Below are 45,684 nucleotides of genomic sequence, written 5' to 3'. Positions count from 1 at the left end.
TAGCCCAGGGCGATCAGTGCGTACATGCTGCCTAGCACCAATCCGTTGATGATCTGCTGGATGAAAATGTCCATGAAACGGTGTCTCCTTCAGGAGGATGATTGTTGTGAAACGTCAGGAAACTGCAAGGAAACCGCAAACGCACGGGCGTTCGCGAAAAAAGCGTAAATTATTTATCAAATTAAGCGCGCATGCACGCGCAATTTTCAGATCCCCAGTGTGGTGCGCATCACGCGCGCTGCCGCCAGGTCCCACGCGGCCTGGCCCACGGTCTTGAACACCGGCAGCGCCCCCGCGCTGTCGAGCGTGTTCACCGCCGTCTTGCCGGCCAGCACATCGCTGATGCCGACCACCCCCGCCCAGTCCACCTTGGCCTGGATCAGGTCGCCTGCTTCGTGATGCGCGCCAGCGAGGTCATCGACCACGATACGGCGTGCATGCAGCAGGCTGGCCGGGAACTCCACCATGTCCGGCTTGAAGGCACCGACGCCGATGGCCAGCGTATCGGCCGCGATCTGTTCGGGAATCACGGCCACGCGCGACGTAGTCAAGGCAATCACCACATCGGTGCGCGGCAAATCCTGTTGCAACATCTGTGCCGGGAGCGGACTGGCCACGACTTGCGGATGGCGTTCGCTGATGGCCTGGCAGAAAGCCTGGGTACGCGCGAGGTCACGCGCGGCCACCCAGAACTGACGGACACCAAACACTTCCGCCAGCGCATCGGCATGCGCCGCCGCCTGCGCGCCGGTACCGATCAACAGCGCCGATTGCGGCGTGCGCGGCAACAGCGTGCGAATGCCCAGCAGACTCATGGCTGCGGTGCGGCGCGCCGTGACGGTCGGGCCATCCATCAAGGCCAGGCGTCGTCCGGTATCGGTTTCGAAGGCAATCACCTCACCCTGGATCGCCGGCAGCTGATGGCGCGCATTGTCGCCATGCACGGTGATGAGCTTGGTCACCGAGAGATCCTCGGCAATGGCCGGCATGCCCAGCAAGACGCTGTTGGCATCAATGGGAACGACCTGGCGTTCCGGGGCGCGAATCGCACCGCTGGCCAGTTCCTGCGCGGCGCGTGCGAGGGCATCGACCAGCGCGGAATACGGCAGTGCCTGCGCGGTCTGGAGGGAATCGAGGATGTGCATGGGAATCCTGTGGGGAAGTCAGCGCAGGAAGAAACCGGTCGGGAAGGGATCGGACTCTTCCAGCACCCACTGGTTGGTACTCATGATGTGGGCATGGCCGCTCACTTCGGTGAGCGCGCCATCGAAGTCACCCACCTTGGTCGCAGCAGTCACGCGCACGCCGAAGTTGCTGCCGACGATGCTGCCGTTGACGTAGTGCTGGTTCAGCGCCAATTGTCCGCGCAGGAACAGCTGGGCCGCGCGGCCCGAGGTACCGGTGCCGGTGGGCGAGCGGTCCACTTCGCGGTCGGCGAAGATGCAGACGTTGGACTGGTCCGCGCCGGGGAAATTGGGTTCGCTGTCGATGATGGTGCCGTACAGCGTATTGAGGCCCGGCTCCATCGGATGGGCGATGGCGACCTTGGCCATGACGGCGGCCTTGGTCTCGGCACCCAGCTGGATCAGCTGGCGCACCAGTTCAGGCTTGACGGTGAGGCCGGCCTGCGCCGCGTTGATGTAGTAGTAGAAGGCACCACCGAAGACGATGTCACCGGTGATCTTGCCAAACCCGGACGTCTCGACTTCGACGTCGCGGCGATAAATGAAGGCGGGCACGTTGTTGAAGCTGACCTTGCCGGCGCGCACGCCATCCCACTCGACGAAGGCTTCGATGAAGCCGGCCGGGGCATCAAAGCAGATGCGCGTCCGCGGCTGGGTACGTTCAACGTAGCCCATCTCGACCAACACCTTGCCGAGGGCGATGATGCCGTGGCCGCACATGTCGCTGTAGCCTTCGTTGTGGATGAAGATGACGCCGAAGTCGGCACCGGCCGTGACCGGGGGCAGCAGGTAGGCACCATACATGTCGGCATGGCCGCGCGGCTCGTTCATGAGGAAGCGGCGCAGGTCGTCGCGATGTTCGCGCAGCCAGGCGCGCTGTTCCAGGATGGTGCCGGCCGGGATCTTGGGCAGGCCCGAGACCACGATGCGCAGCGGTTCGCCGCCGGTGTGGGCATCGATGGTCTGGACGGTACGGGTATAGCTGAGCATGGTCTTCCTTCCGGGTATGCTGCGGGTCCGCCTGGGCAGAGGGTAACACTGCGGACCGGACATGGGCCCTGCAAGCGGGTACGGCAAGCCGCTCCCGGCCGGTCGGAACCGGCGGGAAGCGGGACACTGCAATGTGGAGCTGGGATCAGGGCCTGGCGCGCCACCCGCGACTGCGGGCGGCAGGATCAGGCCGGGAAAGGACCGATCAGTAGCTGGTCAGGGGAACCGGCAGACCATCCTTGAAGCGATAGACGGTCACGGGCGATTGCTTCAGGTCGTGGTTGGCGTCGAAGTCGTACTGGCCGGCCACGCCCTTGTAGCTGATCTTGGCCATGGCCGGACCGAAGGCTTTCGGATCGACCGAGTTGGCCTGCTTCATGGCTTGCGCGATCAGCATCATGCCATCGTAGAAGGAAACTGCATAGGTTTCAGCAGGACGGCTGTACTTCTTCTGGTAGTCGTCAGCGAAGACCTTGCCATCCTTGGCCTTGTCCAGCATGGTGCCGCCCTGGGTGCAGTAGACGGTTTCACCGATGGCATCGCCACCCAGGCGACCCATTTCCGGCGAACAGATGCCGTCGCCGCCCATCAGGGGTACGTCAATGCCCAGCTGCTTCATCTGGCGCTTGATCGGGCCGCCTTGGGGAGCGTAGCCGCCCAGGAACACGGCGTCGGGCTTCTTGCCCTTGATGGAGGTCAGGATGGCGGTGAAGTCGGTAGCCTTGTCGTTGGTGAAGTCCTTGCTGATGACTTCGATGCCGTTGGCCTTGGCGACCTTGGCGAATTCCTCGGCCAGGCCCTGGCCGTAGGCGGTGCGGTCATCGATGACGGCCACGCGCTTGAGTTTCAGTTCCTTGGCTGCATACAGGGCCATCTTGCCGCCCAGCTGGCTGTCGCTGGCAGCCACGCGGAACAGGGTGGCAAAACCTTGCTGGGTGATCTTGGGGTTGGAGGCGACGGTGGCCACCACGATGCCGGCATCGTTGTAGACGCGCGAAGCAGGAATGGTCACGCCCGAGTTGTAGGGACCGACGATGGCCTTGACGCCCTGGTCAGCCAGCTTCTGTGCCACCGCCACGCCTTGCTTGGGGTCGGCCTGGTCATCTTCGGACAGGACTTCGAACTTGATCTTCTTGCCACCCACGGTGATGGGTTGCGCATTCAGACGCTCGACGGCCATCATCAGGCCGCCCTGGTTGTCCTTGCCGGCCGATGCCTGGGGACCGGTCAACGGGCTGGAGAAACCGATCTTGACGACCTGGGTTTCCTGCGCCATGGCGAAAGCAGGGATCAGCGCCAGCGAGGCGGCGATGATGTTGAGTCCGGAGACGCGCTTGAACATGGGGTGTTTCCTCTCTTCTAGAAAGTCAGACTGCGGTGGGTGATTGCATTGAAAACGCCGGAAAAGCAGGATTTGCGCCATCCCCCGCCTCGTGGGCAGGAGCGGTGCATTCCGTTGATGCCGGGCCGACCGCGTCAGGCCGGTTTTCACCGCCGCGCGCAGGCTGGACCTGGCAAACAAAACTCGTCAAATCTGTTGTCGAGATACTGCTGTGATCCGCGCAGAAACGAGGTGAACTTCGCTTCATGCCCGCATTACGTTATGTTTTTTATGAGGGAGGATTCTATTGACTCTTCCTTGATATTAGGCGCGCTTATTCCCCTTATAATCGGAATAAAATTTTCTCTATATATTTTTAACTGAATAAAGTTCAGAAACCATGGCCGGACTCGACAAGATCAGCAAGAAAATTCTGGCGGAGCTGCAAAACGACGGCCGCATCAGCAACGTCGACCTCGCCGCTCGCGTGAACCTGTCGCCGGCCGCTTGCCTGGAGCGGGTTCGCAAACTGCAGGAAGCCGGCTATATCCTGGGTTATGCAGCGCAGTTGAATCCGGAATTGCTGGATGTCTCCCTGCTGGTCTTCATCGAAGTGGTACTGGACCGCACCACGCCGGATGTCTTTGCCGAATTCAAGAAGAGCGTGCAGAGCATCCCCGAGATCATGGAATGCCACATGGTGGCCGGTGGCTTCGATTACCTGGTCAAGTCGCGGGTCAAGGACATGAACGCCTATCGTGAATTCCTGGGCAAGTCGTTGCTGCAGTTGAAGGGTGTGCGCGAGACGCATACCTATGCGGTGATGGAAGAAGTGAAGAACACCATCCGCCTGCCTATCCGCTGATCCCCACGGCATCCGCAGGATCGTTCCCCGCCACAGCCTGCCCCTGCTCCAGCCTGCCCTTGCGCCGGTACGCCCCGGGCCCCATTCCGCTGAACTTCTTGAATACCCGGTTGAACGCTGCTTCGGACTGATACCCCACAGCTTCGCCGATCTGGGCCGTGCCCATTTTGCTGTAGCTCAATAGCTGCGCGGCACGCGCCATGCGCAATTGCTGCAGGAGTTCGCCTGGCGTAGTGCCGCCGACCTCCTGGAAGCGCCGCACGAAGGTCGCGCGCGACATGTGGCACAGCGCTGCCAGCCGAGGCAGCGTCCAGTCCTGCTGCGGGGCATCCAGCATGGCCTGCATCGCATGTTGCAGGCCGGGATGGGCCAGCAGCGCCAGCAAACCCGGCTGCGGTCCGCCCTGGGCCAGCCAGGCGCGCAGGGCCAGTCCGAACAGCGCCGCCGCCAGCCCGGCCACCACCGCCTGCGCGCCGGCGCGCAATTCTCCGCGGCCATCGGCGCCCCCGCACTCGTTGCGCAGCAGGGTGGCCAGGGTATGCAGGCCATCCCCTTGCGGCAGCTGGTGGCCCCGCACCAGCAAGACTTCCGGCAGCGCCTGCACCAGGGCGTTGGAGTGCGGGGCATCGAAATGGAACTGCCCGCAGAGGAAATCCGACAGGGGCTGCGCGCCGCCGGCATCCTCATCATTCACATTCAGTTGCACCGGCGCTGCAGTCACGCCCGGGCGCGCCGCGATGGCTTCGCCGACGGGCGCGATGAAGAGATCATGCGCTGCGCCACGGGTGAGCACCACCAGATCGCCAGCCTCCAGCAGCAGAGGTTCCCCTTCCGCCAACTGCAGTTGTGCCCTGCCCTCCAGGATGAAGTGATAAGGCGCCACACCCGCCGGCAAGGCGACGTGCGGCAGGTTCCACGGCTGGCCGAAACGGCAGCGGATATCCAGCGCGGCACGCACCGGATGCAGGGAAAGGAGGCGGCTGAGGGCATCCATCATTTTCCTTGGTTGAGCTTTTTGAGCAATTTTATGTCATTTCCAGGCATTCATAATTCCAATCTGTAAGCCTACAGTACCTCCATGCGCAATACGGACCAGCGGCAACCCTGCCCCGGCCAAGGCGCTGACCTTCATCAAGGAGAAATATCATGTCCCGTTTGAACACTGCCCCCATCAGCGAAGCCAGCGGCCAGGCCGCCCAACTGTTTGCCGCCATCAAATCTGCAGTCGGCATGGTGCCCAATGCCTACGCCGGCATCGGCAGCCTGAGCCCGGTAGCGCTGGAGTCCGCCCTGCACCTGGATGGCGCCCTGCGCAAGAGCAGCCTGTCGGCCAAGGAAATCGAAGCCATCAAGCTGGCCGTGAGCGAACAGTCCGGTTGCGATTACTGCCTGGCCGCTCACTCGCTCATGGGCAAGAAGGCCGGCCTCTCCGCCCAGGCCATCGACGGTGTGCGCCATGACCGCCCCTCGGGCGATGACCGCCTGGATGTGCTGGCCGACTTCGCGCGCCGCCTGGTCGCTACCCGTGGCACCGTTCCCGCCGATGTGGTCGAACGCGTGCGGGCCGTCTACAGCGATGCCCAGATCGTCGATACGCTGCTGGCCGTCACTGCAATTACCTTCACCAATCTGTTCAATCGTGTGAACGATACTGTTCTGGATTTCCCGCCGGCACCGTAATCGGCCAGTAAAAAATCCGGAAAATTGACTCATTGCTTCATACGCGCCATACAGGCGAAAAAAAGCCCGGCAGCCTCCTTGCGGAGACGGCCGGGCAAGCTGCGCTGGCGGGAGGCGCAGTCTCCCGCCGGCACCCGGTGACGCCGCTGCCCGGGGCAGCTGGCGTTTCATTCATATCGGTCAAAAGGCGGTGCGTACCCCCACGATGAAGTTGCGGCCACCCAGCGGTACCGTTTCGCGCAGCACCGAGGTGGAAAAACGGATGTCCTGGTTCAGCAGGTTGCGGGCCAGTGCGAACCAGGTCAGCTTCACGCCGTTGAGGCGCTGGGTATAGGACAGGTTGGCGTCCAGCTGGGTGTAGGACGGGGTTTCGTAGGTTTCGAAGGAAGCCAGGCGATCCTGCTTCTGCGCGCGCAACACCTTCACGCCGCTGGCCCAGGGGCCGGTCTTGTAACCCAGCTCGATGCCATAGCGGGTGGACGGTTGCAGCGGCAGGTTGCCGAGATTGTCGAGCGTGCCGCGCGAGGTATCGGCAAAGACCCGGCCGGAGACGCCTTCGCCGTTCCAGTTGTAGGTGACCTCGGCTTCCACGCCGCGGATGGTGGCATCGCCCTGCGACCAGAAGCGCTGGGTGAATTCGCCATTGGGATCGGCCGCGCCAGTATCGTCCACCTGGCCGTTGGTACGGCCGTAGATGTAGTTGTTGACCTTGTTGCGGAACACATTGCCCTTCCAGCGCACCAGTCCTTCGGTCTTCTGCAGGCTCAACTCGATGTTGTGTGAAGTTTCCTTCTTCAGCTGGTTGTCGCCGATGTCGTAGGTGGAGGTCGATTCATGCGGGCCGTTGGAGTACAGCTCTTCCACCGTCGGTGCGCGCTGAGCGAAGGAATAGGTCAGGCCCAGGCCATAACCGGGCTGGAAGGTCCACAGACCGCCGGTGGACCAGGAGATCAGGCCGAAATCGCGTCCCGGCAGGCCGCTGCCGCTGTCCGGTCGGCGGCTCACGCTCTCGGCGCGCAGGCCGGCGCTGGCCAGCACCTGGCCGAACTGCCGCTCTTCCACCAGGAAGCCGGCAAAGGAGGTCGAACGCGTGGGCGGAGTCAGCTCGGAGACCCCGGTATCGGGCGTGAGGGCCGAGTAGTTGCTCTGCTCGGTCTGCACGCCGAAGGTGCCGTGCCAGCCGGCCAGCGGCGCGTGCGTCAGTTCCCAGCGGGTCTGCAGGGCGCGGTTGGAGAAGACCGTGTTGGGCGTGCCGTCCTGCGCCTTCTCGATGTGGGTGTAGTCGGTGTACCCCATGCGGAAGCGGAATTTCTCGATGCCGGCGAAGGGATGATTGACGACGGTATCGAGGTCGTAGCGATTCTGGTGCAGGTCGATGAAGGATTTTTCATCGGTCGGGATGCCGTAGTGGTCGTCCAGGGTCGCCACCGACAGGCCGACGTAACCCCAGTTGGTCACATAGGAAATGCCGCCACCCAAGCTGGTCTCGTGGGTGAAGGAATTGGGCAGGCGGCCCGATGCGCTGCTGCTGTCCCCCTGGCGGGCGTTGCCGGGGATCTTGTAATTGTCGGTGTCGCGGTAGTTGCCGTCCAGGTGCAGGCCGATCTGGCCGGCCGAGGTATCCAGCGAGAAGGACGTGTTCTTTTCGCCATCGACGGTACCGTAGCGGCCTTCGACGGTGCCGGTGGGCTTGCCGACCAGCTCGGTGGGGATACGGTCATTGACCACGTTGACCAGGCCGCCGATGGCGCCCGAGCCATACAGCAGCGCCGCCGGACCGCGCAGGATTTCTATCTGGCGGGCGGTAGCGGCTTCGGTGGCGACCGCATGGTCGTTGGAGACGGTGGAGACGTCGGAGACGCCCATGCCGTTCTGCAGGATCATCACGCGCGGACCTTCCATGCCGCGGATGATGGGACGCGAGGCGCCGGCACCGAAGGCGCTGGCGGACACGCCCAGTTCACCCGAAAGCGTATCGCCCAGCGAGTTGCCGAGCTTGTTGCGCAGTTCGTCACCCGCAATGACCTTGGCGGGGGTGAGGACTTGTACATCCTCCTGAGAGGCGAAGGGGGTGGCAGTGACGACGATGGGTTGCAGCGCCGGTTGGGCAGCGGTTGCAGGGGTCGCGGTGGTGTCAGCCGTCTGGGCCGAAGCCGAAGCGGACCAGGCCGCCAGGGCCGAGAAGACGGCCGAGGCGATGCGTTGGCGTTGAAGAGCCATGTGAATTCCTTGTTATGCGCGAAGCGCCGCCCGCCTTGTCGTGAGGGTGGATGGGGCGGCGCGGATACACCGGCCGTCGGCACGCGATCGCACGCAGCCGCGGCGTCAGGACGACGCCGCGCCACGCACGGATGCGCGAGCGACAACCGGTAACCAGTAATGCGGGTCTTGCAGGGAGAAGGAATTCAGCGCGGCGGGGCGCGCGAGGAGAAATGGCAGTTCAGCGGCGCGTCCCAGGACGCGAAGGCCAGCCACAAGGCCAGCACGCGCACCGGCGGCAGCAACGGAAGGGGAGGAAAATCGATATGCACACCCGCCGACAAGGCAGCGGCGTCATAGGCCACGCAGGAGTGGTGCAGGCCATGGGCGTGGTGGTGATGGGCATCATGCCCGTCGGCGGCAGCGAGTTCGGCGTGCGCCTCCTCGCCCTCGTCGAACAGGGCTTCGCTGATCAGCGAATGGACCGTCCCCGGTGCCCAGCCGGCGTGCGCAATACCGTGCACGAAACCCAGCATCTGCGCGAACAGCAGCGACATCGCCAGCAGGGCGATGACGGTGGAGCTTCGCAGGGCGCGCAGACGGTGCATGAGGCGGGACCAGGTTGGAAACGACAGCGGCACTGCGCCTGCGCACCGCATGGCGCAGGCGTCATCGTGCGAGGCGAGTATCAGTCGCCGTAGAGTTTCTGCTTCAGTTCGCGGCGTTGCTGGGCTTCCAGCGACAGGGTCGCGGTCGGACGCGCCAGCAGGCGCGGGATACCGATCGGTTCGCCCGTTTCTTCACACCAGCCGTACTCGCCATTGTCGATGGAGACGATGGATTGCTGCACCTTCTTGAGCAGCTTGCGCTCGCGGTCGCGGGTGCGCAGTTCCAGCGCGTGTTCTTCCTCGATGGTGGCGCGGTCAGCCGGGTCCGGCACCAGCACGGTTTCGCGCAGGTGTTCGGTGGTTTCATCCGCGTTCTTGAGCAGATCCTTTTCCAGCTGCTGGAGACGGGCCTTGAAGAAAGCAAGCTGCGCTTCGTTCATGTAGTCCTTCTCGTCCATCTTGAGGATTTGTTCCTCGGTCAGCAACTGCGCTGCAGGGGTAGTTTTGGGAGTCTTGGTTGCCACTTCGCTTACTTTCAATACTACGGGTTTTTCAACTATATCCATTCCCGGCTGATGCACGGCTGCCGGAACAGGTCGCTTGTGAATCCACTTCCCTTGCCGCGTTGGCACCTCTTCGATTGACGTTGACGCGATCAGTGCGCAGGTCCGGGCCGTCAGGACCGGGGCGCGCTGCCGATGGCGTACGCTTTTTCGCGGTCAAGGATTGTACACCAACGATTCCGTATGCCAAGCCTTTGGCGCGGCGGCCCGCTGGCCATCTCCTCGGGCGGCGTTCCGGTTCATGGAGCGGTTCATGACTTCCCCTGTGACGGGCTAGGCGGGGCGGGCTGATCGCGCTTGTGAATTGTCGTCGTTCGGAACATCAGCCTGGCGCATGCTGCATGCTATTTGCATTGCAACATCCATCCGTGTTTATACCAGAAGAACGGGGGCCGATGGAAGCGACGATGCGTGCCATCCACAGCGCCCGCGTCTATCCGTGCCGCCGGGCACACACCGGGCACTGGCGGTCGCGGCCGATGCCGATGCTGGTCCATTCCATCTCGCGCGCATCCAGGATCAGGAGGCGTCCCGCCAGCGAGCGGCCGATACCGGCCACCAGCTTGATGGCCTCGGCCGCCTGCATGGTGCCGATGATGCCGACCAGGGGCGAAAACACGCCCATGGTGGAACATTGCACTTCCTCGAACTCGCGCTCGGGCGGGAACAGGCAGGCATAGCAGGGGCTGGCCTCCTGGCGCGGGTCGAAAACGCTGATCTGGCCATCAAAGCGGATCGCTGCCCCCGACACCAGCGGCACCCCGGCTGCCACGCAGGCGCGGTTGACCGCATGGCGGGTGGCGAAGTTGTCGCTGCAGTCCAGCACCACATCGGCCGCCGCTACCAGCGCCTGCAGACGCTCGCCTTCCACCCGCTCGGCCAGCGCCGTGACCTGCACGCCGGGGTTGATCTGCTGCAAGGCTTCGCGCCCGGACGCCACCTTGGGCTGGCCCACGCGCGCGGTGGTATGCATGATCTGGCGCTGCAGATTGGTCAGATCGACGGTGTCGTGATCCACCAGGGTGATGTGGCCCACCCCGGCCGACGCCAGGTACATGGCCGCCGGCGAGCCCAGGCCGCCGGCACCGATGACCAGCGCATGGCCTTGCAGCAGGCGGGTCTGGCCTTCGATGTCGATCTCGTCGAGCAGGATGTGGCGCGAGTAGCGCAGCAGCTGTTGGTCATCCATCGTCATATCCGACACGGTTGAGATGAAAAAAAGGGCCGCTGGCAAGTGCTAGCGGCCCGATGTGCCTGCCCGCAGGCGGCGTATTACTTGGTGGTGTCGATCTTCTCGGCGGGCGCCTTGTTGTCCTTGCGCTCGTCCTTCACCGGGGTGTCGTTCTTGCCTTCTTCATTGCGCACTTCCGGCTTGGCGTTGGAAACCTTCACCGGCAGGCCCTTCAACTGGTTCAGGGCCTGGGTCAGCTGGAAGTCGTCCTTGCTGCCGAAGTCGAGCGGCTTGCGCTTCTTCTCGGCGGCAATCAGGCGCTCTTCCGATTGTTCATCCATGGCCTTGGCCTTGACTTCAGCGGACTTGTCGGTGTCGTTGGTCAGGTGCTTGGAGAGATCGGCTTCACGCAGGCGCAGGCCGTTCAGGCCGTCGCCATCGGGGTACTCGTCCACCATGATGTCCGGCACGATGCCGCGCGCCTGGATGGAACGGCCCTTGGGCGTGTAGTAACGGGCGGTGGTCAGCTTGACGGCGGTGTTCTTCTCCGGCGGCAGCGCGATCACCGATTGCACCGAGCCCTTGCCGAAGGACTGCGTACCCATGATGGTGGCGCGCTTGTAATCCTGCAGGGCACCGGCCACGATTTCGGAAGCCGAGGCCGAGCCGCTGTTGATCAGGACCACCATCGGCACCTTCTTGATGGCATCCGGCAGGCGCGACAGCGGATCCGACAGGGGATTGGCGGCGTAATACTCGCGCTTGGCGTAAAAGGTCTGCTTGGAGCTCGGCAGCTGGCCATTGGTGGAGACCACCACCGAATCCTTGGGCAGGAAAGCCGCCGCCACGCCGATGGCGCCCGGCAGCACGCCGCCCGGGTCATTGCGCAGGTCCAGCACGATGCCCTTCAGGTTGGGTTCCTGGGCGTAGATGGCGGCCAGCTTCTTGGACATGTCGTCCACCGTCGGCTCCTGGAACTGGGTCACGCGCAGCCAGGCGTAGCCGGGTTCGACCACCTTGGACTTGACGCTCTGCACGCGGATCTCCTGACGAGTGATGGTCAGGATGATGGGCTTGTCTTCTTCCTTGCGGGCGATGGTCAGGGTGATCTTGGTGTTGGGTTCGCCGCGCATCTTCTTGACGGCTTCATCCAGGGTCAGGCCCTTGACCGGGGTGCTGTCCAGGCGGGTGATCAGGTCACCGGCCTTGATCCCGGCGCGGAAGGCCGGTGAATCCTCGATGGGGGAGATGACCTTGACGTAGCCATCTTCCATGCCGACCTCGATGCCCAGGCCCACGAACTTGCCCATGGTCCCTTCGCGCAGCTCCTTGTAGGCCTTCTTGTCCAGATAGGCGGAGTGCGGGTCGAGCGAAGCGACCATGCCGGAAATGGCTTCGGTCAGCAACTTCTTGTCATCGACCTGCTCGACATAATCTGACTTGATGAGACCGAACACGTCGGCCATCTGGCGCAGCTCCTCCAGGGGCAGCGACGCCGTTGCATTCTTTTGCGCGATGGCGTCGAACTGAATCATCGCAGTGGCACCTGCCACCATGCCCAACCCGATCAAACCGATATTCTTGAGTTTGCTGCCCATGTGTCACCTAGAAGTTACCCACCCCTGTGGGTCGAATGCGCGGCCTTGATACCGCATTTCAAAGTATAAACCCGATTGCTCATTGCCGCCGCTGTTGCCTGCAGTGGCAATGGTTTCCCCGGTCTTGACCAGGTCACCGGCGCGTTTCAATACCGACTGGTTGTTGCCGTAAATCGTCATGTACTGGTTGCCGTGATCGACGATGATCAGGTTGCCGAAACCGCGCAACCAGTCCGCGAAGACCACGCGTCCTGCTGCCACTGCCCGCACTTCCGCCCCTTCCTGAGCGCGCAGGAACAGGCCCCGGCTGGTCGGTCCGTCGCCGCGGCGGCTGCCGAATTTCGATACCAGCTCGCCCCTGACCGGCAGATGCAATTGTCCGCGCAGGCTGGCAAAGGGCTTGCCGAAATTGTCCGCCTGCGGCTCGGGCAGCGTGTCGTTGCGACCCAACGAAGCCTGTTGCGGCGGTTCGTCATCATCGATGGCGTCGGCCGGATCGGGCATCTTCGGCGCCGGCTTGCCTTCCTTGGCGGCCTTGGCCGCTTCGGCGGCGCGCTTCTCGGCGCGGGCACGCTGTTCAGCCAGACGCTTCTCGCGTTCGGCCTTGGCTTTGGCCAATTGTTCCTGGCGACGTTTCTCGCGGGCCTCGGCTTCGGCCTTTTTCTGCTGCTCGATGATCTGGGCGAGCTTGTCCACCAGGCTGGAGAGGCGCTGCTGATCCTGCTCGATGCGGCCGGCTTCCTGGCGCTGGGCATTGAGTTTGGTGGAAAGCTGCGAAAGCAAGGTCTGGCGGCGGCCCTTCTCGCGTTCCAGTACCTTCTTCTGTTCCTGTTCTTCCTGGGCGATTTCATCCAGTTCGAACTTGGCATTCTGGGTGTCGGCCTTGTTGGCGCGGATCGCCTGCTGGTTGGCACGCAGGGTTTCAATCAGTTTGGCCTGGGCTTGCGAGACATAGCCCATGTACTGCAGCTCGCGATTGATGCGATTGGGATTGTCGCCGGAGAGCAGCAGCTTGATGCGGTCCTCGTTGCCGGCCACGTATTGCTCGCGCAGCAGCTTGGACAGTTGCGCCTGCTGAGCGTTGACCAGCGCGGTCAGTTCGTTCAACTGCTTGACCAGCTGCGCCAGGCGCGCTTCGGTGGCCTGCTGCTCCTGCGCCAGATCGCGCAGCGAACGATTGGCTTTGGAGATCGCCTGTTCGGAAGCGGCCAAGGCATCGGCGGCGTTGTCCTTGGCGGTCTCGGTCTGGTCGATATCGCGCTTGAGCGTAGTCAGGCGCTGTTGCAGGTCGGCCTGTTCCTTTTCGGCGGCCTGCTTCTGCCGGGTCCGCTCGGTGATCGGCTGCGCCTGCACCGCTGCACACAGCAGCAGACTGCAAGCCATCGCCGCCAGCAAGCGAAAGACTCCCCGCGGCGCGCCCGACAGGAGGGCGGAGCGCGCCGGTGGAATGCACTTTCCGGAAAGGGACGCCGCCTGTGCGGCGGGCGTCTTGCTGGAGCAACGCAGTTTTATTTCGACTTCCCTTGATTGGCCACGGCCTTGAGCGCTGCTTCGATGGCGGACTGGTCGCCCAGGTAGTAGCTCTTGATCGGCTTGAGGTCGGCGTCCAGTTCATAGACCAGCGGCTGGCCGTTGGGGATGTTCAGGCCGACGATGTCGTTGTCGCTGATGCCGTCCAGGTACTTGATCAGGGCGCGCAGGCTGTTGCCGTGGGCCGAAATGATGATCTGCTTGCCAGCGCGGATGGCCGGGGCGATGGAGTCATTCCAAGCCGGCAGCACACGCGCCACGGTGTCCTTCAGGCATTCGGTCAGCGGCACCTGCTCGCGCGAGAGGCCGGCGTAGCGGGCGTCGCCGAAGGCATCGCGCTCTTCGCCCGGGGTCAGCGGGTTGGGCGGGGTATCGTAGCTGCGGCGCCAGACCAGCACCTGCTCGTCGCCGTACTGGGCGGCGGTTTCGGCCTTGTTCAGACCTTGCAGGGCGCCGTAGTGGCGTTCGTTGAGGCGCCAGTCGTTCTTGATCGGGATGTACATCTGGTCCATTTCGTCCAGCGTCGTCCAGAGGGTGCGGATGGCGCGCTTCAACACCGAGGTGTAGGCCAGGTCGAAGGAGAAACCGGCTTCCTTGAGCAGCTTGCCAGCCTGGCGGGCTTCAGCCACGCCCTTTTCGGTCAGGTCGACGTCGACCCAGCCGGTGAAGCGGTTGGCCAGGTTCCAGGTCGATTCGCCGTGGCGCATGAATACGATTTTGTACATAGCAGGACTTGTATTGATGATGGATAAACCGCTGCGGCTGCCCCAAAGATCGACTACGCGAGACCGGGTGCACGCCTTAAACTAGACTGTTCGGTCCGGATGCAAACCGCGAATGCTTCTATTTTATAATGCCGGGATTCAGTAAACTCATTGGACTGCCGTGAAATTCATCATCGACAATATTTTCCTGATCGCCCTGGCCTTGGTCTCGGGCGGTGCGCTGCTGGTTCCCTACCTGCAGCAGCGCGGCAACAAGCTGAGCCTCTTGCAGGCCACGCAGATGCTCAACCAGGGCAAGGTGCTGGTGCTGGATGTGCGTGATGCCGAGCAATTCGCCGCCGGCCACCTGCGCGACGCCCGCAACATTCCCTTGAAAGAGTTGCCGCAGCGCATCGGCGAGCTCGACAAGCTCAAGGGCCGCCCGGTCATCGTGGTGTGCCAGACCGGCACCCAGGCCAACCGTGCCGAAGCGTCGCTGAAGAAGGCCGGCTTCACCGAAGTCTACGGCTTGAACGGCGGCATCGCCGCCTGGCAAGGCCAGGGCCTGCCGCTGACCACCAAGGAGGCAAAATGAGCGCTCCCGTGACCATGTACTGCACCGCCGTGTGCCCGTATTGCATGATGGCCGAGCGTTTGCTGGCCAGCAAGGGAATCACGCAGATCGAGAAGATCCGCGTGGATCTCGAACCTCAGCAGCGTGAGCTGATGATGCAAAAGACCGGCCGCCGTACCGTGCCCCAGATCTATGTCGGCGACACCCATGTCGGTGGCTTCGATGACCTGAGCGCACTGGACCGTGCCGGCAAGCTGGACCCGCTGCTGCAAGCCTGACGCCAGGGCAGCACACTCCCCCCCCTATCGATTCACCGAACCTGAAAGAGATCCATGTCGGAACAGAACCAAGAAGCCCAACAGCAACCCGTTTTCCAGATCCAGCGCGTCTACCTGAAGGATCTGTCGCTGGAACAGCCGAATTCCCCGGCCATCTTCCTGGAACAGGAAGCCCCTTCGATCGAAGTGTCGGTGGACGTCGGTGCCGAAGCGCTGGCTGAAGGCGTGTTCGAATCGACCGTGACCATCACCGTGACCGCCAAGGTCAAGGACAAAGTCGCCTTCCTGGTCGAGGGCAAGCAAGCCGGCATCTTCGAGATCCGCAACGTGCCGGCCGAACAGCTGGACCCGCTGCTGGGCATCGGCTGCCCCAACATCATCTACCCGTACCTGCGCGCCAACATCGCCGACGCCATCACCCGCGCCGGTTTCCCGCCGGTGCACCTGGCCGAGATCAACTTCGAGGTGTTCTACCAGCAGCGCCTGCAGGCACTGGCCGAGCAACAAGGCGCGACCCTGGTCAACAACGGCTCCACCGCCGTCAACTGATCGGGTTTCACCCCCTGTCCGCCTGCCGGGCCGGCCGCATCCTCTGCGGCAGCCCGGCACGACAACGAGCCGCCGCAGCCTGTGCTGCGGCGCTTTCCCTTCTGCGGAGACCTTCACGATGAAACGCCTGCCCCTGATTCTTTGCGCAACCCTGCTCGGCGCCTTCATGGCCAAGGATGCCCTGGCCCTGGACTTCAAGTCGGTCGGCGCCTCGCCCGCCATCATGTATGACGCCCCGTCCGAAAAGGGCCGCCGCGTCTATGTCGCGCCGCGCGGCATGCCGGTCGAGGTGGTGCTGACCTATGGCGACTGGAGCAAGGTCAGGGATGCCGCCGGCACGCTGTCCTGGATCTCCTCCAAGGCCTTGACGCCCAAGCGCATGCTGGTGGTGTCGGTGGCCAATGCGCGCATCTTCAATGCTGCCGATGAAGGCAGCCCGGTGGTCTTCACGGCCGACAAGTCGGTCCTGCTGGAGATGCTGGAAAGCCCCAACAACGGCTGGGTCAAGGTCCGCCACCGCGACGGCCAGAGCGGCTTCGTGAAGGCCGGCGATGTCTGGGGCGATTGAGCGAAGAGCGGCCTGAGATGAAAATCACCATTCTGGGCGCTGGCGCATGGGGTACCGCGCTGGCCATTCCCCTGGCGCGCAAGCATCAGGTCGTGCTGTGGGGGCGCAATGCCCAGGCCATGAAGGCCGCCAGCGAGCAACGCGAAAACGGCCTCTACCTCCCCGGATTCGCGCTGCCGCCCGAACTGGCGGTGAGTTCGGACTTCGATGCCGCCGTGCGCCACGTCTGCGACGACCCATCCGATTCGCTGCTCATTGCCGCCTCATCGGTGTCCGGCCTGCGTGAGCTGGCGGGGCATTTGCGCGCCTATGCCATTCCCAACCTGGTGTGGCTGTGCAAGGGTCTGGAAGAGGGCACGCGCCTGCTGCCGCACCAGGTGGTGCAGGAAGTGCTCGGTTCAGGCGTGGCGGCAGGGGTGCTCTCCGGCCCCTCCTTTGCCCAGGAAGTGGCGCGCGGCCTGCCCTGCGCGCTGACCATCGCCGGTGCCGATGCGGCGCTGTGCGAGCGTGTGGTCGCGGCGGTGCATGGCAACAACATCCGTATCTATTCCAGCGATGATCTGGTGGGGGTGGAGATCGGCGGCGCGGTCAAGAATATCCTGGCCATCGCCACCGGCGTGGCCGATGGCCTGCAACTGGGCTTGAACGCCCGTGCAGCATTGATCACCCGCGGCTTGGCTGAAATCACGCGCTTGGGCGTGGCGCTGGGCGGACGTGCAGAAACCTTCATGGGACTCTCAGGGGTGGGCGACCTCATCCTGACCTGCACCGGCGACCTCTCGCGCAACCGGCGCGTCGGTCTGGGACTGGCTCAAAACAAGAAACTGGACGATATCGTCGCCGAACTCGGCCACGTGGCCGAAGGCGTGCGCTGCGCACAGACCGTGCGGGCGCTGGCGCGCGAAAAAGGCACCGAGATGCCAATCACCGATGCGGTGGCGGCAGCCTTGTTCGACGGCGTGTCGGTGCAGGACATGGTGGCCCGGCTGCTGGCGCGGGATCCGCGCGAAGAAAGCCTGTAAGACAGCCTCTCCCGCTCGCACACTGGGACGGGAGATTCACCAAACCTCACCTGAAAGTGAAGCGGAGAAAATGACAGCCGGAGCAGAAATGCCTCCGGCTGTTTTTTATCGCCCGAGAATTCGGAGAGGATTCAGGCGGGTTGTTACCTGAATCCGCCCTGCTTCAACGCGCGATGATGTCGCTTTCCATCTTGGGACGCTTGAAGCGTTGCGGCGAACCGCCTTCGAGCGCGTCATCCATCTGCTTGGAGATCTTGTCGTAGCGCGCGCTGCAGTCATCGTCCTGAGGGACGGCTTCTGCGCCCTTCAGGCGCTTGGCCAGACGGGTACTGCGCGCTTCCCCGCCCATGACGTATTGCTGGGCGGCGCGGCCGGCGTGGTTATTGTTCGTGGTCTTGTTGCGTTGTATGGCTTGCATCGTATTTCCTCTTACGTCGCTGACGCTCAACGTTCTTCCATCCTGAGTTGTTGTTCGGAAGAACACGCAGCGCCCCGGAAGATGTTGCCTGCTGCCTTGATTCCGGGAGACTGCTCCAGATACACAAGCACTGCGTTTCTTGACAGTGCTTTAGGTATGTAACGCCCGAGCGGCATTTTGGAATACGCGAAAAGTCAGTATTTTGTCAGCCAAATTGAAATTACTGCTCGCCGGCAAATTCATGCGGCTGCGCAAAAAATGACGCAAACCCGCTACCATCAAGGCTGACAGCGCTGTCAGAATGCGCAGGATTGTGCACTTTTGCTGAACAAAAAAAAGAGAAAAAAAATGTTGCGAAACGTATCTTCCTTCACGAGACGCATCAAAAATACGACGAAAAATTACCAAGAAGAATATTTATCACCCGCTGCGACAACTCATCCGTGCACCGGCACGGGCAGACCGAGATCCGCCGGTACGAGTGAAAAAACCTTTGCATCGCGCGGCTCACCATGAAAGACCAGGCGATTGCGCGCCAGGCATTCCAGCGTGGCACCCGCCTTCTCCGCCACCCTCTGGCTACGCAGGTTGCCGGCCTGGGCCACGATTTCCAGGCGGGTGAGCCCGGTCCTGGAGAAGGCGAAAGCCGCCGCCGCCCGCGCGGCAAGGGCGGCGATGCCGCGGCCGGTGTAGCCCTCACGCACCCAGTAGCCCAGGTTGGCCATCTGGTTCAGCTGGCTGACCTGATTGATGGCCACCGAGCCGATCACCAGGCCGTTGCTGCGATCGATGATGTTGAAATCGTAAGCCGCGTGTACATGCCATTGCTCGATGGAGCGCTGCAGGAACAGCTTGGCGTCCAGCAGGCCGTAGTCGGGCGTACACCAGGCTTCCCACTGGCCGATGGCATCGCGCGACTGGCGCACCGCGTCATACAGCGCCGGGGCCTCGCGCAGGCCGAGCGGGCGCACTTCGATGGCGCGGTCGCAGTAGATGATTTGCCGTTCGCGGTCGATGGAGCGGAGCATGGGATCCGTGGATGAAGTTTCTTTCAGATCTTACCGAAATTGGACGGTGCCGGAACTGTCCCTGCGGTCAGCCCAGTTGCGCCCGCAATTGCGCCAGATGGGTGATGACCGCCACTTCCGCGGGCAGCTCCGGATGCACGCCATGCTCCTGCAAGGCGATCACACGCATGCCCGCTGCCAGCCCGGCTTGCACGCCCGGCAGGCTGTCTTCCACCACGGCGCAGCGCCGGGGCGGGACGCCCAGGCGTTCTGCGGCGAACAGAAACAGGGCGGGATCGGGTTTCCAGCGTTGCACGTCGTAGGCGCTGAAGATGCGGCCGGCAAAATGCGGCAGCAGTCCGGTCACGCGCAGGCACAGCTCGATCTTGTGATGCGGGGCGTTGGACGCCAGGGCAAAGGGCAGGTGCAGCTGCTCCACCATCTCGACGGCACCGTTGATGGGTTGCAGGTGCTGCTCCAGCATGCCGCCCATGAGGGCGCGCAGCTCTTGCTCGAAGTGGTCAGGCAGGGTCTGGCCATGCAATTGCTCGATGTGCGAGATGCACCACTTCATGCTCACGCCGCGAAAACGCGCCAACGCCTCGTCGGGGCTGAGGGTGACGCCGTAAGTGGCCACGTACTCGGACCAGGCCCGGGCGGCCACCACTTCGCTGTCGACCAGGGTGCCGTCACAGTCGAAGATGACCAGTTCGGGCGCGGCAGGGGGCTGCTTCATCATTGCTCCTTGTTGTTCGGGGGCGTTGGCCGCCCTCTTCAAGGAGCCGCCAAACCCATCAAAGTTCGCCGTAGGAATGCAGGCCCGAGAGGAACATGTTCACTCCCAGGAAGGCAAACGTCGTCACCAGCAGGCCCACCAGCGCCCACCAGGCGGCGGTGCGGCCACGCAGGCCCTTCATGAGGCGCATGTGCAGCCAGGCGGCATAGTTGAGCCAGACGATCAGGGCCCAGGTTTCCTTGGGATCCCACGACCAGTAGCCGCCCCAGGCTTCAGCGGCCCACAGCGCCCCCAGGATGGTGGCGATGGTGAAGAAGGCAAAGCCGACGGCGATGGCCTTGTACATCACGTCATCCAGCACTTCCAGCGTGGGCAGGCGATCGGCCAGGATGCCGCGCTCGCGCAGCAGGTAGGCCACCGCCACCATCGCCGCCAGGGCGAAGGTGCCGTAGCCGATGAAGTTGGCCGGCACGTGGATCTTCATCCACCAGCTCTGCAGCGCCGGCACCAGCGGCTGGATCTCGGCCGCATCCCGCGAGACGGTATACCACATCAGGAAAGCGACCGCCGCCGTGATGACGGTCAGCACAAAAGCACCCAGCTGGCGCGTGGCGTAACGTTCTTCGTAGTACAGGTAGAAAAGGGCCGTAATCAGGCAGAACAGGACGAAAACTTCATATAAATTGGAAATGGGGATGTGGCCCACATCCGGGCCGATCAGGTAGGACTCGTACCAGCGCACCATCATGCCGGTGAAGCCCAGCACCACGGCCGCCCAGCACAGGCGCGAGCCGATCGCGCTGCCGGTGCCGGCGGTGGTTGCCAGGCCGCCCCAGTAGAACAGCGTGGAGAGGCAGAACAGCGCGCTCATCCACAGGATCGCGGACTGGCTGGAGAGCATGTACTTGAGGAAGAATTTCTTGTCCGCCAGTTCCAGCGCGCCGCCATACATGGCGATGGCCCCCAGCGAGAGCACGGCGATCACCAGCATCAGCAGGCGAACCGGCTTCCAGTGCCAGCCCAGCCAGGCGAAAGTCGGTGCGGCCAGCAGCAGCACGCCCTTCTCGTAGTAATCCATATAGCTGCCGAAGCGCCCGAAGGCGTACAGCGATCCGGCCACCAGTGCGGCGGCGTAGATCCAGTCGACGAGACTGAGCCGCCGGAAAAAGCCTTGCTCTTGCTCGTAGGCCTGGTTTGCTTGGGTCAGTTGCATTGCGTTCTCCACTGCTGCTGTCCCGGCACATGCGCAAGCCAAGCCTGCCCCATGTGCCGGGAGATCGCCGCCATTACCGGCGGCATGAAGGGTTCAGGCCGAGGGACCGGGGGCGGGCTGGCCCGCGCCGGTCAGACGGTCTTTCATCTGTTCGAATTCCTTGTCGAAGTCCAGTGTGCGGCGCTGCGTGCTCATGGCCAGCAGGGCCTGGCTGCCCTGGCCATCGGGACCGGGCTTGATCCAGATCCACAGGCGCCGTTCACGAATGTACAGCATCGCGAACACGCCCAGTACCAGGAACAGGCAACCCAGGTAGACCACCTTCTTGCCCGGTGAACGCGTCACCTGCAGCACCGAGGCCTTGATCTCCTGGAAACTCGTGAGCTGCAGGAACACCGGTGCCGGATAGAAGGCCGCATCGGCCAGGGCATTGATGGCCAGCTGCAGATAGCGTCCGTGCTTCTCGTCGCTGGCCACCGGAGCGAGACCCTCTTGGGCGCGCGCAGCTTGCCACAGTTCCCACATGCTGCCGTTGAGGATCTTCATGAAGATGTCGGCGGCCTTTTCCTGTTCGGCCGCGGGCAGTTGCTCCAGGAAGCGCGTCACGGCGATGTAGCCGGAGACCTTGCCGTCGCCGGCAAAAATGGTCAGCCCGCGCAGGGCCGATTGTTCCAGTTGCTCCCGCAACACGGGCGAGGCTTCGCGCCCGCTGCTGATGGCCTGCCGCGCATAGCGGCGTGCGGCTTCCTGGCGCAAAGCCGGATTGGCCAAGGCCGCGCGCAAGCGCATCCACTCGGCCACGCTGTCGTTGTCATCGGCGGGAATGCGCAGGTAGCGGAAGGGCTGGTCTGGCTGCTCGCGCATGCCGGCCAGGAAGACATCGGCACCATCGATGGGCAGCGACTGCATGTAGTTGAAGTATTCGCGCGCCTGCCCGGTCTTGTCGCGCAGCTTGTACTGCACGCTCGGGCCGACATTCTTGAAGTCCTTGCTGTTGGCATTCTTGGCACTGGAGCCGAGGTGCTTGTCCAGGCCGTCCATGAAGCCGCGATTGACATTCTTGCCCACGTTGACCGCGCGCGCATCGCCCGAGGTCGAGCCGGAGGCCTGGCCGGAGGCGGCGGCCTGCATGTTCTCGACGTTGAAGGGACGGAAGCCGCTCCACTCGATGGTGTAGTCACCGCTGCTGGAGGACAGCGGCGTGGTGCCGTTAACCTCGCCGGCCAGGTCGAAGTGGCTGTTGCTGCCGCCGCGCATCGGATAGGCGACCAGCTTGAGCTTGCTGCCGCCGTCCTCGAAGCTGGACTGATAGATCGCCACGCCCTTGTAGATCAGCGGTTCGTTGACCTTGATGGTGGCGGCGGTTTCCTTGCCGGTTTCATGGTCGCGCACCACCACTTCGCTGGCGAAGAGCTTGGGCATGCCGGTCGAGTAGAAGTCGATGATGAAACGCTTCAACTGGATGGTGAAGGGCAAGTCCTGGATCATCACGCCATCCTTCTGCGGGATGATGGCGGTGCTGCTGCTGGAGCCTTCAGGAATGAGCGTGTTGCCGCGGAAGGTCGGGTTGTTCAGGCCCAGGCGATAGCGTTCGGGGATCTCGGAAATGATGCCATTGCCGGCAAAGGCCGACTTGCCATAGAACCATTGCTGGAAGCGGATCGGCAGATCCGAATCGAGCAGGCCGCCCAGGCAGATGATGACGATGGCCGCGTGCGCGAAAATGTAGCCCCACTTGTTGGCCGCCCCCTGCTTGGCCGCCAGCAGCGTGCCGCCTTCCTTGTCGGCCAGCCTGGTCTTGTAGCCGCGCGCGCCGACCTGGCGCTGCAGCCGCGCCGCAGCCTCGGCCGGGGCTTCGGCAGTCGTCCATTCATGCTTGTGATGGAAATTGCGCAGCGACTGCTCGCGCACGTTGTCGCGCCAGCTCTTCACATCGCGCAACATCTTCGGCGCATTGCGGGCGATGCACAGCGAGGTCGACAGCACCAGGAAGCCCATGATCAGCAGGAACCACCAGGCCGAATACACCGCATACAAACCGGCCTTGCCGAAGATCTCGAACCAGAACGGACCGAACTGGTTCACGTAGTTGGGCATCGGTTCGTTCTGCTTCATCACCGTGCCGATCACCGAGGCGATGGCAATCAGCGTCAGCAGGCTGATCGCAAAGCGCATCGATGAGACCACTTCGACGGCCTCGCCGAGCCAGCGCTGGCGAGTCCTGATCTGGATTCCTTGGGTACTGCTGCCCGTCGTCATATTCCTGCCTTACCGGACCGGGCCTGCCGGTTCCGCTTACCTGGGGGATCTCCTTGCCGGCCGGCAAAGCGATGCGAACCCGGATTTTACCGCTCCGGGGGAAAGTCCGTGATACGCGCCTGCGTAGCCCGGGTATGCCGGGGCGATTATCTGGTCCGGCGGGGAGGGATCATGCCGTGTTGGACGATGATTCACCACGACGTGCGTCAAGCTGCATGAAAAAAGGCGGCACGCCGGCCGCCTCTTTCCTGCCCGCGCCGTATGGCGGCAGGCTGATTACTTCAGGCCGGCGATGTAGTCGGCCACGGCCTTGATTTCCTTGTCCGACAGGCGGTCGGCGATGGCGGTCATCTGGGCGCTGTTGGTGCGCGCTCCGCCACGGAAGTTGGTCAGCTGGGCCACCGTGTAATCCTGGTGCTGGCCGGCCAGGCGCGGATACTGGGCCGGGATGCCGGCCCCATTGGGGCTATGGCAGCCGGCGCAGGCCGGCACGTTCTTGGAGGCGATGCCGCCGCGCCAGATGTGCTTGCCCAGCTCAATGGTGTCCTTGTTCTTGGCGGCGCCCGGCTTGGGAGCCTGCGCGGCCAGGTAGGCCGCGACGTTGTGAATGTCTTCATCCGAGAGCGCCTTGGCCAGCGGCGACATCACCGGGTTGTTGCGGTCAGGGGTACGGAAGTTGAGCAGCTGCTTGGCGATGTAGGCCTCGTGCTGGCCGGACAGCTTGGGATTCTGGGTGATGGTCGAATTGCCGGCTGCGCCGTGGCAGGACACGCAGGCCACGATGTTGCGGGCATTGTCGCCATTGGTGTAGAGGGCTTCCCCCTTGGCCGGATCGGCCTTGATCGGGGCTTTCTTGTCATCGGCCGCATGGGCCGCCGAGGACACTGCCAGCACGGCAGCAAGAACGGTATACAACAGTGGGGAAAAGGCACGGTTCATTCGTCACCCTAATACTTATTGTGGAATTGAGAGATTTTGCCCGTTCGGCGGCTGGCTGCCCCCTGCCCAAATGCCTGTTGTTTGACCTGTCTCCAATGGCCGCCATATTTTTTGCTTGCTTGGCGTCAACGAGGCGCTGGGTTTCGGGCCATTGTACAATAGCTTCTCCGCGTTTTTCCCTCCTCTTTCGGATTTCCCCCCACCATGTCGCAACTTTGGCAAGCCCGTTTCTTCACCACCGTCAATCACCTGCGGGACCTGCCCAAGACCAGTGTGCCGGAAATCGCCTTCGCCGGCCGTTCCAACGCCGGCAAATCCAGTGCCATCAACGTGCTGTGCAACCAGAAGCGCCTGGCCTTCGCCTCCAAGACACCGGGACGCACCCAGCACATCAACTATTTCTCGCTGGGCGGCGCCCACGTCGGCCAGCACCGCAATGACGAGGCGCGCCCCGACGAGATCCGCGCCATGCTGGTGGATTTGCCCGGCTATGGCTACGCCGAGGTCTCCGGCTCGGCCAAGCATCACTGGCAAGCCCTGCTGGGTGATTACGTGCGCCAGCGCGAGCAACTGGCGGCGCTGGTGATGATCGTCGATTCGCGCCGTCCCTTCACCGATCTGGATATCCAGATGATCGAATGGTTCGCCCCCACCGGCAAACCCATCCATTGCATCCTGAGCAAGGCCGACAAGCTCAACCGCAACGAATCCACCAATGCCCTGCGCCAGGCCCAGACCTTCCTGCAAAGCTATGTGGATGCGGATGGCCAGCCCTTCCCGTTCACGGCCCAACTGTTCTCGGCGCTGAAGCGCATCGGTCTGGACGAAGCCAACGACAAGATCCTGGAACTGGCCGGCCTGAACCAGCCAGTTGAGACGGCCGAACCGGTGGCCCCGGCTGCGCTGGCAAATGAAGGTGTTGGCAGCGCCGACACCAACACGCCGCAAGCCTGATCGCCGACAAGGCAAGATCTTTCCAGACGGAGTACAACGCATGAATAAAAAAACCCCGGAGAACAGGGAAATTCTCCGGGGAAGAACGCCTTTCGCTTGCGCGATCAGCCCCGCTCAGGGAGGGAAGGGGAAGCGGGAGGTGAAAAAATCACCTGCCGCCAAGATAATGCAAGTCGCGGAAATTGGAGCAGATCTGTAATCAAAGGAATCAAATCTCCGAAGATAGCGATATTTGCCTCGAAATAATTCCAAGATAGCCTCAAATAACATCTAATTTTTGAAAGCTGACCTATGTCCTTGACCGATTTCAGTTCCAACGCCGGCTACCCTGCCCTGCGCATGCGCCGCATGCGCCGCGATGCCTTTTCTCGCGCCCTGATGGCCGAAAACGTGATCACCAGCGCCGACCTGATCTACCCCGTGTTCGTGCAGGAGGGCCAGAATCTGCGCACGCCCGTGGCCTCGCTGCCGGGCGTGGAGCGCCTGTCGCTGGACACGCTGCTGCCGGTGGCCGAGGAATGCGTGAAGCTGGGCGTGCCGGTGCTGGCGCTGTTCCCGGTGATCGATCCGGCCCTGAAGACGCCCGACGGCATCGAAGCCACCAACCCCGACGGCCTGGTGCCGCGCGTGGTGCGCGCCCTGAAGGACCGCTTCCCCGAACTGGGCGTGCTGTGCGACGTGGCGCTCGACCCCTACACCAGCCACGGCCAGGATGGCGTGCTGGACGAAACCGGCTACATCCTCAACGATGAAACCATCGCGCTGCTGGTCAAGCAGGCGCAAACCCAGGCCGATGCCGGCGTGGACGTGGTGGCCCCCTCGGACATGATGGACGGCCGCATCGCCGCCATCCGCGCCATGCTGGAAACCCAAGGCCACATCTACACCCGCATCATGGCCTACTCGGCCAAATACGCCTCGGCCTTCTACGGCCCCTTCCGCGACGCCGTGGGCTCGGCCGCCAACCTGGGCAAGGGCAGCAAGGCCACCTACCAGATGGATCCGGCCAACAGCGACGAAGCCCTGCGCGAAGTGGCGCTGGACCTGCAGGAAGGTGCCGACATGGTCATGGTCAAGCCCGGCATGCCCTACCTGGACATCGTGCGCCGCGTAAAGGATGAATTCCGCGTGCCCACCTTCGCCTACCAGGTCAGCGGCGAATACGCCATGATCAAGGCCGCCGCCCAGAACGGCTGGCTGGACCACGACAAGACCATGATGGAAGCCATGATGGCCTTCAAGCGCGCCGGCGCCGATGGCGTGCTGACCTACTTCGCGCTGGACATCGCGCGCAAGCTCAAGCAGGGCTGATCGGCCCATCGGCAGATCAGACAGATCAGGCAAGTGAAAAAAAACGCACCCCGGTCACCCGGGATGCGTTGAACATGGTCCGATCCACATCAGACTTCTTGCTCAAAACCTGGCGGGCGGCGGCTTCACCAGCGCCACCCGGCTTGATGCTTCATGGCGCCGGTGCGCTCACTTCCACAGTGCGCACTTGGATTCCGCCTTGGTCATGTAGGCTTGCTCGCCGGGGATGGTCTGCACCAGCTTGTAGTAATCCCATGGGCGCTTGGATTCGGAAGGTTTCTTCACCTCCATCAGGTACATGTCATGCACCATGCGGCCGTCCGGGCGCACCACGCCATTGCTGGTGAAGAAATCCTTGATGCGGTTCTTGCGCAGGTAGTCCATGACCTGGTCGGCATCGGTACTGCCCACGGCCTTGACCGCCTTGAGGTACTGGCCCACGGCCGAAGCGTCACCGGCCTGGAACATGGACGGCATCTTCTTCATCTTCAGGAAGTAGCGATTGGCCCAGGCACGGCTCTCGTCGTTGAGGTCCCAATACCAGCCATCGGTGAGGTACATCCCTTGCGTCATCTGCAGACCGAGCGAATGGGTATCGTTGATGAAGATCAGCAGGCCGGCCAGCTTCATGGTCTTGTTCACGCCGAATTCATTGGCAGCCTTGATGGCATTGATGACGTCGCCCCCGGCCACGGCCAGCCCCAGGATCTGCGCCTTGGAGGACTGCGCCTGCAACAGGAAGGACGAGAAGTCCGACGTCGCCAGCGGCACGCGGGTCGCGCCGACGACGTTGCCGCCATTGCTCTTGACGACCTCGCTGGTGTCCTTCTCCAGCGAAGTACCGAAGGCATAGTCCGCCGTCAGGAAATACCAGGACTTGCCGCCCTGGCGCGTGATGGCCGCGCCAGTACCGCGCGCCAGGGCCGTGGTGTCATAGGCGTACTGGACGGTGTAGGCATTGCACTCCTCATTGGTCTGGCGGGTGGTGCCGGCACCGACCGAGATGAAGACCTTCTTCTTCTCGCCCGCCACCTTGCCCATGGCCAGGCTGGCAGCCGAGTTCACGCCGCCGACCAGCATGTCCACGCCATCGCGGTCGAACCATTCGCGGGCCTTGTTGGCGGCGATGTCGGCCTTGTTCTGGTGGTCGGCAAAGACCAGCTCCACCTTCTTGCCATTGATGGTGCCGCCGGCATCGGCAATGGCCATGCGGATGGCTTCGACGCCGCCCTGGCCGTCGAAGTCGGCATAGGTGCCGGACATGTCGGTGATGAAGCCGATCTTGATGGTGTCGCCCGCCGCCTGGGCGGATGGCAGGGTGGCTGCGCCCAGCAGGGCACAGGCGGCCGACAGCGCGGCGCGCCGGATGAATGCGGTCATGGGGTCTCCTCCTTTGGGGTCCTGGAATGTGATTCTTGTTGCGACCCCGCAATCGAGTGCGGGGAAGGTCTTGCGGGACCGGCAGTGCCTCGCCGGTCCGATCCTGCGTGTGGATGATCAGCCGACGGTAGCGCGCGTCTGTTCGCCATCGACCAGGCGCAGCAGGCCCAGCGGGTTGGCGTTCTGCAGCGCGGCCGGCAGCATCGCGTCCGGATAGTTCTGGTAGCACACCGGGCGCAGGAAGCGCTCGATGGCCAGCGTGCCCACCGAAGTGCCGCGGGCATCCGAGGTGGCCGGATAGGGACCGCCGTGGACCATCGCATCGCACACCTCGACGCCGGTCGGGAAGCCATTCAACAGCAAGCGGCCGGCCTTCTGCTCAAGGATCGCGATGAGGTCCTGGTTGCCTTGCAGGTCACCGATTTCGGCTTGCAGGGTGGCGGTCAGCTGGCCATTCATCTTGGCGGCGAAGTCCAGCAGTTGCTCACGGCTTTCCAGCTCGACGATCACGGTGGCGGGGCCGAAGACTTCTTCTTCCAGCGGCGCTTCCTTGGAGAACAGCAGGGCAGCGTCGGCCTTGAACAGGTGCGGCACGGCCTGGGTATAGCTGGTGCCGCCGGTGGCGATGACCTTCACGCCCGGCAGCTGGGTCAGGCGCGCTACGCCGCCGTTGTAATGGGTCAGGCCGCCGCTGTTGAGCATGGTGGCCGGGTTGGTGCCACCGAAGGCGGCCGACAGCTTCTCGATGAAGGCGGTCAGTTCCGGCGAACGCACGCCCAGCAGCAGGCCGGGACTGGTGCACAGCTGGCCCACGCCGACCGTGACGGAACCGGCCAGGTCCTTGGCGATGGCGTCACCGCGCAGCTTCAGGGCTTCAGACATCAGGATGATGGGGTTGATGCTGGACATCTCGGCAAACACCGGGATCGGCTGCGGACGGGCGGCGGCCATGTCGCACAGGGCGCGGCCACCGCGCAGCGAGCCGGTGAAGCCGACGGCCTGGATGCCGGCGCTCTTGACCAGTTGGGCACCGACGCGGTCGCCGTAGATCATGTTGAAGGTACCGGCCGGCATGCCGGTCTTCTTGACGGCGCGCTCGATGGCGTTGGCCACCAGTTCGGAAGTGACCAGGTGGCCGCTGTGGGCCTTGAACACTACCGGGCAGCCGGCAGCCAGGGCGGCAGCGGTATCGCCACCGGCCACCGAGAAGGCCAGCGGGAAGTTGCTGGCACCGAACACGGCCACCGGACCCACGCCGATCTTGTACTGGCGGATGTCCGGGCGCGGCAGCGGCTGGCGTTGCGGCAGGGCGGTATCGATGCGGGCACCGTAGAAGTCGCCGCGGCGCAGGACCTTGGCGAACAGGCGCATCTGGCCGCTGGTGCGGGCGCGCTCGCCGGCCAGGCGCGGGGTGGCCGGCAGGGCGGTTTCACGGGCCACGGCGGCCAGGAAGTCGTCGCCCAGGGCATCGATCTCGTCGGCGATGGCTTCCAGGAACAGCGCGCGCTGTTCAGCCGGAACGGCGCGGTACAGCGGATAGGCTTTCTCGGCCGCATCCACGGCGGCGGCGACTTCGTGCTCGGTGGCAGTCAGGAAAGGGGTTTCGAAGAGGGCACCGGTGGCCGCGTCCACGCTGTGCAGGGCGACGTCGCCCTGGCCGCTGCGCTGGCCGCCGATGTAGTTGTGTCCTAGGATCTTGTCGCTCACGTTGTGCTCCTGCTGGTGTCGTTGATGCCGCCCGGGGCCGGGTCAGGCAAGAAAGCTGCGCCCGCGCGAGGCAGGAGCAGCTGAGGGGGAAATGCGCAGCAGGCCCTTGGTGGCCTGCCCGCGCTGTTCATTGTCGGCCATCACATGGATTGCTGCAGCATGTTCAGGTAATCCTGTTCCGAGGCTTCGCGCGGATTGGTCTTGTGGCTGTGGTCGGCCAGGGCACCCTTGATGATCTGCGGGAACAGGGATTCGCTCACGCCCAGCTCGCGCAGCCCGGCCGGCAAGCCAAGGCGGCGGCTCATGTCGCGGATGGCCGGGCCGATCCCGGTACCGCTGGCCAAGCCCATGGCGTGGGCCATGCGCGCCATCTTGTTGTCCTTGACCATGCTGGGCGCGCTTTCGTTGAAGGCGATGATGGCCGGCAGGAAGATCGCGTTCAGGGTCCCATGGTGCAGCTTGGGATTGATGCCGCCCAGCGAGTGCGACAGGCTGTGCACGCAACCCAGCCCCTTCTGGAAGGCCATGGCGCCCTGCATGGAGGCGCTCATCATGTTCAGCCGCGCTTCGCGGTCACCCGGTTCGCGCGTGGCGCGTTCGATGTGCGCCCAGGCGCGCCACAGGCCGTCCAGCGCGATGCCGTCGGCAGGCGGGTTGAAGGCCGGAGCCATGAAGGTTTCCAGGCAGTGCGCGATGGCATCCATGCCGGTGGCAGCGGTCATCAGCGGCGGCAGGCCCAGGGTCAGTTCGGGGTCGCAGAGGGCCAGCCTGGGCACCAGGTGCGGCGAGATGATGCCGACCTTGCGTCCATCGTCGAGGATCAGGATGGCGCCCCGGCCGACTTCGCTGCCGGTGCCGGCGGTGGTCGGGATGGCGATCACCGGGGCGGTCTTGGCCGTGATGTTGGCCAGGCCGCCTTCGATGAGCGCAAAGGATTTCAGCGGGCCTTCGTGGGTGCCGCAGACGGCCACGCCCTTGGCCAGGTCGATGGAGGAACCGCCGCCAACAGCCACGATGCCATCGCAGCCATGCTCGCGGAACAATGCCACGGCGGCGCGCACGGCACCCTCATTGGGGTTGGGCGGGGTCTGGTCATAGACCACGGTGGCGGCACCGTCCTTCAACTGGCCCAGGACCTTGTCCAGCAAGCCGGCGTTGCGGATGCCCGGGTCGGTCACCAGCAGCGGCTTCTTGATGCCCAGGCGGTCGCATTCCTGCTGCAGCAGCGCCAGCGCGCCGTAGTCGAACTGGACCTGGGTAATGTAGTTGATGAGTGCCATTACATAGCCTTGATTTATAGATGTCTCCACCGGGTCCGCCATCGGCGGGCTTGCTCCGAAACCCTGCAGAAGCCAGCGCTCCCCAATGGGAGTCCCGCTTTGGAAAGCCAGACTCTAAGCCATCAAGGGGCACTTGGCTAATGAGAGCTGTTGATATGGGTATAACCAGCACTCATACTAGCGACTTCTTTGGGGAGGATTTTCCATGCACACCACCTTGCCCTCGCTGGCCTCCATCACTTCGCGCCTGCACCTGCGGCAGTTGCGGCTGCTCATCGCACTGTCCGACCATGGTTCCCTGCTCAAGGCGGCCGAGCAGGTGGCGCTGACCCAGCCGGGGGCGAGCAAGGCCTTGCAGGAAATCGAAAGCACGCTCGGTGCGCAATTGTTCACCCGTACCAATCGCGGCCTCGAGGCCACCGAGCTGGGCCATTGCGTGATCCGCTATGCGCGGCTGATCCAGACCGACCTGACCCACCTGCGTGAAGAAATGTTATCCATCATGCAAGGCCATGGTGGACGGCTGGCGGTGGGCACCATCATGGGCGCGGTGCCGCTCTTGACCGATGCGCTCACGCAATTGCTGGAGGCGCATCCGACCCTGTCCGTGGAGATCGTGGAAGACACCAGCGCCCGCCTGCTGCGCCTGCTGGACCAGGGGCGGCTGGACCTGGCGATCTGCCGCACCAGCATCAGCCAGCGCCCGGACCTGTATGACGCGTTCAACATCCACGAGGAAGAGCTGGCCGTGGTGGCCAGCGTGCAGCATCCGCTGGCTGAAGCGAGCAGCCTGCAACTGGTGGACCTGGCCGATTCGCGCTGGGTGGTCTATTCGGCCAACATGCCGATGCGGCTGACGCTGGAGCGCGAATTCCACGATGCCGACCTGCGCTTCCCGCTGCACCTGATGGAAACCACCTCGGCCTTCACCACCTTGTCGCTGCTGCAGAAGAATCCGCACTTCGTGGCGCTGCTGTCGGTGGATGTGGCGCAGTTCTGCACGCGCTTCGGCATGACGCGCATCCTGCCGCTGAAGCTGCATACGCGCAGCGAGCCCTATCAGCTGGTGACGCGGCGCGGTACGCTCCTGTCGCCGGTGGCGCGGCTGTTCGTGGATGGATTTGCACGCGGGGTGGCATCAGCCGCCTGAGCAGGGGCCAAACAAAAAGCGCTCCCGGAGGAGCGCTTTCGCTTTATTGACGCGGCGAACGCAGCAATTACTTGTTCGGCTGCGGCGTAATGCGCAGGTACGGACGCGGCGACTTGTAGCCCTTCGGATATTTCTGCTTGATGACTTCCTCATCCTTGACCGACAACGGGATGATGACGTCGTCGCCATCCTTCCAGTTGCCCGGGGTGGCCACGGTGTAACCGTCGGTCAGTTGCAGCGCATCGATGACGCGCAGCACCTCGTCGAAGTTGCGGCCGGTGCTCATCGGGTAGGTGATGATGAGGCGCACCTTCTTCTTCGGGTCAATCACGAAGAGCGAACGCACGGTCGCCGTTTCGGACTGGTTCGGATGGATCATGTCGTACAGGCCCGCGACCTTCTTGTCGACGTCGGCCACGATGGGGAAGCCGACCACGGTCTGCTGGGTTTCCTCGATGTCCTTGATCCACTGGTTGTGGGCCTCGGCACCATCCACCGACAGCGCGATGGCCTTGACGTTGCGCTTGTCGAATTCGGGCTTGAGCTTGGCCGTCAGCCCCAGCTCGGTGGTGCAGACCGGCGTGAAGTCGGCCGGGTGCGAGAACAGCACGACCCAGGAGTCACCCGCCCAGTCGTGGAATTTGATCTTGCCGATCGAGGATTCTTGCTCGAAATCCGGTGCGGTATCGCCCAGGCGCAGCGTCATGGTGGTCTCCTTGGTGGACAGAATGAAAACAGAAGGCTGACTATAACGCGAGGCCAGCCTCAGGCCAACGACTATAAAGTGCTTTTCAAATTACCTTGCGACATGTGGAACTACAGATTTTGCAGCGTAGAGATGAACCTGTCGGCATCCTGATAACCGATCACGCGGCGCTGTGCCAGTTCCCGGCCATCGGCATCGAAAAACATGATGCCGGGCGGACCGAAGAGATTGAAGCGCTTCAGCATGGCGCGGTCGTCGGCATTGTTGGCGGTCACGTCGATCTGCAGCAGCAGCATCTGGCCGAAACGTTCCTTCACACGCGCATCGGTGAAGGTGAAGCGTTCCATTTCCTTGCAGGAAACGCACCAGTCGGCATAGAAATCCAGCATGACCGGGTGGCGCTCGCCAGCGGCGTTTTCCTTCAGCGCCGCATCCAGTTCGGCGCTGGAGCGGATGCGCACGAAGTCGGTGGCCTGCGCGGCGGCTGACTGGCCGCGCAGATGCGAGAGCGGCGCTAGCGGATCTCGCCCGCCGGTGGCCACGCTGACCAGTTGCAGCAAGCCCAGCGTGACCACCACCAGGCCGAGCGCCCGGGACATCCATCCAGCCGGACGTGTCCACAGGAGGAAAGCGCCATAGCCGACCCCCAGCGCCGCCCAGCCAGCCACCTGCAACCATGAAGGGATCACCGGCGACACCATCCACAAGGCCGTGCCCAGCATCAACACGCCAAAGAAGCGTTTGACCGCATCCATCCAGGCCCCGGCACGCGGCAGCAGGGCACCGGCGGACGCGCCGACCAGCAGCAGTGGCACGCTCATGCCCAGTGCCATGGAAAACAGGGCACTGCCCCCCAGCACCACATTGCCGGTCTGGCTGATGTACAGCAAGGCCCCGGCCAGGGGCGCTGCCACGCAGGGACCAACGATCAGCGCCGAAATCGCGCCCATCAGGAAGACACCGACCCATTTGCCACTGCCTCCACCGGAGGCTGTGGATAATCTGGATTGCATCGAGGCGGGGACTTGCAGAGTGTAGAGGTCGAACATCGACAATGCGAGGCCGGCCATCAGCAAGGCAAACGCGCCCAGCACCCAAGGGTTCTGCAGATAAGCAGACAAGCCCTCTCCCAGCATCCCGGCGGCTACGCCCAATGCCGTGTAGACCAGGGCCATGCCCAGCGAATAATCCACCGAAAGCAGGAAGCTGCGCCCGCGTCCACCGCCGGCGCCCGGCTGCTGTCCGACGATGATGGAGGACAGGATGGGCAGCATCGGCAACACGCAGGGCGTAAAGGACAATCCTATGCCCAGCAGGAAGAACAGCGAGAGGATGCTCCACAGCTTGCCGCCCTTGAGCACGGCGGCAATACCATCGATATCGCTGCCGCCCGTGCTGGGCGCATCCGCATTGACACCCGCCGGAGTGACGTTCTTGCCAATATCCTGGGCCGACATCGCCAGCTTCAAGGTCATCGGTGGATAACACAAGCCCTTGTCGGCACAGCCTTGCGATACTGCCGAAATGACAAAATCCTTCACTGCGCCGCTGACCGGAATCCGGGCAGTCACCGACTGATGGTAGGTTTCAACTTCCTTTTGGAAGTTTTCGTCATACTTGCGTTTACCCGCCGGGAATTGCGGCTCGCCCAGCGTCGCGCCTTCGGCGCTGAAGTGGAAGCGGTCGCGATACATGTAGTAGCCATCTGCAATCCGATAGCTCAGCTCCAGCGTCTGGGCGTCGACCATGCGTCCGTTGAGCTGGAAGGCCTGTTCGGGCGGCAGGTAATCCTCAGCCGCCTTGGCAGCCTTGGCCACCAGCAGGCCGAGCAGGGCCAGCAGCGCCAATACGATCAGCAGGGGATATCTTGTCAGGCGCGTGCGCCGGTTGATGCGGTTCAACGGTGTTCCTCGTTCGATGGGAATGCTCTGAGCTTATACGCGCAGAGGACGTGCGGTCTCATCCTGCATCCACGCCAGATAAGCCGGCAGACCCGCCGTGATGGGCAAGGCGATGATCTCGGGCACGTCGTAGGGATGGGCGTGGACAATGGCCTGCTGCAGTTCCTGGTAGCGGCCCTGGGTGGTCTTGATCAGCAAGGGGATCTCGCTATCGCGCTGGACCTTGCCCTGCCAGCGATAGACCGACTGCACAGGCGACAGAATGTTGACGCAGGCGGCCAGACCTTGTTCCACGAGGGTATTGGACAAGCGTTCAGCCAAGGCCTGGTCGGGCAGGTTGGCCAGTACCAGCAAAGGCTGGTTCAACAGGGATGCGGACATGAAAGGACTCCTTGCAGAGTCCGTATTCAACCACATCCGGAGGCCAGGCGTGACGGCGCACATCAGCCGGATGAAAGAAAATGCAGCCGCGCAAAACAAAAAAGCCAGGCAGAGCCTGGCATTTTCTTTGTGAAGCAACGTCCGGTGAATTATTCAGCGGTCGGTGCGTCAGCAGCGTCGGTGACTTCCGGACGATCGACCAGCTCAACGAAGGCCATCGGTGCGTTGTCGCCTTGGCGGAAGCCCATCTTCAGGATGCGCAGGTAGCCGCCGTTACGGGCAGCGTAGCGCGGGCCCAGTTCGGAGAACAGCTTGCCGACGATTTCGCGATCGCGCAGGCGGTTGAAGGCCAGGCGCTTGTTGGCCAGGGTGTCGGTCTTGCCCAGGGTCAGGATCGGCTCGACGACGCGGCGCAGTTCCTTGGCCTTCGGCAGGGTGGTCTTGATGGCTTCATGACGCAGCAGCGAGACAGTCATGTTGCGCAGCATGGCCAGACGGTGGGACGAAGTACGATTCAGTTTGCGGAGACCGTGACGGTGACGCATGGTAATTTCCTTTCAGGTTACAGTTTTGATCCAGTTCTTCTATCGGCAGGCCAGCTGGGCTGTCCTGACCGCGGACCGGTAAATATCGGATAAAAGTTCTTTGCTACGGATACGACGAATACTTCAGGTACTGCTTCCTATCAGCCTGGCGGTGCGGCTCGCACCGCAGCCCGCCAGGTGACGTGAATTACTTTTCCAGACCAGCCGGCGGCCAGTTTTCCAGCTTCATGCCCAGGGTCAGGCCACGCGAAGCCAGGACTTCCTTGATTTCGTTCAGCGACTTGCGACCCAGGTTCGGGGTCTTCAGCAGTTCGTTTTCGCTGCGCTGGATCAGGTCGCCGATGTAGTAGATGTTCTCGGCCTTCAGGCAGTTTGCCGAACGGACGGTCAGTTCCAGGTCGTCGACCGGACGCAGCAGGATAGGATCGACCTGCGGTGCGCGCGACGGTGCTTCTGCAGTCGCTTCGGTGCCTTCCAGGGCAGCGAACACGTTCAGTTGATCAACCAGCACGCGCGCCGATTGGCGGATCGCTTCTTCCGGGGTGATGACGCCGTTGGTCTCGATGTTCATGACCAGCTTGTCCAGGTCGGTACGCTGTTCCACACGAGCGGATTCGACGGCGTAAGACACGCGGCGAACCGGCGAGAACGACGCATCCAGAATGATGCGGCCAATGGTCTTGTTGGTGTCTTCGGACAGGCGACGAACGTTGCCCGGCACGTAGCCACGGCCTTTCTCGACCTTGATCTGCATGTCCAGCTTGCCGCCACCGGTCAGGTTGGCGATGACGTGATCCGGGTTGATCAGTTCGACGTCGTGCGGCAGATCGATATCGGAAGCCAGGACAGCGCCTTCGCCTTCCTTCTTCAGGGTCAGGGTGACTTCGTCACGGTTGTGCAGCTTGAAGACCACGCCCTTCAGGTTCAGCAGAATGTCGACCACGTCTTCCTGCACACCGTCCAGCGAGGAGTACTCGTGCACGACGCCAGCGATGGTGACTTCGGTGGGAGCGTAACCGCTCATGGTCGACAGCAGGACGCGACGCAGCGCGTTGCCCAGGGTGTGACCGTAACCACGCTCGAACGGCTCCATCACGACCTTTGCGTGACCGGGGGCCAGGGTTTCCACTTCGATGATGCGGGGCTTCAACAAACTGTTTTGCATGAATTGTCCTTTTCAATACCCTCGGCTCGTTACACCGATAAGGCTGATGGCAGTTCGGAAAAATGCCCACCATGAGGTGGGCACAGGGGTACGGCGGTACTACGAATTAACGCGAGTACAGTTCGACGATCAGCGATTCGTTGACGTCGGCAGCGATTTCGCTACGGTCCGGCGAGGACTTGAAGGTGCCTTCCAGCTTCTTCGAATCCACGGAAACCCACTGCGGGAAACCGTTCGACTCGGCCAGCGACAGGGCTTCGGCGATACGCACTTGCTTCTTGGCCTTTTCACGGATGGCGATGACGTCGCCAGCCTTGACGGAGTACGAAGCGATGTTCACGACTTGACCGTTCACGGTCAGGGCCTTGTGGGACACCAGCTGACGCGCTTCAGCGCGGGTCGAGCCGAAGCCCATGCGGTAGACGACGTTGTCCAGGCGCGATTCCAGCAGCTTCAGCAGGGTTTCGCCGGTGTTGCCCTTGCGGCGGTCGGCTTCAGCGAAGTAGCGGCGGAACTGACGCTCGAGGACGCCGTACATGCGCTTGACCTTCTGCTTTTCACGCAGCTGGTTGCCGTAGTCGGAGGTGCGGGCGCCCGAAGTGCGGCCGTGCTGACCCGGCTTGGAATCCAGCTTGCACTTGGAATCCAGCGAGCGGCGTGCGCTCTTCAGGAACAGGTCGGTGCCTTCGCGGCGGGAGAGTTTTGCTTTCGGTCCGATATAACGTGCCACGGTATTTCCTTTATCAATGACGTCCCATGTTGCCGGACGCTAGTCTGACCTGCATGCGGCCAGACAGTGGTCTTAAGAACAAAACCCGCCAAGGTGATTGGCGGGTGATTTGCCTGCGCTTTTGCCTGACGAACAGGCGAAAGCGCAAGATTATACTACAACTTAGATGCGACGGCGCTTCGGCGGACGGCAGCCGTTGTGCGGGACCGGAGTCACGTCCTGGATCTGGGTGATCTTGATGCCCAGGTTGTTCAGAGCGCGCACTGCGGATTCACGGCCCGGGCCGGGGCCCTTGATACGCACTTCCAGGTTCTTGATGCCGCATTCGATGGCAACCTTGCCGGCGCTTTCAGCGGCGACCTGGGCTGCGAACGGAGTCGACTTGCGCGAACCCTTGAAGCCAGCACCACCCGAAGTTGCCCACGACAGAGCGTTGCCCTGACGGTCGGTGATCGTGATGATGGTGTTGTTGAACGAAGCGTGAACGTGCGCGATGCCTTCAGCAACGTTCTTCTTGACTTTCTTACGAACACGCGATGCTGCTGCGTTGTTGGGGGACTTTGCCATAATTTCTTCCTTGAATCCGACCAGTGCTTGCGCCTGCCGGGATTATTTCTTCAGCGATTGAGCGGCCTTGCGCGGACCCTTGCGAGTACGGGCGTTGGTGCGGGTACGTTGACCGCGAACCGGCAGACCACGACGGTGACGCAGGCCGCGGTAGCAACCCAGGTCCATCAAACGCTTGATGTTCATGGACAACTCACGGCGCAGATCGCCTTCCACGACGAACTTGGCGATTTCGTCACGCAGCTTTTCCAGCTCGTTATCGTCCAGGTCCTTGACCTTCTTGTTGGTCGGAACGCCGGTAGCAGCGCAAATGTCTTGTGCGCGCGGACGGCCAATACCATAGATGGCGGTCAGGCCGATTACGGTGTGCTGATGGTTGGGGATGTTGACCCCTGCAATACGTGCCATTCGTTATTCCTCGATCAATAACGTTAAGTTAACCCTGGCGCTGCTTATGGCGAGGTTCGGTGCAGATCACACGAACGATACCATTGCGCTTGATGATTTTGCAGTTGCGGCAGATCCGCTTGACTGATGCGAGCACTTTCATTGTGGCCCTCTTTCTTTCAATGTTTCACTGTTACTTGGTTCGGAACACGATACGTGCCCGGCTCAAATCGTAAGGCGTCAGTTCCACCGTTACCTTATCGCCGGGCAGGATACGGATGTAATTCATGCGCATCTTGCCGGAAATATGGCCGAGTACAACGTGACCGTTTTCCAACTTAACCCTGAATGTCGCGTTGGGCAGATTTTCAAGAATCTCGCCCTGCATCTGAATAACGTCGTCTTTTGCCATTCCGTGTCTTCTTCCTTGGAGCATGAGCCCGCTTATCGCGGTGTCATGCCACCCTTGAAATTAGCTTTGCGGAGCAACGATTCATACTGCTGAGACATCACATAGTTCTGCACTTGGGCCATGAAATCCATCGTCACGACCACAATGATCAGCAGCGATGTGCCACCGAAGTAGAACGGTACCTTCCAGCGTGCGATCAGGAACTCTGGCAGCAGGCACACCAAGGTGATGTACACGGCGCCGGCCAAGGTCAGGCGCATCAGGATCTTGTCGATATAACGCGCTGTCTGGTCACCCGGACGGATACCCGGAACAAAAGCACCACTCTTCTTCAGGTTGTCTGCCGTTTCCTTGCTGTTGAACACCAGTGCGGTGTAGAAGAAGCAGAAGAAGACGATAGCCACCGCATACAGCAAGGCATGGATCGGTTCGCCTGGTGCCATCGATGCCGCCAGATCCTTCAGGAAACGAATGAAGGGATTCGACGTATCACCGGAGGTGAACCAGCTGGTGATCGTGGCCGGGAACAGAATGATCGACGATGCAAAGATCGGCGGAATCACGCCAGCCATGTTCAGCTTCAGCGGCAAGTGGCTGCTCTGGCCACCGTAGATCTTGTTGCCGACCTGACGCTTCGCATAGTTCACCAGGATCTTGCGCTGGCCACGTTCGATGAAGACCACCAGGAACGTCACCAGAGCCACGATCACACAGATCAGGATTGCCGACAGGGCGTTCATCGAACCGGTACGGACCAGCTCGAACAAGCCACCCAGAGCATTCGGCAGACCTGCCGCAATACCGGCGAAGATGATGATCGAGATGCCATTGCCCAGACCACGTTCAGTGATCTGTTCACCCAGCCACATCAGGAACATCGTACCGGTAATCAAGGTCACCACCGTGGTCAGACGGAAGGCCAGACCCGGATCCAGCACCAGGCCGGCTTGCGATTCCAGCGCCACCGCGATGCCCAGCGCCTGGAAGGTCGCCAGCACCAGGGTGCCGTAACGAGTGTACTGCGTGATCTTGCGACGACCGGCTTCACCCTCTTTCTTCAATGCTTCCAGCTGCGGCGAAACCACCGACAGCAGCTGCATGATGATCGATGCCGAGATATACGGCATGATCCCCAGTGCGAAGATCGTAAAGCGCGACAGGGCACCACCGGAGAACATGTTGAACATGCCCAGAATGCCGCCCTGATTCTGCTTGAACAGCTGCGCCAACTGCGTCGGATCAATACCCGGAACCGGGATATGTGCACCGATGCGATAAACGATCAACGCCCCCAGCAGGAACCACAAACGACCCCAGGGGAATCCTTTTGCGGCACCTTTTGCTAATTGAGGAGTAGTTGCCAATTAATGCTCCGGGACCGGATCACTCAGCGATGGAACCACCGGCAGCTTCGATAGCGGCCTTGGCACCAGCGGTTGCGATCAGACCCTTGACGGTTACCTTCTTGGTCAGTTCGCCAGCCTTGATGATACGCACGACACGAGCCAGTTCCGACACGAGGCCGGCTTGCTTCAGTGCCAGCACGTCGATCTCGGCGACGGGCAGCTTTTCCAGGTCGGACAGGCGCACTTCAGCCTTGTAAGGCGTTGCCAGCGACTTGAAACCGCGCTTGGGCAGACGACGTTGCAGGGGCATCTGGCCGCCTTCAAAGCCGACCTTGTGGAAACCGCCCGAACGCGACTTCTGACCCTTGTGGCCGCGACCAGCGGTCTTGCCCAGGCCAGAGCCGATACCACGACCGACGCGACGCTTAGCGTGCTTGGCGCCGTCTGCGGGTTGGATAGTGTTTAATTGCATGATTCGCTCCGTTCGCAAGCCGAGGCTTACGACACAACTTTCACAAGATAGGACACTTTGTTGATCATGCCGCGCACCGACGGGGTGTCTTCCAGTTCGGACACCGAGTTGACGCGACGCAGACCCAGACCGCGCACGGTAGCGCGGTGGTCCTGACGAGTACCGATCAGACCCTTGACCAGTTTGACTTTGATTGTGTTAGCCATCTCGATCACCTTAGCCCAGGATTTCTTCGACCGACTTGCCGCGCTTGGCAGCAATTTCAGCCGGAGTGTTCATCTTCGACAGACCGTCCAGGGTGGCACGGACCATGTTGTAGGGGTTGGTCGAACCAGTCGACTTGGCCACCACGTTGGTCACGCCCATCACCTCGAAGATCGCGCGCATCGGACCACCGGCGATGACGCCAGTACCGTCCTTGGCCGGCGAGATCATCACCGACGAAGCGCCGTGCTTGCCGATGACGGTGTGTTGCACGGTACCGTTCTTCAGGGTCACCTTGATCAGCTTGCGACGAGCTTCTTCCATCGCCTTCTGCACGGCAACGGGCACTTCCTTCGACTTGCCCTTGCCCATGCCGATACGGCCATCGCCGTCACCGACCACTGCCAGCGCTGCGAAACCCATGATGCGGCCGCCCTTCACCACCTTGGTGACGCGGTTGACCGCGATCATTTTTTCGCGCATGCCGTCATCTGGCTTGTCGCTTTGCGTTTTCGATTGCATTTTTGCCATGATCGATAATCCTTAGAACTTCAGGCCGGCTTCACGCGCAGCCTCAGCCAGCGCCTTGACGCGACCGTGATAACGGAAACCGGAGCGGTCGAATGCGACTTCAGTCACACCGGCCTTCAGAGCCTTCTCCGCCACGCGCTTGCCGATCAGGGCAGCAGCGGCAGCATTGCCGCCCTTGCCGGTCTGACCTGCCAGCTGGGCGCGGACTTCTGCTTCCAGGGTGGAAGCGGAAGCCAGCACGTTGGCGTCGGGGCCGATGACGCTGGCGTAGATGTGCGTGTTGGTACGGTGCACAGCCAGACGATTCACCTTCAGTTCTGCGATCTTGGCGCGAGTCTGAGTCGCACGGCGCAGGCGAGATTGTTTCTTGTCCATCGTCAACCCCTATTACTTCTTCTTGGTTTCTTTGAGCGTCACCACTTCGTCAGCGTAGCGCACACCCTTGCCCTTGTAGGGTTCGGGTTCGCGGTACGCGCGAATTTCAGCGGCGACCTGGCCAACCACCTGGCGATCGATACCCTTGATCAGGATTTCGGTCTGGGTCGGGGTCTCAACCTTGATGCCGGCGGGCATCTGGTGAACGATGGGGTGCGAGAAGCCCAGCGACAGGTTCAGCTTGTCGCCTTGTGCTTGTGCACGGAAACCCACGCCAACCAGGTTCAGCTTCTTTTCGAAGCCCTTGGTGACGCCGTTGACCATGTTGTTGACCAGAGCACGCAGGGTGCCCGACATCGCGTTGGCTTCGCGGCTGTCATCAGCCACTTCGAAGCTCAGCGAGCCATTGTTGTTGACCACCTTGACCTTCTTGGTCAGCGGTTGGGTCAAGGAGCCCAGCGGGCCCTTGACGGTGATTTGCTCTGCAGTGATGGTCGCTTCCGCGCCATTCGGCAGTGCAACAGGCATTTTACCTACACGAGACATCTTGCACTCCTTAGGCCACGTAGCAAATCACTTCGCCACCGACACCGGTTGCGCGTGCTTTGCGATCAGTCATCACGCCGCGCGGCGTGGACACGATTGCCACACCCAGGCCATTCATGACGTTGGGGATATCGTCCTTGCCCTTGTAGATGCGCAGACCCGGACGGGACACGCGCTCCAGGCGCTCGATGACCGGACGGCCAGCGTAATACTTCAAACCGATTTTCAATTCAGCCTTGCCATCAGCGGCAACCACGGCGAAATCTTCGATATAGCCCTCGTCCTTGAGGACGTTGGCAATGGCGACCTTCACTTTGGAAGACGGCATGACGACGGTAGTCTTGTTCACGCCTTGCGCATTGCGGATACGGGTCAGCATATCGGCGATAGGATCGCTCATACTCATTGCTTCTTCTCCTATTACCAGCTAGCTTTGGTCAAACCCGGGATTTCGCCGCGCATGGCGATTTCACGGACCTTGATACGGCCCAATCCGAACTTGCGGAAAGTACCACGGGGACGGCCAGTCAGCGCGCAACGGTTGCGCTGGCGGGTCGGAGCAGAGTTACGCGGCAGAGCCTGCAGCTTCAGGCGGGCTTCGTAACGCTCTTCTTCCGACTTCGATTGGTCGTCGATAATAGCCTTCAACTCGGCGCGCTTGGCAGCATACTTCTTCACCATTTCTGCGCGCTTCTGTTCACGGTTAATCAGTGCCAGTTTTGCCATGGCATCCTCAGTTTCTGAACGGGAATTTAAATGCGGCGAGAAGCGCCTTCGCTTCGTCGTCGGTCTTTGCAGTCGTGGTGATGCTGATGTTCATGCCACGCAGTGCATCGATCTTGTCGTACTCAATTTCGGGGAAGATGATCTGCTCTTTCACACCGATGTTGTAGTTGCCACGACCATCGAACGCACGACCGGACACGCCACGGAAGTCACGCACGCGCGGCAGGGCCACGGTGATCAGACGATCCAGGAATTCGTACATGCGGGCGCCACGCAGGGTCACCATGCAACCGATCGGGTAGCCTTCGCGGATCTTGAAACCTGCGATAGCCTTGCGAGCCTTGGTCACCACCGGCTTCTGGCCAGCGATCTTGGTCAGATCGCCAACGGCGTGCTCGATGATCTTCTTGTCCGCAACTGCTTCGGACAGACCCATGTTCAGGGTGATCTTCAGGATGCGCGGAACTTCCATCACCGACTTGTACGAATACTTCGTAGTCAGATCGGCGACGACCTTATCTTTATAAAACTGTTGAAGACGTGCCATGATGTTTAAACCTTAACGACTTCGCCGTTGGACTTGTAAGCGCGGACCTTCTTGCCGTCCACTTCCTTGTAAGCCACACGATCTGCCTTGCCGGTCGCAGCGTTGAACAACGCGACGTTCGACACATGAATTGGCATCAGCTTATCGACGATGCCGCCAGTTGCACCCGTCATCGGGTTCGGACGGGTCGCCTTCTTTGCGACGTTCACGCCTTCCACGATGACATAATCGGCGTCCACACGAGCAGTCACGACACCGCGCTTGCCCTTGTCTTTGCCGGTCAACACGATGACTTCATCGTTTTTACGAATCTTTGCCATGACTACTCCTTACAGAACTTCAGGCGCCAGGGAGACGATCTTCATGAAGCGCTCTGTACGCAGCTCACGAGTCACCGGCCCAAAGATACGGGTGCCGATGGGCTCCAGCTTGGCGTTCAGCAGGACGGCAGCATTACCATCGAACTTGACCAGCGAACCATCCTGACGACGCACGCCCTTGGCGGTGCGAACGACGACAGCGTTATAAATTTCACCCTTCTTGACGCGACCACGCGGTGCTGCGCTCTTGACAGTAACCTTGATCACATCGCCAATGCCCGCATAGCGGCGCTTGGAACCACCCAAGACCTTGATGCACAGAACTTCGCGCGCACCAGTGTTGTCGGCCACTTCGAGCCGGCTTTCAGTTTGAATCATGATATTTTCTTTCCCAACTTAATCCGCTTCGCAGGATGCGCTGGCGGTCAGTCTTGGTCCTGTTAGCAAGCGAACTCGCTAGTTAGGGGACGAATAGAGCTACTCTTGAGCCTCTCTTTGCAAACTTTACTTTGCAAAGAAAGAGCTCGATATTATGGCACCATAATATCGAGCACGCAAGTACTACCTTTGCTACTTAAACGATTTGTGCTTCCTGTACCACACGGGTCACAGTCCACGCCTTCGTCTTGGAGATCGGACGGCTTTCGGTGATTTCCACCACATCGCCGGCCTTCGCCGTGTTTTGCTCATCATGCGCGTGATACTTCTTGGTGCGCTTGATGATCTTGCCGTACAGCGGGTGCTTCATTTGACGCTCGATTTCGACAGTGACGGTCTTATCCATCTTGTCCGACACAACTTTGCCAATCAGCGTGCGCTTGAGCGCTTGTTTCACTTGATCGTTCATTGTTGGCCACCCTTCGAGTTGATCACAGTTTTCACACGTGCGATGTCGCGACGTACCTTCTTCAGCTGTGCGGTATTGTTCAGTTGCTGGGTCGCAATTTGCATGCGCAGGCTGAACTGAGCTTTCAACAGCTCGCCCAGTTCCTTTTCCAGTCCTGCCTTGTCCTTACCGCGGAGTTCAGATGCTTTCATGTTCCGCTCCTAATTATTGACCGACTTGGCGAACAACGAAAGTCGTCGACAGCGGCAATTTGGCAGCAGCCAAACGGAACGCCTCGCGCGCCAGGGCTTCGTCCACACCGTCCATCTCGTACAGTACCTTACCCGGCTGGATTTCAGCCACGTAGTACTCCGGATTACCCTTGCCGTTACCCATACGCACTTCTGCGGGCTTCTGGGAAATTGGCTTGTCCGGGAAAACGCGGATCCAGATACGACCACCGCGCTTGATGTGACGGGTCATCGCACGACGAGCAGCTTCGATCTGACGGGCAGTGATACGGCCGCGGCCGGTTGCCTTCAGACCAAAATCGCCGAACGAGACGGCGGTTCCGCGGGTGTGCGAAATGCCGGTGTTACGACCTTTTTGTTCTTTACGATATTTTCTACGTGCTGGTTGCAGCATGATTATTCTCCTGCTTTCTCAGCCGATACACCGGCATCGGCAGCTTGAGGACGACCACCGCCACGCTTTGCACCGGCGCCAGGAGCACCAGTCTTGGAGCGGGGACGTGCACCCGGCTTGCCGTCGTCACGACGGGGACCACGACGCTTCTTGTCGTCTTCCAGTTCGCCGACCAGCACCGGCGATTCGCCGTTTGCCAGGCGATCGCCCTTGTAGACCCACACCTTCACACCGATGATGCCGTAGGTGGTTTCAGCTTCGCCGAAGCCATAGTCGATATCGGCACGCAGGGTGTGCAGAGGCACACGGCCTTCGCGGTACCATTCGGTACGTGCGATTTCGATGCCGTTCAGACGGCCCGACGACATGATCTTGATGCCTTGAGCGCCCAGACGCATGGCGTTCTGCATCGCGCGCTTCATGGCGCGACGGAACATGATGCGCTTTTCCAGCTGCTGGCAGATCGAGTCAGCGATCAGCTGAGCATCGGCTTCAGGCTTGCGGATTTCTTCGATGTTGACGTGCACGGGCACGCCCATCAGCTTGGCCAGTGCCGACTTCAGCACTTCGATGTCTTCGCCCTTCTTGCCGATC

Annotated in this window: 56 protein-coding genes (1 of these 56 cut by a window edge); 11 read left to right on the top strand and 45 right to left on the bottom strand. The window is 62.0% G+C overall.

Annotated features, from left to right (window positions below):
* Window positions 1-206: 206 nt before the first annotated feature.
* The 3 genes from MKD49_RS24120 to MKD49_RS24110 all read right to left on the bottom strand — a co-directional run bounded on the left by MKD49_RS24120 (window position 207) and on the right by MKD49_RS24110 (window position 3,516).
* Window positions 207-1,145 carry a delta(1)-pyrroline-2-carboxylate reductase family protein gene (locus MKD49_RS24120; protein WP_252697551.1) on the bottom strand — a complete coding sequence of 313 codons (939 nt, stop codon included), beginning with the start codon at window positions 1,143-1,145 and terminating at the stop codon, window positions 207-209.
* An 18-nt stretch (window positions 1,146-1,163) separates the two neighbouring features.
* Entirely contained in the window at window positions 1,164-2,174 is a 1,011-nt protein-coding gene (lhpH, locus tag MKD49_RS24115; protein ID WP_252697550.1) for a trans-3-hydroxy-L-proline dehydratase, read from the bottom strand.
* A gap of 205 nt (window positions 2,175-2,379) precedes the next feature.
* Entirely contained in the window at window positions 2,380-3,516 is a 1,137-nt protein-coding gene (locus MKD49_RS24110) for a branched-chain amino acid ABC transporter substrate-binding protein (protein WP_252697549.1), read from the bottom strand.
* A gap of 379 nt (window positions 3,517-3,895) precedes the next feature.
* On the opposite strand from MKD49_RS24110, the gene MKD49_RS24105 reads away from it, so the two are divergent.
* On the top strand, window positions 3,896-4,360 hold the full coding sequence (locus MKD49_RS24105) for an Lrp/AsnC ligand binding domain-containing protein (protein ID WP_008334229.1): 465 nt from the start codon (window positions 3,896-3,898) through the stop codon (window positions 4,358-4,360).
* On the opposite strand, the gene MKD49_RS24100 is transcribed toward MKD49_RS24105, so the two are convergent.
* On the bottom strand, window positions 4,350-5,354 hold the full coding sequence (locus tag MKD49_RS24100) for an AraC family transcriptional regulator (RefSeq protein ID WP_252697548.1): 1,005 nt from the start codon (window positions 5,352-5,354) through the stop codon (window positions 4,350-4,352). The genes MKD49_RS24105 and MKD49_RS24100 overlap by 11 nt on opposite strands.
* A 152-nt stretch (window positions 5,355-5,506) precedes the next feature.
* Between MKD49_RS24100 and MKD49_RS24095 the strand changes: the two genes are divergently transcribed.
* On the top strand, window positions 5,507-6,040 hold the full coding sequence (locus MKD49_RS24095; protein WP_039789581.1) for a carboxymuconolactone decarboxylase family protein: 534 nt from the start codon (window positions 5,507-5,509) through the stop codon (window positions 6,038-6,040).
* Between the two features lie 180 nt (window positions 6,041-6,220).
* Here MKD49_RS24095 and MKD49_RS24090 read toward each other — a convergent pair whose 3' ends face one another.
* The 7 genes from MKD49_RS24090 to gpmA all read right to left on the bottom strand — a co-directional run bounded on the left by MKD49_RS24090 (window position 6,221) and on the right by gpmA (window position 14,434).
* Window positions 6,221-8,260 carry a TonB-dependent receptor gene (locus tag MKD49_RS24090; protein WP_252697547.1) on the bottom strand — a complete coding sequence of 680 codons (2,040 nt, stop codon included), beginning with the start codon at window positions 8,258-8,260 and terminating at the stop codon, window positions 6,221-6,223.
* Window positions 8,261-8,445: 185 nt separating this feature from the next.
* A complete protein-coding gene (locus tag MKD49_RS24085; protein ID WP_134221067.1) occupies window positions 8,446-8,847 on the bottom strand; it encodes a hypothetical protein in 402 nt (133 codons plus the stop codon).
* Window positions 8,848-8,927: 80 nt separating this feature from the next.
* Window positions 8,928-9,413 carry an RNA polymerase-binding protein DksA gene (dksA, locus tag MKD49_RS24080; protein WP_182993485.1) on the bottom strand — a complete coding sequence of 162 codons (486 nt, stop codon included), beginning with the start codon at window positions 9,411-9,413 and terminating at the stop codon, window positions 8,928-8,930.
* Window positions 9,414-9,843: 430 nt separating this feature from the next.
* Window positions 9,844-10,599, bottom strand: coding sequence for a HesA/MoeB/ThiF family protein (locus MKD49_RS24075; RefSeq protein ID WP_209580341.1), 756 nt, complete (start codon window positions 10,597-10,599; stop codon window positions 9,844-9,846).
* Between the two features lie 83 nt (window positions 10,600-10,682).
* Window positions 10,683-12,179: a S41 family peptidase gene (locus tag MKD49_RS24070; RefSeq protein WP_039789587.1), complete on the bottom strand. Its 1,497-nt coding sequence runs from the start codon at window positions 12,177-12,179 to the stop codon at window positions 10,683-10,685.
* A 3-nt stretch (window positions 12,180-12,182) separates the two neighbouring features.
* Window positions 12,183-13,562, bottom strand: a complete 1,380-nt coding sequence (locus tag MKD49_RS24065) for a murein hydrolase activator EnvC (protein WP_252697546.1) — start codon at window positions 13,560-13,562, stop codon at window positions 12,183-12,185.
* 125 nt (window positions 13,563-13,687) lie between these two features.
* The gene (gene gpmA, locus MKD49_RS24060) at window positions 13,688-14,434 is read right to left on the bottom strand and encodes a 2,3-diphosphoglycerate-dependent phosphoglycerate mutase (RefSeq protein WP_006464885.1); all 747 of its coding nucleotides are present in this window, start codon (window positions 14,432-14,434) and stop codon (window positions 13,688-13,690) included.
* 160 nt (window positions 14,435-14,594) lie between these two features.
* On the opposite strand from gpmA, the gene MKD49_RS24055 reads away from it, so the two are divergent.
* The 5 genes from MKD49_RS24055 to MKD49_RS24035 all read left to right on the top strand — a co-directional run bounded on the left by MKD49_RS24055 (window position 14,595) and on the right by MKD49_RS24035 (window position 17,404).
* The gene (locus tag MKD49_RS24055; RefSeq protein ID WP_088757369.1) at window positions 14,595-15,008 is read left to right on the top strand and encodes a rhodanese-like domain-containing protein; all 414 of its coding nucleotides are present in this window, start codon (window positions 14,595-14,597) and stop codon (window positions 15,006-15,008) included.
* Entirely contained in the window at window positions 15,005-15,265 is a 261-nt protein-coding gene (gene grxC / locus MKD49_RS24050) for a glutaredoxin 3 (RefSeq protein WP_034340510.1), read from the top strand. The genes MKD49_RS24055 and grxC overlap by 4 nt, the downstream gene beginning before the upstream one ends.
* Before the next feature lie 54 nt (window positions 15,266-15,319).
* Window positions 15,320-15,814 carry a protein-export chaperone SecB gene (gene secB / locus MKD49_RS24045; protein WP_013232209.1) on the top strand — a complete coding sequence of 165 codons (495 nt, stop codon included), beginning with the start codon at window positions 15,320-15,322 and terminating at the stop codon, window positions 15,812-15,814.
* Window positions 15,815-15,932: 118 nt separating this feature from the next.
* Window positions 15,933-16,382 (top strand): SH3 domain-containing protein, encoded by a 450-nt coding sequence (locus MKD49_RS24040; protein ID WP_039789605.1) that lies wholly within the window; start codon window positions 15,933-15,935, stop codon window positions 16,380-16,382.
* A 17-nt stretch (window positions 16,383-16,399) separates the two neighbouring features.
* A complete protein-coding gene (locus MKD49_RS24035; RefSeq protein ID WP_252697545.1) occupies window positions 16,400-17,404 on the top strand; it encodes an NAD(P)H-dependent glycerol-3-phosphate dehydrogenase in 1,005 nt (334 codons plus the stop codon).
* 163 nt (window positions 17,405-17,567) lie between these two features.
* Here the strand turns inward: MKD49_RS24035 and MKD49_RS24030 are convergent, their stop codons facing one another.
* The 6 genes from MKD49_RS24030 to MKD49_RS24005 all read right to left on the bottom strand — a co-directional run bounded on the left by MKD49_RS24030 (window position 17,568) and on the right by MKD49_RS24005 (window position 23,976).
* On the bottom strand, window positions 17,568-17,822 hold the full coding sequence (locus MKD49_RS24030) for a hypothetical protein (RefSeq protein WP_034340521.1): 255 nt from the start codon (window positions 17,820-17,822) through the stop codon (window positions 17,568-17,570).
* A 437-nt stretch (window positions 17,823-18,259) separates the two neighbouring features.
* Window positions 18,260-18,850, bottom strand: a complete 591-nt coding sequence (locus MKD49_RS24025) for a GNAT family N-acetyltransferase (RefSeq protein WP_121037753.1) — start codon at window positions 18,848-18,850, stop codon at window positions 18,260-18,262.
* A 67-nt stretch (window positions 18,851-18,917) separates the two neighbouring features.
* Entirely contained in the window at window positions 18,918-19,565 is a 648-nt protein-coding gene (locus MKD49_RS24020) for an HAD family phosphatase (RefSeq protein WP_252697544.1), read from the bottom strand.
* A gap of 58 nt (window positions 19,566-19,623) precedes the next feature.
* The gene (ccsB, locus tag MKD49_RS24015) at window positions 19,624-20,778 is read right to left on the bottom strand and encodes a c-type cytochrome biogenesis protein CcsB (protein ID WP_121037747.1); all 1,155 of its coding nucleotides are present in this window, start codon (window positions 20,776-20,778) and stop codon (window positions 19,624-19,626) included.
* A 93-nt stretch (window positions 20,779-20,871) separates the two neighbouring features.
* Window positions 20,872-23,037 carry a cytochrome c biogenesis protein ResB gene (locus MKD49_RS24010; RefSeq protein WP_121037744.1) on the bottom strand — a complete coding sequence of 722 codons (2,166 nt, stop codon included), beginning with the start codon at window positions 23,035-23,037 and terminating at the stop codon, window positions 20,872-20,874.
* Window positions 23,038-23,313: 276 nt separating this feature from the next.
* Window positions 23,314-23,976, bottom strand: a complete 663-nt coding sequence (locus MKD49_RS24005; protein WP_039789612.1) for a cytochrome c — start codon at window positions 23,974-23,976, stop codon at window positions 23,314-23,316.
* Window positions 23,977-24,180: 204 nt separating this feature from the next.
* Here MKD49_RS24005 and yihA point away from each other — a divergent pair, with 204 nt between their 5' ends.
* Both yihA and hemB read left to right on the top strand, forming a co-directional pair.
* On the top strand, window positions 24,181-24,930 hold the full coding sequence (gene yihA, locus MKD49_RS24000) for a ribosome biogenesis GTP-binding protein YihA/YsxC (protein WP_034340536.1): 750 nt from the start codon (window positions 24,181-24,183) through the stop codon (window positions 24,928-24,930).
* Between the two features lie 291 nt (window positions 24,931-25,221).
* Entirely contained in the window at window positions 25,222-26,241 is a 1,020-nt protein-coding gene (gene hemB, locus MKD49_RS23995) for a porphobilinogen synthase (protein ID WP_204726240.1), read from the top strand.
* 168 nt (window positions 26,242-26,409) lie between these two features.
* Here hemB and MKD49_RS23990 read toward each other — a convergent pair whose 3' ends face one another.
* The 3 genes from MKD49_RS23990 to MKD49_RS23980 form a co-directional block, all read right to left on the bottom strand.
* The gene (locus MKD49_RS23990) at window positions 26,410-27,621 is read right to left on the bottom strand and encodes an ABC transporter substrate-binding protein (protein WP_252697543.1); all 1,212 of its coding nucleotides are present in this window, start codon (window positions 27,619-27,621) and stop codon (window positions 26,410-26,412) included.
* A gap of 117 nt (window positions 27,622-27,738) precedes the next feature.
* Window positions 27,739-29,328 (bottom strand): aldehyde dehydrogenase (NADP(+)), encoded by a 1,590-nt coding sequence (locus tag MKD49_RS23985; protein WP_121037732.1) that lies wholly within the window; start codon window positions 29,326-29,328, stop codon window positions 27,739-27,741.
* A 140-nt stretch (window positions 29,329-29,468) separates the two neighbouring features.
* Window positions 29,469-30,608 (bottom strand): iron-containing alcohol dehydrogenase, encoded by a 1,140-nt coding sequence (locus tag MKD49_RS23980; RefSeq protein WP_252697542.1) that lies wholly within the window; start codon window positions 30,606-30,608, stop codon window positions 29,469-29,471.
* 205 nt (window positions 30,609-30,813) lie between these two features.
* On the opposite strand from MKD49_RS23980, the gene MKD49_RS23975 reads away from it, so the two are divergent.
* Window positions 30,814-31,758: a LysR family transcriptional regulator gene (locus MKD49_RS23975; protein WP_252697541.1), complete on the top strand. Its 945-nt coding sequence runs from the start codon at window positions 30,814-30,816 to the stop codon at window positions 31,756-31,758.
* A gap of 67 nt (window positions 31,759-31,825) precedes the next feature.
* Here the strand turns inward: MKD49_RS23975 and MKD49_RS23970 are convergent, their stop codons facing one another.
* The 3 genes from MKD49_RS23970 to cutA form a co-directional block, all read right to left on the bottom strand.
* Window positions 31,826-32,464 (bottom strand): peroxiredoxin, encoded by a 639-nt coding sequence (locus MKD49_RS23970; protein WP_006464905.1) that lies wholly within the window; start codon window positions 32,462-32,464, stop codon window positions 31,826-31,828.
* A gap of 110 nt (window positions 32,465-32,574) precedes the next feature.
* Window positions 32,575-34,365 carry a protein-disulfide reductase DsbD gene (gene dsbD, locus MKD49_RS23965; RefSeq protein WP_252697540.1) on the bottom strand — a complete coding sequence of 597 codons (1,791 nt, stop codon included), beginning with the start codon at window positions 34,363-34,365 and terminating at the stop codon, window positions 32,575-32,577.
* Between the two features lie 33 nt (window positions 34,366-34,398).
* Window positions 34,399-34,746, bottom strand: coding sequence for a divalent-cation tolerance protein CutA (gene cutA, locus MKD49_RS23960; RefSeq protein WP_121037721.1), 348 nt, complete (start codon window positions 34,744-34,746; stop codon window positions 34,399-34,401).
* Here cutA and MKD49_RS26455 point away from each other — a divergent pair.
* Window positions 34,745-34,879, top strand: coding sequence for a hypothetical protein (locus MKD49_RS26455; RefSeq protein WP_256497793.1), 135 nt, complete (start codon window positions 34,745-34,747; stop codon window positions 34,877-34,879). The two genes, cutA and MKD49_RS26455, sit on opposite strands and share 2 nt — an antisense overlap.
* A 16-nt stretch (window positions 34,880-34,895) precedes the next feature.
* Here MKD49_RS26455 and rplQ read toward each other — a convergent pair whose 3' ends face one another.
* The 22 genes from rplQ to rpsC all read right to left on the bottom strand — a co-directional run.
* Complete coding sequence (gene rplQ, locus MKD49_RS23955) at window positions 34,896-35,291, bottom strand: 50S ribosomal protein L17 (RefSeq protein WP_008334167.1); 396 nt, start codon at window positions 35,289-35,291, stop codon at window positions 34,896-34,898.
* A gap of 187 nt (window positions 35,292-35,478) precedes the next feature.
* A complete protein-coding gene (gene rpoA, locus MKD49_RS23950; RefSeq protein WP_006464909.1) occupies window positions 35,479-36,456 on the bottom strand; it encodes a DNA-directed RNA polymerase subunit alpha in 978 nt (325 codons plus the stop codon).
* A 106-nt stretch (window positions 36,457-36,562) separates the two neighbouring features.
* The gene (gene rpsD, locus MKD49_RS23945; protein ID WP_008334157.1) at window positions 36,563-37,186 is read right to left on the bottom strand and encodes a 30S ribosomal protein S4; all 624 of its coding nucleotides are present in this window, start codon (window positions 37,184-37,186) and stop codon (window positions 36,563-36,565) included.
* 162 nt (window positions 37,187-37,348) lie between these two features.
* Window positions 37,349-37,753 carry a 30S ribosomal protein S11 gene (gene rpsK / locus MKD49_RS23940; RefSeq protein WP_006464911.1) on the bottom strand — a complete coding sequence of 135 codons (405 nt, stop codon included), beginning with the start codon at window positions 37,751-37,753 and terminating at the stop codon, window positions 37,349-37,351.
* A gap of 42 nt (window positions 37,754-37,795) precedes the next feature.
* Complete coding sequence (gene rpsM / locus MKD49_RS23935) at window positions 37,796-38,161, bottom strand: 30S ribosomal protein S13 (RefSeq protein ID WP_006464912.1); 366 nt, start codon at window positions 38,159-38,161, stop codon at window positions 37,796-37,798.
* A 28-nt stretch (window positions 38,162-38,189) separates the two neighbouring features.
* A complete protein-coding gene (gene rpmJ / locus MKD49_RS23930) occupies window positions 38,190-38,303 on the bottom strand; it encodes a 50S ribosomal protein L36 (protein WP_013232189.1) in 114 nt (37 codons plus the stop codon).
* A gap of 30 nt (window positions 38,304-38,333) precedes the next feature.
* The gene (infA, locus tag MKD49_RS23925) at window positions 38,334-38,552 is read right to left on the bottom strand and encodes a translation initiation factor IF-1 (RefSeq protein WP_005663428.1); all 219 of its coding nucleotides are present in this window, start codon (window positions 38,550-38,552) and stop codon (window positions 38,334-38,336) included.
* Window positions 38,553-38,584: 32 nt separating this feature from the next.
* Complete coding sequence (gene secY, locus MKD49_RS23920) at window positions 38,585-39,916, bottom strand: preprotein translocase subunit SecY (protein ID WP_013232188.1); 1,332 nt, start codon at window positions 39,914-39,916, stop codon at window positions 38,585-38,587.
* A 19-nt stretch (window positions 39,917-39,935) separates the two neighbouring features.
* Complete coding sequence (gene rplO, locus MKD49_RS23915; protein ID WP_008334147.1) at window positions 39,936-40,370, bottom strand: 50S ribosomal protein L15; 435 nt, start codon at window positions 40,368-40,370, stop codon at window positions 39,936-39,938.
* A 26-nt stretch (window positions 40,371-40,396) separates the two neighbouring features.
* Complete coding sequence (gene rpmD, locus MKD49_RS23910) at window positions 40,397-40,576, bottom strand: 50S ribosomal protein L30 (RefSeq protein WP_006464916.1); 180 nt, start codon at window positions 40,574-40,576, stop codon at window positions 40,397-40,399.
* Window positions 40,577-40,586: 10 nt separating this feature from the next.
* Entirely contained in the window at window positions 40,587-41,105 is a 519-nt protein-coding gene (gene rpsE, locus MKD49_RS23905) for a 30S ribosomal protein S5 (protein WP_006464917.1), read from the bottom strand.
* A gap of 12 nt (window positions 41,106-41,117) precedes the next feature.
* A complete protein-coding gene (gene rplR / locus MKD49_RS23900; protein WP_008334143.1) occupies window positions 41,118-41,480 on the bottom strand; it encodes a 50S ribosomal protein L18 in 363 nt (120 codons plus the stop codon).
* Between the two features lie 12 nt (window positions 41,481-41,492).
* Window positions 41,493-42,026 carry a 50S ribosomal protein L6 gene (gene rplF / locus MKD49_RS23895; RefSeq protein WP_008334141.1) on the bottom strand — a complete coding sequence of 178 codons (534 nt, stop codon included), beginning with the start codon at window positions 42,024-42,026 and terminating at the stop codon, window positions 41,493-41,495.
* Window positions 42,027-42,036: 10 nt separating this feature from the next.
* Window positions 42,037-42,432: a 30S ribosomal protein S8 gene (gene rpsH, locus MKD49_RS23890; protein WP_006464920.1), complete on the bottom strand. Its 396-nt coding sequence runs from the start codon at window positions 42,430-42,432 to the stop codon at window positions 42,037-42,039.
* A gap of 14 nt (window positions 42,433-42,446) precedes the next feature.
* Window positions 42,447-42,752, bottom strand: coding sequence for a 30S ribosomal protein S14 (gene rpsN / locus MKD49_RS23885; protein WP_008334139.1), 306 nt, complete (start codon window positions 42,750-42,752; stop codon window positions 42,447-42,449).
* Window positions 42,753-42,759: 7 nt separating this feature from the next.
* On the bottom strand, window positions 42,760-43,299 hold the full coding sequence (rplE, locus tag MKD49_RS23880; RefSeq protein ID WP_006464922.1) for a 50S ribosomal protein L5: 540 nt from the start codon (window positions 43,297-43,299) through the stop codon (window positions 42,760-42,762).
* Between the two features lie 5 nt (window positions 43,300-43,304).
* On the bottom strand, window positions 43,305-43,619 hold the full coding sequence (gene rplX, locus MKD49_RS23875; protein ID WP_034339785.1) for a 50S ribosomal protein L24: 315 nt from the start codon (window positions 43,617-43,619) through the stop codon (window positions 43,305-43,307).
* 9 nt (window positions 43,620-43,628) lie between these two features.
* Window positions 43,629-43,997, bottom strand: coding sequence for a 50S ribosomal protein L14 (gene rplN, locus MKD49_RS23870; RefSeq protein WP_006464924.1), 369 nt, complete (start codon window positions 43,995-43,997; stop codon window positions 43,629-43,631).
* 196 nt (window positions 43,998-44,193) lie between these two features.
* Entirely contained in the window at window positions 44,194-44,466 is a 273-nt protein-coding gene (gene rpsQ, locus MKD49_RS23865) for a 30S ribosomal protein S17 (protein WP_034333526.1), read from the bottom strand.
* On the bottom strand, window positions 44,463-44,657 hold the full coding sequence (gene rpmC / locus MKD49_RS23860; protein ID WP_252697539.1) for a 50S ribosomal protein L29: 195 nt from the start codon (window positions 44,655-44,657) through the stop codon (window positions 44,463-44,465). Before rpmC ends, rpsQ begins: the two co-directional genes overlap by 4 nt.
* A gap of 13 nt (window positions 44,658-44,670) precedes the next feature.
* Entirely contained in the window at window positions 44,671-45,090 is a 420-nt protein-coding gene (gene rplP, locus MKD49_RS23855) for a 50S ribosomal protein L16 (RefSeq protein WP_008334136.1), read from the bottom strand.
* A gap of 2 nt (window positions 45,091-45,092) precedes the next feature.
* Window positions 45,093-45,684, bottom strand: partial view of a 30S ribosomal protein S3 gene (gene rpsC, locus MKD49_RS23850; RefSeq protein ID WP_008334135.1) — the 3' portion only. 227 nt of this gene lie beyond the right edge of the window; only the last 592 of its 819 coding nucleotides appear in the window; its start codon lies off the right edge, out of view — the gene reads right to left on this strand; its stop codon occupies window positions 45,093-45,095.

The organism is Herbaspirillum sp. WGmk3 (genome assembly GCF_023952535.1).
GTDB lineage: Bacteria > Pseudomonadota > Gammaproteobacteria > Burkholderiales > Burkholderiaceae_D > Herbaspirillum > Herbaspirillum huttiense.
The sequence above is the reverse complement of the archived record's forward strand: the minus strand, read 5'-3'. Positions and strand labels throughout refer to the sequence as shown.

What these genes read in the sequence shown, in the direction of transcription:
- MKD49_RS24120 (WP_252697551.1), bottom strand. Translation starts at nt 1,145, where the DNA reads ATGCACATCCTCGATTCCCTCCAGACCGCGCAGGCACTGCCGTATTCC.
- lhpH (WP_252697550.1), bottom strand. Translation starts at nt 2,174, where the DNA reads ATGCTCAGCTATACCCGTACCGTCCAGACCATCGATGCCCACACCGGC.
- MKD49_RS24110 (WP_252697549.1), bottom strand. Translation starts at nt 3,516, where the DNA reads ATGTTCAAGCGCGTCTCCGGACTCAACATCATCGCCGCCTCGCTGGCG.
- MKD49_RS24105 (WP_008334229.1), top strand. Translation starts at nt 3,896, where the DNA reads ATGGCCGGACTCGACAAGATCAGCAAGAAAATTCTGGCGGAGCTGCAA.
- MKD49_RS24100 (WP_252697548.1), bottom strand. Translation starts at nt 5,354, where the DNA reads ATGGATGCCCTCAGCCGCCTCCTTTCCCTGCATCCGGTGCGTGCCGCG.
- MKD49_RS24095 (WP_039789581.1), top strand. Translation starts at nt 5,507, where the DNA reads ATGTCCCGTTTGAACACTGCCCCCATCAGCGAAGCCAGCGGCCAGGCC.
- MKD49_RS24090 (WP_252697547.1), bottom strand. Translation starts at nt 8,260, where the DNA reads ATGGCTCTTCAACGCCAACGCATCGCCTCGGCCGTCTTCTCGGCCCTG.
- MKD49_RS24085 (WP_134221067.1), bottom strand. Translation starts at nt 8,847, where the DNA reads ATGCACCGTCTGCGCGCCCTGCGAAGCTCCACCGTCATCGCCCTGCTG.
- dksA (WP_182993485.1), bottom strand. Translation starts at nt 9,413, where the DNA reads ATGGATATAGTTGAAAAACCCGTAGTATTGAAAGTAAGCGAAGTGGCA.
- MKD49_RS24075 (WP_209580341.1), bottom strand. Translation starts at nt 10,599, where the DNA reads ATGGATGACCAACAGCTGCTGCGCTACTCGCGCCACATCCTGCTCGAC.
- MKD49_RS24070 (WP_039789587.1), bottom strand. Translation starts at nt 12,179, where the DNA reads ATGGGCAGCAAACTCAAGAATATCGGTTTGATCGGGTTGGGCATGGTG.
- MKD49_RS24065 (WP_252697546.1), bottom strand. Translation starts at nt 13,562, where the DNA reads ATGGCTTGCAGTCTGCTGCTGTGTGCAGCGGTGCAGGCGCAGCCGATC.
- gpmA (WP_006464885.1), bottom strand. Translation starts at nt 14,434, where the DNA reads ATGTACAAAATCGTATTCATGCGCCACGGCGAATCGACCTGGAACCTG.
- grxC (WP_034340510.1), top strand. Translation starts at nt 15,005, where the DNA reads ATGAGCGCTCCCGTGACCATGTACTGCACCGCCGTGTGCCCGTATTGC.
- secB (WP_013232209.1), top strand. Translation starts at nt 15,320, where the DNA reads ATGTCGGAACAGAACCAAGAAGCCCAACAGCAACCCGTTTTCCAGATC.
- MKD49_RS24040 (WP_039789605.1), top strand. Translation starts at nt 15,933, where the DNA reads ATGAAACGCCTGCCCCTGATTCTTTGCGCAACCCTGCTCGGCGCCTTC.
- MKD49_RS24035 (WP_252697545.1), top strand. Translation starts at nt 16,400, where the DNA reads ATGAAAATCACCATTCTGGGCGCTGGCGCATGGGGTACCGCGCTGGCC.
- MKD49_RS24030 (WP_034340521.1), bottom strand. Translation starts at nt 17,822, where the DNA reads ATGCAAGCCATACAACGCAACAAGACCACGAACAATAACCACGCCGGC.
- MKD49_RS24025 (WP_121037753.1), bottom strand. Translation starts at nt 18,850, where the DNA reads ATGCTCCGCTCCATCGACCGCGAACGGCAAATCATCTACTGCGACCGC.
- MKD49_RS24020 (WP_252697544.1), bottom strand. Translation starts at nt 19,565, where the DNA reads ATGAAGCAGCCCCCTGCCGCGCCCGAACTGGTCATCTTCGACTGTGAC.
- ccsB (WP_121037747.1), bottom strand. Translation starts at nt 20,778, where the DNA reads ATGCAACTGACCCAAGCAAACCAGGCCTACGAGCAAGAGCAAGGCTTT.
- MKD49_RS24010 (WP_121037744.1), bottom strand. Translation starts at nt 23,037, where the DNA reads ATGACGACGGGCAGCAGTACCCAAGGAATCCAGATCAGGACTCGCCAG.
- MKD49_RS24005 (WP_039789612.1), bottom strand. Translation starts at nt 23,976, where the DNA reads ATGAACCGTGCCTTTTCCCCACTGTTGTATACCGTTCTTGCTGCCGTG.
- yihA (WP_034340536.1), top strand. Translation starts at nt 24,181, where the DNA reads ATGTCGCAACTTTGGCAAGCCCGTTTCTTCACCACCGTCAATCACCTG.
- hemB (WP_204726240.1), top strand. Translation starts at nt 25,222, where the DNA reads ATGTCCTTGACCGATTTCAGTTCCAACGCCGGCTACCCTGCCCTGCGC.
- MKD49_RS23990 (WP_252697543.1), bottom strand. Translation starts at nt 27,621, where the DNA reads ATGACCGCATTCATCCGGCGCGCCGCGCTGTCGGCCGCCTGTGCCCTG.
- MKD49_RS23980 (WP_252697542.1), bottom strand. Translation starts at nt 30,608, where the DNA reads ATGGCACTCATCAACTACATTACCCAGGTCCAGTTCGACTACGGCGCG.
- MKD49_RS23975 (WP_252697541.1), top strand. Translation starts at nt 30,814, where the DNA reads ATGCACACCACCTTGCCCTCGCTGGCCTCCATCACTTCGCGCCTGCAC.
- MKD49_RS23970 (WP_006464905.1), bottom strand. Translation starts at nt 32,464, where the DNA reads ATGACGCTGCGCCTGGGCGATACCGCACCGGATTTCGAGCAAGAATCC.
- MKD49_RS26455 (WP_256497793.1), top strand. Translation starts at nt 34,745, where the DNA reads ATGAAAGGACTCCTTGCAGAGTCCGTATTCAACCACATCCGGAGGCCA.
- cutA (WP_121037721.1), bottom strand. Translation starts at nt 34,746, where the DNA reads ATGTCCGCATCCCTGTTGAACCAGCCTTTGCTGGTACTGGCCAACCTG.
- rplQ (WP_008334167.1), bottom strand. Translation starts at nt 35,291, where the DNA reads ATGCGTCACCGTCACGGTCTCCGCAAACTGAATCGTACTTCGTCCCAC.
- rpoA (WP_006464909.1), bottom strand. Translation starts at nt 36,456, where the DNA reads ATGCAAAACAGTTTGTTGAAGCCCCGCATCATCGAAGTGGAAACCCTG.
- rpsK (WP_006464911.1), bottom strand. Translation starts at nt 37,753, where the DNA reads ATGGCAAAGTCCCCCAACAACGCAGCAGCATCGCGTGTTCGTAAGAAA.
- rpsM (WP_006464912.1), bottom strand. Translation starts at nt 38,161, where the DNA reads ATGGCACGTATTGCAGGGGTCAACATCCCCAACCATCAGCACACCGTA.
- rpmJ (WP_013232189.1), bottom strand. Translation starts at nt 38,303, where the DNA reads ATGAAAGTGCTCGCATCAGTCAAGCGGATCTGCCGCAACTGCAAAATC.
- infA (WP_005663428.1), bottom strand. Translation starts at nt 38,552, where the DNA reads ATGGCAAAAGACGACGTTATTCAGATGCAGGGCGAGATTCTTGAAAAT.
- rplO (WP_008334147.1), bottom strand. Translation starts at nt 40,370, where the DNA reads ATGCAATTAAACACTATCCAACCCGCAGACGGCGCCAAGCACGCTAAG.
- rpmD (WP_006464916.1), bottom strand. Translation starts at nt 40,576, where the DNA reads ATGGCTAACACAATCAAAGTCAAACTGGTCAAGGGTCTGATCGGTACT.
- rpsE (WP_006464917.1), bottom strand. Translation starts at nt 41,105, where the DNA reads ATGGCAAAAATGCAATCGAAAACGCAAAGCGACAAGCCAGATGACGGC.
- rplR (WP_008334143.1), bottom strand. Translation starts at nt 41,480, where the DNA reads ATGGACAAGAAACAATCTCGCCTGCGCCGTGCGACTCAGACTCGCGCC.
- rplF (WP_008334141.1), bottom strand. Translation starts at nt 42,026, where the DNA reads ATGTCTCGTGTAGGTAAAATGCCTGTTGCACTGCCGAATGGCGCGGAA.
- rpsH (WP_006464920.1), bottom strand. Translation starts at nt 42,432, where the DNA reads ATGAGTATGAGCGATCCTATCGCCGATATGCTGACCCGTATCCGCAAT.
- rpsN (WP_008334139.1), bottom strand. Translation starts at nt 42,752, where the DNA reads ATGGCAAAACTGGCACTGATTAACCGTGAACAGAAGCGCGCAGAAATG.
- rplE (WP_006464922.1), bottom strand. Translation starts at nt 43,299, where the DNA reads ATGGCACGTCTTCAACAGTTTTATAAAGATAAGGTCGTCGCCGATCTG.
- rplX (WP_034339785.1), bottom strand. Translation starts at nt 43,619, where the DNA reads ATGGCAAAGATTCGTAAAAACGATGAAGTCATCGTGTTGACCGGCAAA.
- rplN (WP_006464924.1), bottom strand. Translation starts at nt 43,997, where the DNA reads ATGATTCAAACTGAAAGCCGGCTCGAAGTGGCCGACAACACTGGTGCG.
- rpsQ (WP_034333526.1), bottom strand. Translation starts at nt 44,466, where the DNA reads ATGAACGATCAAGTGAAACAAGCGCTCAAGCGCACGCTGATTGGCAAA.
- rpmC (WP_252697539.1), bottom strand. Translation starts at nt 44,657, where the DNA reads ATGAAAGCATCTGAACTCCGCGGTAAGGACAAGGCAGGACTGGAAAAG.
- rplP (WP_008334136.1), bottom strand. Translation starts at nt 45,090, where the DNA reads ATGCTGCAACCAGCACGTAGAAAATATCGTAAAGAACAAAAAGGTCGT.